Origin of the sequence: [Flexibacter] sp. ATCC 35208 (assembly GCF_001975825.1) — a bacterium.
Taxonomy (GTDB): Bacteria; Bacteroidota; Bacteroidia; order Chitinophagales; family Chitinophagaceae; genus Chitinophaga.
In genome coordinates this window covers 1-51,288 of sequence record NZ_MTKN01000059.1, presented here as the reverse complement: position 1 = coordinate 51,288, position 51,288 = coordinate 1, and the positions used below count along the sequence as shown (strand labels likewise).

At 44.3% G+C, this 51,288-nt stretch carries 45 protein-coding genes; 19 read left to right on the top strand and 26 right to left on the bottom strand.

Annotated features, from left to right (window positions below; genetic code table 11):
* Both BW716_RS27685 and BW716_RS27680 read left to right on the top strand, forming a co-directional pair.
* A partial coding sequence (locus BW716_RS27685) for an RNA polymerase sigma factor (protein ID WP_306460914.1) occupies positions 1 to 643 on the top strand: 643 nt, incomplete at its 5' end.
* Between the two features lie 2 nt (positions 644 to 645).
* The gene (locus tag BW716_RS27680; RefSeq protein ID WP_083729116.1) at positions 646 to 1,017 is read left to right on the top strand and encodes an anti-sigma factor; all 372 of its coding nucleotides are present in this window, start codon (positions 646 to 648) and stop codon (positions 1,015 to 1,017) included.
* A 132-nt stretch (positions 1,018 to 1,149) separates the two neighbouring features.
* Here BW716_RS27680 and BW716_RS27675 read toward each other — a convergent pair whose 3' ends face one another.
* Positions 1,150 to 2,403: a lipopolysaccharide assembly protein LapB gene (locus BW716_RS27675; RefSeq protein WP_083729114.1), complete on the bottom strand. Its 1,254-nt coding sequence runs from the start codon at positions 2,401 to 2,403 to the stop codon at positions 1,150 to 1,152.
* A 130-nt stretch (positions 2,404 to 2,533) separates the two neighbouring features.
* A complete protein-coding gene (gene gyrA, locus BW716_RS27670; protein ID WP_083729112.1) occupies positions 2,534 to 5,134 on the bottom strand; it encodes a DNA gyrase subunit A in 2,601 nt (866 codons plus the stop codon).
* A 401-nt stretch (positions 5,135 to 5,535) separates the two neighbouring features.
* Between gyrA and BW716_RS27665 the strand changes: the two genes are divergently transcribed.
* Complete coding sequence (locus BW716_RS27665; RefSeq protein ID WP_083729110.1) at positions 5,536 to 6,861, top strand: saccharopine dehydrogenase C-terminal domain-containing protein; 1,326 nt, start codon at positions 5,536 to 5,538, stop codon at positions 6,859 to 6,861.
* 191 nt (positions 6,862 to 7,052) lie between these two features.
* Here the strand turns inward: BW716_RS27665 and BW716_RS27660 are convergent, their stop codons facing one another.
* Complete coding sequence (locus tag BW716_RS27660) at positions 7,053 to 7,757, bottom strand: NAD-dependent deacylase (protein ID WP_083729108.1); 705 nt, start codon at positions 7,755 to 7,757, stop codon at positions 7,053 to 7,055.
* 91 nt (positions 7,758 to 7,848) lie between these two features.
* Between BW716_RS27660 and BW716_RS27655 the strand changes: the two genes are divergently transcribed.
* Positions 7,849 to 8,727, top strand: a complete 879-nt coding sequence (locus BW716_RS27655) for a phosphatase PAP2 family protein (protein WP_083729106.1) — start codon at positions 7,849 to 7,851, stop codon at positions 8,725 to 8,727.
* A 60-nt stretch (positions 8,728 to 8,787) separates the two neighbouring features.
* Here the strand turns inward: BW716_RS27655 and BW716_RS27650 are convergent, their stop codons facing one another.
* From BW716_RS27650 to pdhA, 7 genes are all read right to left on the bottom strand, one after another.
* Positions 8,788 to 9,321 (bottom strand): hypothetical protein, encoded by a 534-nt coding sequence (locus BW716_RS27650; RefSeq protein ID WP_143709068.1) that lies wholly within the window; start codon positions 9,319 to 9,321, stop codon positions 8,788 to 8,790.
* A 32-nt stretch (positions 9,322 to 9,353) separates the two neighbouring features.
* Positions 9,354 to 11,996, bottom strand: a complete 2,643-nt coding sequence (locus BW716_RS27645) for an outer membrane beta-barrel protein (RefSeq protein ID WP_143709067.1) — start codon at positions 11,994 to 11,996, stop codon at positions 9,354 to 9,356.
* Between the two features lie 698 nt (positions 11,997 to 12,694).
* Entirely contained in the window at positions 12,695 to 13,108 is a 414-nt protein-coding gene (locus tag BW716_RS27640; protein ID WP_083729100.1) for an EVE domain-containing protein, read from the bottom strand.
* 131 nt (positions 13,109 to 13,239) lie between these two features.
* Positions 13,240 to 13,959 (bottom strand): (Fe-S)-binding protein, encoded by a 720-nt coding sequence (locus tag BW716_RS27635; RefSeq protein WP_083729122.1) that lies wholly within the window; start codon positions 13,957 to 13,959, stop codon positions 13,240 to 13,242.
* Between the two features lie 176 nt (positions 13,960 to 14,135).
* Complete coding sequence (gene ribH, locus BW716_RS27630; RefSeq protein ID WP_083729098.1) at positions 14,136 to 14,639, bottom strand: 6,7-dimethyl-8-ribityllumazine synthase; 504 nt, start codon at positions 14,637 to 14,639, stop codon at positions 14,136 to 14,138.
* Positions 14,640 to 14,702: 63 nt separating this feature from the next.
* On the bottom strand, positions 14,703 to 15,404 hold the full coding sequence (locus BW716_RS27625; protein WP_083729096.1) for a tol-pal system YbgF family protein: 702 nt from the start codon (positions 15,402 to 15,404) through the stop codon (positions 14,703 to 14,705).
* Between the two features lie 142 nt (positions 15,405 to 15,546).
* Positions 15,547 to 16,557, bottom strand: coding sequence for a pyruvate dehydrogenase (acetyl-transferring) E1 component subunit alpha (gene pdhA, locus BW716_RS27620; protein ID WP_083729094.1), 1,011 nt, complete (start codon positions 16,555 to 16,557; stop codon positions 15,547 to 15,549).
* 128 nt (positions 16,558 to 16,685) lie between these two features.
* Between pdhA and BW716_RS27615 the strand changes: the two genes are divergently transcribed.
* Both BW716_RS27615 and BW716_RS27610 read left to right on the top strand, forming a co-directional pair.
* Positions 16,686 to 17,762, top strand: a complete 1,077-nt coding sequence (locus tag BW716_RS27615; protein WP_083729092.1) for a DNA replication/repair protein RecF — start codon at positions 16,686 to 16,688, stop codon at positions 17,760 to 17,762.
* Between the two features lie 16 nt (positions 17,763 to 17,778).
* Positions 17,779 to 18,066: a DUF721 domain-containing protein gene (locus BW716_RS27610; protein WP_083729090.1), complete on the top strand. Its 288-nt coding sequence runs from the start codon at positions 17,779 to 17,781 to the stop codon at positions 18,064 to 18,066.
* Positions 18,067 to 18,262: 196 nt separating this feature from the next.
* On the opposite strand, the gene BW716_RS27605 is transcribed toward BW716_RS27610, so the two are convergent.
* The 6 genes from BW716_RS27605 to BW716_RS27580 form a co-directional block, all read right to left on the bottom strand.
* Positions 18,263 to 18,793 (bottom strand): DUF4252 domain-containing protein, encoded by a 531-nt coding sequence (locus BW716_RS27605; RefSeq protein ID WP_083729088.1) that lies wholly within the window; start codon positions 18,791 to 18,793, stop codon positions 18,263 to 18,265.
* Between the two features lie 207 nt (positions 18,794 to 19,000).
* On the bottom strand, positions 19,001 to 19,522 hold the full coding sequence (locus BW716_RS27600; protein ID WP_083729086.1) for a DUF4252 domain-containing protein: 522 nt from the start codon (positions 19,520 to 19,522) through the stop codon (positions 19,001 to 19,003).
* Positions 19,523 to 19,840: 318 nt separating this feature from the next.
* Complete coding sequence (locus BW716_RS27595) at positions 19,841 to 20,530, bottom strand: hypothetical protein (RefSeq protein WP_083729084.1); 690 nt, start codon at positions 20,528 to 20,530, stop codon at positions 19,841 to 19,843.
* The gene (locus BW716_RS27590) at positions 20,520 to 21,035 is read right to left on the bottom strand and encodes an RNA polymerase sigma factor (RefSeq protein ID WP_083729082.1); all 516 of its coding nucleotides are present in this window, start codon (positions 21,033 to 21,035) and stop codon (positions 20,520 to 20,522) included. Before BW716_RS27590 ends, BW716_RS27595 begins: the two co-directional genes overlap by 11 nt.
* 130 nt (positions 21,036 to 21,165) lie before the next feature.
* Entirely contained in the window at positions 21,166 to 22,215 is a 1,050-nt protein-coding gene (locus BW716_RS27585) for an ABC transporter permease (RefSeq protein WP_083729080.1), read from the bottom strand.
* 121 nt (positions 22,216 to 22,336) lie between these two features.
* Complete coding sequence (locus BW716_RS27580; RefSeq protein WP_083729078.1) at positions 22,337 to 23,425, bottom strand: BT_3928 family protein; 1,089 nt, start codon at positions 23,423 to 23,425, stop codon at positions 22,337 to 22,339.
* Between the two features lie 121 nt (positions 23,426 to 23,546).
* Here BW716_RS27580 and folP point away from each other — a divergent pair, with 121 nt between their 5' ends.
* Both folP and cdaA read left to right on the top strand, forming a co-directional pair.
* Positions 23,547 to 24,377, top strand: a complete 831-nt coding sequence (gene folP / locus BW716_RS27575; RefSeq protein ID WP_083729120.1) for a dihydropteroate synthase — start codon at positions 23,547 to 23,549, stop codon at positions 24,375 to 24,377.
* A gap of 137 nt (positions 24,378 to 24,514) precedes the next feature.
* A complete protein-coding gene (gene cdaA / locus BW716_RS27570) occupies positions 24,515 to 25,330 on the top strand; it encodes a diadenylate cyclase CdaA (RefSeq protein ID WP_083729076.1) in 816 nt (271 codons plus the stop codon).
* 229 nt (positions 25,331 to 25,559) lie between these two features.
* Here cdaA and BW716_RS27565 read toward each other — a convergent pair whose 3' ends face one another.
* The 3 genes from BW716_RS27565 to BW716_RS27555 all read right to left on the bottom strand — a co-directional run bounded on the left by BW716_RS27565 (position 25,560) and on the right by BW716_RS27555 (position 28,357).
* The gene (locus BW716_RS27565; RefSeq protein WP_083729074.1) at positions 25,560 to 25,994 is read right to left on the bottom strand and encodes a VOC family protein; all 435 of its coding nucleotides are present in this window, start codon (positions 25,992 to 25,994) and stop codon (positions 25,560 to 25,562) included.
* A gap of 455 nt (positions 25,995 to 26,449) precedes the next feature.
* Positions 26,450 to 27,325, bottom strand: a complete 876-nt coding sequence (locus BW716_RS27560) for an FKBP-type peptidyl-prolyl cis-trans isomerase (protein ID WP_083729072.1) — start codon at positions 27,323 to 27,325, stop codon at positions 26,450 to 26,452.
* A gap of 27 nt (positions 27,326 to 27,352) precedes the next feature.
* Positions 27,353 to 28,357: a bifunctional oligoribonuclease/PAP phosphatase NrnA gene (locus BW716_RS27555; protein WP_083729070.1), complete on the bottom strand. Its 1,005-nt coding sequence runs from the start codon at positions 28,355 to 28,357 to the stop codon at positions 27,353 to 27,355.
* Between the two features lie 263 nt (positions 28,358 to 28,620).
* Between BW716_RS27555 and BW716_RS27550 the strand changes: the two genes are divergently transcribed.
* From BW716_RS27550 to BW716_RS27540, 3 genes are all read left to right on the top strand, one after another.
* On the top strand, positions 28,621 to 29,040 hold the full coding sequence (locus BW716_RS27550; RefSeq protein WP_083729068.1) for a nucleoside-diphosphate kinase: 420 nt from the start codon (positions 28,621 to 28,623) through the stop codon (positions 29,038 to 29,040).
* 214 nt (positions 29,041 to 29,254) lie between these two features.
* Positions 29,255 to 30,151, top strand: a complete 897-nt coding sequence (gene xerD, locus BW716_RS27545; RefSeq protein ID WP_083729066.1) for a site-specific tyrosine recombinase XerD — start codon at positions 29,255 to 29,257, stop codon at positions 30,149 to 30,151.
* A 291-nt stretch (positions 30,152 to 30,442) separates the two neighbouring features.
* Complete coding sequence (locus tag BW716_RS27540) at positions 30,443 to 31,411, top strand: phosphatidylinositol-specific phospholipase C (protein ID WP_083729064.1); 969 nt, start codon at positions 30,443 to 30,445, stop codon at positions 31,409 to 31,411.
* A gap of 91 nt (positions 31,412 to 31,502) precedes the next feature.
* Here the strand turns inward: BW716_RS27540 and BW716_RS27535 are convergent, their stop codons facing one another.
* A complete protein-coding gene (locus BW716_RS27535; RefSeq protein WP_083729062.1) occupies positions 31,503 to 32,297 on the bottom strand; it encodes a hypothetical protein in 795 nt (264 codons plus the stop codon).
* A gap of 405 nt (positions 32,298 to 32,702) precedes the next feature.
* On the opposite strand from BW716_RS27535, the gene BW716_RS27530 reads away from it, so the two are divergent.
* The 4 genes from BW716_RS27530 to BW716_RS27515 all read left to right on the top strand — a co-directional run bounded on the left by BW716_RS27530 (position 32,703) and on the right by BW716_RS27515 (position 35,357).
* A complete protein-coding gene (locus BW716_RS27530) occupies positions 32,703 to 33,119 on the top strand; it encodes a hypothetical protein (RefSeq protein WP_083729060.1) in 417 nt (138 codons plus the stop codon).
* A gap of 81 nt (positions 33,120 to 33,200) precedes the next feature.
* Complete coding sequence (locus BW716_RS27525; RefSeq protein ID WP_083729059.1) at positions 33,201 to 33,806, top strand: hypothetical protein; 606 nt, start codon at positions 33,201 to 33,203, stop codon at positions 33,804 to 33,806.
* Positions 33,803 to 34,603 carry a sensor histidine kinase gene (locus BW716_RS27520; RefSeq protein ID WP_083729057.1) on the top strand — a complete coding sequence of 267 codons (801 nt, stop codon included), beginning with the start codon at positions 33,803 to 33,805 and terminating at the stop codon, positions 34,601 to 34,603. Before BW716_RS27525 ends, BW716_RS27520 begins: the two co-directional genes overlap by 4 nt.
* 94 nt (positions 34,604 to 34,697) lie before the next feature.
* Positions 34,698 to 35,357: a response regulator transcription factor gene (locus BW716_RS27515; RefSeq protein WP_083729055.1), complete on the top strand. Its 660-nt coding sequence runs from the start codon at positions 34,698 to 34,700 to the stop codon at positions 35,355 to 35,357.
* Positions 35,358 to 35,552: 195 nt separating this feature from the next.
* Here the strand turns inward: BW716_RS27515 and BW716_RS27510 are convergent, their stop codons facing one another.
* The 3 genes from BW716_RS27510 to BW716_RS27500 form a co-directional block, all read right to left on the bottom strand.
* Entirely contained in the window at positions 35,553 to 37,232 is a 1,680-nt protein-coding gene (locus BW716_RS27510; RefSeq protein WP_083729053.1) for a sodium:solute symporter, read from the bottom strand.
* A gap of 303 nt (positions 37,233 to 37,535) precedes the next feature.
* The gene (locus BW716_RS27505; RefSeq protein WP_083729051.1) at positions 37,536 to 40,013 is read right to left on the bottom strand and encodes a PIG-L family deacetylase; all 2,478 of its coding nucleotides are present in this window, start codon (positions 40,011 to 40,013) and stop codon (positions 37,536 to 37,538) included.
* 356 nt (positions 40,014 to 40,369) lie between these two features.
* On the bottom strand, positions 40,370 to 40,699 hold the full coding sequence (locus BW716_RS27500; RefSeq protein ID WP_083729049.1) for a DMT family protein: 330 nt from the start codon (positions 40,697 to 40,699) through the stop codon (positions 40,370 to 40,372).
* A 1,138-nt stretch (positions 40,700 to 41,837) separates the two neighbouring features.
* On the opposite strand from BW716_RS27500, the gene BW716_RS27495 reads away from it, so the two are divergent.
* The 3 genes from BW716_RS27495 (at position 41,838) to BW716_RS27485 (ending at position 46,919) form a co-directional block, all read left to right on the top strand.
* Entirely contained in the window at positions 41,838 to 42,380 is a 543-nt protein-coding gene (locus BW716_RS27495; protein WP_083729047.1) for an RNA polymerase sigma-70 factor, read from the top strand.
* Positions 42,381 to 42,482: 102 nt separating this feature from the next.
* Positions 42,483 to 43,493: a FecR family protein gene (locus tag BW716_RS27490; protein ID WP_083729045.1), complete on the top strand. Its 1,011-nt coding sequence runs from the start codon at positions 42,483 to 42,485 to the stop codon at positions 43,491 to 43,493.
* A gap of 102 nt (positions 43,494 to 43,595) precedes the next feature.
* The gene (locus BW716_RS27485; protein WP_179091293.1) at positions 43,596 to 46,919 is read left to right on the top strand and encodes a SusC/RagA family TonB-linked outer membrane protein; all 3,324 of its coding nucleotides are present in this window, start codon (positions 43,596 to 43,598) and stop codon (positions 46,917 to 46,919) included.
* A gap of 216 nt (positions 46,920 to 47,135) precedes the next feature.
* Here the strand turns inward: BW716_RS27485 and BW716_RS27480 are convergent, their stop codons facing one another.
* Positions 47,136 to 48,065 (bottom strand): aspartate carbamoyltransferase catalytic subunit, encoded by a 930-nt coding sequence (locus BW716_RS27480; protein ID WP_083729041.1) that lies wholly within the window; start codon positions 48,063 to 48,065, stop codon positions 47,136 to 47,138.
* A gap of 374 nt (positions 48,066 to 48,439) precedes the next feature.
* Entirely contained in the window at positions 48,440 to 48,967 is a 528-nt protein-coding gene (pyrR, locus tag BW716_RS27475) for a bifunctional pyr operon transcriptional regulator/uracil phosphoribosyltransferase PyrR (protein WP_083729039.1), read from the bottom strand.
* A gap of 97 nt (positions 48,968 to 49,064) precedes the next feature.
* Here pyrR and BW716_RS27470 point away from each other — a divergent pair, with 97 nt between their 5' ends.
* A complete protein-coding gene (locus BW716_RS27470) occupies positions 49,065 to 49,574 on the top strand; it encodes a peroxiredoxin (RefSeq protein ID WP_235643959.1) in 510 nt (169 codons plus the stop codon).
* A 38-nt stretch (positions 49,575 to 49,612) separates the two neighbouring features.
* On the opposite strand, the gene pruA is transcribed toward BW716_RS27470, so the two are convergent.
* On the bottom strand, positions 49,613 to 51,244 hold the full coding sequence (pruA, locus tag BW716_RS27465; RefSeq protein ID WP_083729035.1) for an L-glutamate gamma-semialdehyde dehydrogenase: 1,632 nt from the start codon (positions 51,242 to 51,244) through the stop codon (positions 49,613 to 49,615).
* Between the last annotated feature and the right edge of the window lie 44 nt (positions 51,245 to 51,288).

Below are 51,288 nucleotides of genomic sequence, written 5' to 3'. Positions count from 1 at the left end.
CCGGTTCATGAGGGTTTTTTATGGAATTCCTCCAACCCTGCATCTATATATTATAAGTTTCTATCTTTATCGCGTGAATATCAAGAACAGCCAGGAATTAACAGACGAAGAACTGCTGCAACGGTACAAATCCGATGACAACAGCCAATGGGTAGGCATCCTCTTTGACAGGTATGCCATCCTCCTACTCGGTATGTGCATGAAATACCTTAAAAATGAGGAAGATGCAAGGGATAGTGTACAACAGATCTTTTTGAAAGTATTAGCAGATATCAACAAACACCAGGTACAGTTTTTCAGGGCATGGATTTATATGGTCACCAAAAACCATTGTCTCATGCAACTCAGACAACGCAACCATGTAAGACAGGAAGAAGTAAACGAAAAACACCTGAACGATCCTGCCCCTCCTGAAGAAAAAGCTAACTTAGCAGAGAAAGAAGTGCTCCTTACTAATATGGAACAGGCACTGGAACAGTTGAATGATGAACAACGTATCTGCGTAAAATTGTTCTATCTTGAAAAATGCTCTTATTCAGAGATTACGGAAAAGACAGGATATAGTTTGCTACAGGTAAAGAGCTATATTCAAAACGGGAAAAGAAATTTGAAGTTGTTATTAAGCAAACAAGGAAAGCAATAATCATGGACGATTTTATGAATGATGCATATAATGATTTGTTCACGACGACACAGTGTCCGAGTCAGCAGGAGCTGCTGGATTATGTGCAGGGGAAGTTGTCGGCAGAGAAGCAGCATGAAGTGGAGTTGCATCTGTCAGATTGTGAATTGTGCAGTGAAGCAGTGGAAGGCTTAAGTGCGTTTGAGAAGAAGGAAATTATTCCAGTGTATCTGCGCCAGATGAAATGGCAGATGATGAAGAAATTAAAAAACAGAAAACAAAAGAAAGATCTGATAGCGAGTCATACACAACTGGCGATCATCTGTATCATTATACTATTTATGCTGCTGGCAGCATTCTGGGCGTTTCACTTTGTGACACATCCTGCGAGGTAATTAATTTCAAACCCACGCCAGCTAAAAAGAGAATTAATTCTTCCTTCCGCAAGCCAATTCTAAACTTATCACAATAACAAAGGCCCGTAGCGAATGCTACGGGCCTTTGTTATATACCTGGAACCCTTATAATTAGTTCAGTGAATCCAGCTTCTTCTTAGTTACTTCTACCTTTGCATTATCATTCTTGATCGCATAGATCTTCTGTAATGCATACAGGCAGCTCTGGTAAGTTTGCTTATCGCTTGCATCTAATGATGAAGCCTTCGCAGTGAAGTTCTGGTCAGCTTTCTCAAAGTAAGGCAGTGACTGATCCATCAGGGCCTGTACTTTAGTCTGCAGTTCTTTTGCCTTAGGTGAATTCTGTTGCTTGCTATCCATATCGTTCAGTTCCTTGTTGAAACCAACCGCACGGTTGAAGTACAGAGCACCCAGCTGGAAATTTGCAGTAGCATCATCCGCTTTCAGCTCGATTGCTTTCTTATAAGCACCTTCTGCTTTACCCATCAGTTCTTCGTAATTAGCTGGTTTAGCAGCATCTTTACCATCTTCTGCACGTGGGTTAGCTACGTTATCTACACGGATACCGTAATCCAGTACTGTATTGAAATCATTTGGATTTTCAGCCATCTTCTTCTCCAGGATAGCCAGCAGTTCGTTGGTCTTGCCGGTTTTGGAGTAGTAGATCATCTCCATATCGCTAAAACGCTTGTCCTTAGGGAAAGCAGTTTTACCTTCTTCGATTGCTTTCAGCCAACCTTCATTGTTACCTTTTTCTTCGTAAGCCTGAGCCAGGATTACATACAGCGCAGGTTCAGTTTTGAACTGCAGGTCAGCAGCTTTTCTCAGGTAAGTGATCGCATCATCTTTCTGTCCTGCCTGGCTAGCAGCGTAACCAGTGTAGAAGGTCATAGATGTATCAGTTGGAATGGAACCACCCAGGCTCTTGCTGTTGTAGAATTCTGCAACAGAGAACGCTTCTTTGAAGTGGATATAAGCAGAATCCCATTTCTGATCGTTCAGGTTACCATAACCTGCGTTACCAATAGTAGCATACAGGTTGAACATGCGCTGATTCAGTTCCAGCAGAGCTTCTGGCAATTTAGGATTGATTTCCAGTGCTTTCTTATATGCATCGAATGCTTCCAGTGCTTCAGCAGAGCTCTTATGCTCAGTAGCCTGTGCTTCCAGGATCTTACCTTTTACATAAAAAGTCTTTGCCTCGTTCTTGGTCTTATCATTTTCCAGGGCAGCCTGAATGTCAGCCGTTGCTTTAGCGTAATCTTTGCTTTTCAACGCCTCCTCAGCACTATTCACTTTAGCACGCTGAGCGACAGCTGCTAATCCTGCACTGCAAAAGACAAATGATACCAATAGTTTTTTCATGATCAATTTTTTTTATTTGCTATAAGTATGGTTAAGGTATTATTTACGAGTTCAGCATTTTATTATATAAATACAACCAACCGCTGCTTAACCATTAGTTCGCACAGGCAAATTGCGGTAATTTTATCAATTATTCATTAGGTGCTTCCTCAGTAGGGGCCTGATCTTCATCAGTTGTCTCTTCACCGCTGGTGGCTTCAGCATCACTGATTTCCTGCTGAGCGATCTCCTGCTCAACGTTTTCCAGGTCCTGCTCTACCCCCTGTTCTTCCTGCTCATCCAGACGGGCTACTGCCGCAATCTGATCAGTATCATCCAGGCGGATCAGTCTCACACCCTGGGTAGCCCTGCCCGCTTCGCGGATATCGCCTACTGCCATACGGATAGTGATACCTGATTTACAGGTGATCATCAGGTCATCCTTTTCAGTTACGTCCAGGATAGCAATCAGACGACCGGTTTTTTCCGTTACGTTAATGGTTTTTACACCCTTACCGCCACGGTTGGTGACTCTATACTCTTCGATATCTGTACGCTTACCAAAACCGTTCTCAGAAACCACCAGTACCGTACGATTTTCGTCTTTATTTACACAAATCATACCAACTACCTCGTCCTTATCATTGTCCACTTCGATACCTCTTACACCGATCGCACCACGACCTGTATCACGTACTGTGTTTTCAGGGAAGCGGATTGCACGGCCACTCTTGATCGCCATCATGATTTCGCTGTTACCATTTGTCAGCTTAGCTTCCAGCAACTGGTCGCCTTCATTGATGGTAATTGCGTTTACACCGTTCTGACGTGGGCGGGAGAACTCTTCCAGCATGGTTTTCTTGATGATACCATTTGCGGTACAGAGTACGATATAATTGCTGTTGATAAAGTCTTTATCACCCAGGTCCTTAATATCAATGATCGCACGGATCTTATCGTCGGTAGGCAGGTTGATCAGGTTCTGAATCGCTCTACCCTTACCGCTCTTCTCTCCTTCCGGAATTTCGTAAACTTTCAGCCAGTAGCAACGTCCTTTTTCTGTAAAGAACAACATGGTATGGTGGGTAGACGCTACGAACAGGTGCTCGATATAATCTTCTTCACGGGTCTTGCCACCCAGTGCGCCACGGCCTCCACGTTTCTGCTGACGGTAGTCGTATGCAGAAGTACGTTTGATGTAACCCAGGTGTGAAATGGTGATCACCACATCTTCTTCTGCGATGATATCTTCCATTCTCATTTCGCTGGCCAGGTACTGAATTTCAGTTTTACGCTCGTCGCCAAAACGTTTCTTTACATCTTCCAGTTCTTCACGGATAATTTTGAAACGCATTCCTTCGTCGTTCAATACGTCTTTCAGATGGCTGATCAGTTTCATGATCTCATCAAATTCTTCCTTGATCTTATCACGCTCCATACCTGTCAGACGTTGTAAACGCAGTTCCAGGATTGCTTTTGCCTGAAGCTCGCTCAGTTCGAACTGAGAGATCAGTCCGTCTTTCGCCTCTTCAGGTGTACGTGAACCACGGATCAAAGCAATCACTTCATCCAGGTGATCGAGGGCGATCAGGTAACCCTGTAAGATGTGTGCTTTTTCTTCTGCTTTACGCAGGTCGAAACGTGTTCTTCTCACCACTACTTCATGGCGGAACTCAACAAATTCAGACAATAGTTCTTTCAGTGCCAATACGCGTGGACGACCTTTTACAAGCGCCACGTTGTTGATACCATAAGAAGTCTGCAGCTCAGAATATTTATACAGCTGGTTGATCACAACGTTTGCAATCGCTTCACGTTTCAGATCGATTACCAGGCGCATACCTTCACGGTCACTTTCATCGCGTACTTCAGCGATCCCTTCTATGATCTTATCATCGGCCAGTTGTGCAATCTTCTGGTGCAGTACCGCCTTGTTGATCTGGTAAGGCAGTTCATAGATCACCAGGCGTTCACGACCGGCTTTGGTAGTTTCTACATTGACTTTACCACGTACTACCACACGGCCACGGCCTGTTTCAAAACCCTGTTTTACACCTTCATAACCGTAGATGATACCACCGGTTGGGAAGTCAGGCGCCTTCACATATTTAATCAGCTCTTCACTGGTGATCTCTTTATTTTCGATGTAAGCGATCAGACCATCCACCACCTCGGTAAGGTTGTGGGGCATGATGTTCGTAGCCATACCTACAGCGATACCAGATGCACCGTTCACCAACAGGTTAGGGATGCGGGTTGGCAATACAGTAGGTTCTTCGAGGGTATCGTCAAAGTTCAGGGAGAAATCCACTGTTTCTTTGTCGAGATCTTCCAACATGGCTTCTGCAATTTTCTGCAGACGGATTTCCGTATAACGCATGGCCGCTGGCGCGTCACCATCCACGGAACCGAAGTTACCCTGACCGTCTACAAGGATGTAACGCAGTGTCCAGGGCTGTGCAAGACGTACAATGGTGTCATAAATGGAAGCATCACCGTGAGGATGGTATTTACCCATTACCTCACCCACAATACGGGCTGATTTCTTGTAGGGTTTATTGCTGTTGTTACCCAGCTCACTCATACCAAACAACACCCTGCGGTGCACGGGTTTCAAACCGTCCCTTACATCAGGAAGCGCACGACCTACGATTACTGACATGGAGTAATCGATGTAAGCCGTTTTCATCTGCTCCTCGATGTTAATCTGGACAATCCTTCCGTCCTGAGAATTTTCAGTATTTTCTGACATTTAGATGGTTGTTTTGCTTTAAAAACAAATGAGCGCAAATATAGCCATTTCAGGCCGAAATACGGCCATTTTGACATTAAATGTGAATAAAAAAGGGATTGTCATATTGCGCTAAAACACAATGCGATAATAAATATTTTTTGTAGCTGAGTCTGAATAATCTTTTAAATTGCACTCACTGCCAATATTTATGCTATATCATAAATAATTACTATATAGGAGAAGTGAAATATTGGCAAACAATTTGTTTTTAATCCTATGAAAATCAGATTCTCGTGGGACAAAGCGCAGTTAAAGAGTCAAATATAAATTCGAAATTTCCTAAAATTTCGAACATTACTATTACCACTGATGTTAAATCCCTGTTCCGTAAACCATAGTAAAGAATATATTTAGGTAACATGAAGAATATTTTATTGTTTGGTGCTGGTAAATCGGCCACCTGCCTGATCGATTATCTGCTGGTAAATGCTCCCCGGCAGAAGTGGCATGTGACCGTAGCGGATCATGACCTGATGCTGATCAGGTCAAAAACCGGCAAGTCGTACTATGTAACCCCAGCAGCTATCAACATCCAGGATGAAGCAGCCAGACAACAGCTCATACTGGAAACTGATCTTGTAATATCTCTGCTCCCTCCACCCCTACACATTATTGTAGCAAAGGACTGCCTGAAATTTGGCAAAAATCTGCTCACCGCATCTTATATTGATCCGGAAATAAAAGCGCTGGAAAAAGAAATTGAAGACGCCGGTCTGCTGTTCATGTACGAAATGGGACTGGATCCCGGTATCGATCACATGAGCGCCATGAAACTGATCCATTCTATCGAAAAGAAAGGCGGACAAATTTCCTCGTTTAAATCTTATTGCGGCGGACTCATTTCTCCCGAGAGTAATGATAATCCATGGCAGTACAAGATCTCGTGGAATGCCCGCAATATCGTGATGGCAGGTAGTTCAGGCGCTATCTATAAGGAGAAAGGGAAGGTCAAAGAAACAGATTATCCGCACCTGTTTGATCAGAGCAAAACTATACAGATCCCTACACTGGGCAAACTCGCATGGTATCCTAACAGGGATTCACTGGCGTATATGAAAGCTTATAAGCTGGAAGATATCCAGACCTTCATGCGCGCTACCCTGCGGTATCCTGACTTCTGCGAAGGATGGAGTACTCTCGTAAAACTGGGACTTACGGATGATAACACAAAGATTCAGACGGATGATATGACCTATTATCAATGGGCGAGTCAGAACCTGAAACCAGCGAAGGACCTGAGTAATGAAGAAAACATCGCTCACTTTCTTGGTATATCTGCCAAGTCCAAGATCATTCGTCAGCTGAAGTTTTTAGGTTTACTGAATGGGGAAACGATCCACCAGGGTACACTTACAAACGCCGGCGTGCTGCAGAACATCGTAGAGTCCAAACTGGCTATGGAACCGACTGACAAGGATATGATCGTGATGATCCATGAGATAGAATTCGAACGCAGAGGTATCACTACACGGTTGCATAGTTACATGATAGTACAGGGTGAAGATCACCTGCGTACCGCTATGGCAAAGACTGTGGGACTGCCGTTGGGCATTATGGCAAAGATGATTTTACAAGGTAAAGTGAACCTTACTGGTTTGCAGATACCTGTCACACCTGATATTTATAATCCTGTTCTGAAAGAACTGGAAGAGTATAATATTCGATTTGAGGAGAGTTTCGAATAGAATAATATTTTCCTATGGTAAATGACCCTCATTCAAGGAAAAGGCTGACCAAATGGTCAGCCTTTAATATTAGTAGTGGATATGAGTTTTGATGGAAATGAAGGATGGTTATGATTAGCTGAATATTAGCTTTGCCGGAAATGAATATCATTTTTGCTTTGTCTGAATATCAGTTTTACCGGAAATGAATATCAGTTTTGCTGGCTCTGAATGTATGTCTGCACCAGTTCTTTTAATTCTTTTACCCCTTCTGTAGCAGGTTTTTCTATCAGATGCAAATACGGCCGCTGCTTTACCTGCGGCAGATTTTTATCTATTACGTACACGGGTACATGTCGCGGCACAATATCCAGTAATCCTGCTGCCGGATACACCAGCAATGACGTACCAATCACCACAAAAATATCCGCTTGTCTGACCAGCTTAACTGCCTGTTCTATCATCGGTACTTCCTCTCCAAACCATACAATGAAAGGTCGTAACTGACCACCATCTGCTGCCAGATCACCCAATTTGATATCGTCATTATAAGGGTAAGTACGTTCTGTATCCAATACACTCCTCATTTTAGTGATCTCTCCATGTAAATGCCAAACCTGTGTGGCACCACCTCTTTCATGCAGGTCATCTATATTCTGGGTAATGATGTGCAGGTCAAAATGCCCCTGAAGGTCCGCCAGCCCTGTATGTGCGGCATTGGGTTGCGCCTTCAGAATATCCTGTCTGCGCATATTATAAAAGCCAAGCACCAGCTGGGGATCCTTCTTCCAGCCATCCGGAGAGGCCACTTCGTATACATTATAACCCTCCCACAGTCCATCGCTGTCACGGAACGTTCTTAAGCCGCTCTCTGCGCTGATGCCCGCTCCCGTTAATACAACCATCCGAAGTTTCATACAATGAATGTTTTTTATGATTTTCTGATTCGAATATACTGGTTTTAACATTTAACGTAACTTTATATATTATTTCCTAAATGGACCAGCCTTGAAGATCATTTATACGCTTATTTTCTGTTCGCTGATTATATTATTACATACAACAGCCAGTGCTCAGAACGATACGACCCATGTGCCAGCAGATAGCGCCATCGCTAAAAAACAGCTGGATAGTTTACAGCATAATAAACCCCTGACGGAGGAAGATACTGCTATCAGTTACCGCATCAATGGTGTATACCTGAAGAGTATCTGGACAGATTTAAAATATACGGTGTCCCGCCCTGCTCATTGGGAGAAGCGCGATTTTATACGCCTGGGTGTAGTTGTGGGAGGTGCAGGTATATTGATGACCACAGCTGATTATGAAGTGAAGCAGTTCCTGCTGCGCAATCATACCGGTGGATGGAATGCTATTACCGGGCAAATCGAACCATTTGGCAATGCGTATTCCCCTTATCTGATTGGTGGAATGTACCTGGCGGGAGTGATCGCAAAGGACCGGAAACTGGAGAATGCGGGGCTCATGTCAGCAAAATCCCTATTGATCTCAACACTGCTCTATACGACTGCCAAGTCTGTTATTCGTCGTGGACGACCTACTTATTTTGATTCTCCGTTTGATTACAATCGTCCGTTTACCATGAATAAGCAGCATACGTCATTCCCTTCAGGGCATATGAATACGGTGACTACGGTGGCGACTGCACTGGCAGAGATCTATGGGGAGAAACATCCGTGGGTGCCGTGGGTGACGTATAGTATTGCGATTGCCACTGGTGCTACGAGAATGTACCAGATCAGGCATTGGAGTAGTGATGTATGGGTAGGGGCGTCGTTAGGGTATTTTGTGACGAAAAGTGTATTCCGGCATCAGCGGGAAATGGAACGGAAGAAGGCATTGGCGGCGAGAGCAGCCACGATGTAAAAGTTATTGATAAAATCTTATGAATAAGGTTGCAGCCCATTGACTGCAACCTTATTTTTTTTAATCACCATAAGTCAGGAATATCCTCATCGGCGTAGGATAAACCTCTCCTGAAGCAATCGGCAATGCCGCCGTATAGGTATAAGCCCCCGCCGGAATACTTGCCGTTGCGGTCTGCCCATATCCCACTGTCACAGAAGGCCCATAAAAGTACGTCTCTGTACCATTAGGCTTTGTAAACGCAAGCCCAATCCGCACTGATTGAGATCCTGAATTGGCATTATAAACAGTCGCAGTGTAACCTGACAATACCTGTATTGTCACAGGCGTAAACAAGGTTGGATCAGACCAATATGCACCATAAGAAAACTGTCCGGAAGGATTGGTGTAGTAACCACCTGGTGCCGTATTGGTCCAGCTTTCCGTCACACCTGGTGAGGTGGTCTGGGAAGTCGTAATACCAATATTAGTCGTCTGGATTACAACGTAGCCTACAATATTAGTGGCTGATACAATGTAATACTTGGAAGGGGGATCTGCTTTGGCAATCATGGAACAGGCACAAAGCAAGAGCAAAATGATTGTTTTTTTCATGTGAGGGATTTTTGGGTTTAAAAAAATTATGGTTATTTGAAATGTCTGAAATTGTATATCAAACTGATTAGTAAGTAACGTCCCCTCGTCCTTGTCCATGAATCAGCAACCATCGAAGCACTCACACTCCTGCTGGCACCAGACTGCTGATTCAAAAGATCCACACATGTCAAACTCGCCTGCAACGCCCTGTTTTTTAAAAACCGGTAGCGTACCACCGGTGAAAGAATGGGAAAATCGGGCTGGTAATTTGAGGGCAGACTGCTGTTGAAGTTATAATACCAGGATAACCCGCTTTCCAGGTTCTTCCATGAATAGAATCCTTTACCAGTGATACCAGTTTGGAAATAGTTGGTCGTTACGCCACTACTTGTCGTCATCATATTATACCCCGGGCCAACACTGAGACTCAGATCCCAGCCTTTCTGGTCATTGTAGGTACAGGTCAAATCACTATTGGTAGTGAAGGTACGACTGTCATTCCGTGCACCATTGCTTAACACAGGACTCTTTGAATATGCAGCAGTTCCCATCATATTGATAATCAACCTGCCCTTCAGTGCAGAAGTTGAGTAATTGAGTGTGATGTTACCACTTTGCGCACCTTCCAGGTTCACTGGTTTAGTTAGCTGGCCACCATTATCGAGTAAAGTGGTAGACTGCGCAATGCTATGTTCTGTGACACTGGCACCCATGCTGATGGTAAAGAGCTGCATAGTGCCCATCTTAATGGCATTGTAACTCAGATTAAGGGAGTGGGTATACGGTTGTTTCAGATCAGGATTGCCTTCCTGTATAAAGAGAGAATCTGATGTTACGGTCACGGGTTGTAATTGCTGTATAGATATCGCCATTGGCCTGCCGTTATAACCCAACATCAATGTTTTTCCACCTTTCGGGCTAATACTCACCATCACCTGTGGTAGCAGGTTGATAAAGCGACGGGAAAGTTTTATGTGTTCACTCACATTATCTGTCAGCAGCCAGTCGCCTTGCAGGCCTCCACCCAAAGTGATATTTAGTTTGCCTGCCTGCCCCCTGATGGAAGCCTGTGCTAACCCGCTGTGATAGTTGCTGACGAAGTTATTACTCTGGCTGGAATCCAGCTGATCATAGTGTTGGTTGGCATCATTGAATTTGTAGGTGTTGTAGATGTTATTGTCTCTGTTAAAACCATAACTACCCTGTGCTGTGAAATTATATTTTTCTCCCAGTGGTATGGTATACATCATATTGGCACCGACATTGAAGCTACCGCTTTTATTGTCCGACAGCTGATGAATATTTTTGCTGTAGGATGTATATTCCGTCAGGGTTTCGTTCAAAGAGCTACGCTTGTTTTCATTATTGCGTATGTTCAGGTTTGCCATCAGCAATTCACCCATCTTTTTAGCACGATGGGTGAGTTGGAAATTTGAACTTAGCTGTGTGTTATTACTATTAGAATTGCTTGTACCGGATGATTGATAGAGCGGATCACCTGAACTTGCATAATGTTGAGTACTTTGTTGCACACTGGTATTATCCGAACTTTGCAGATTTACCATCGGTATGATACTGAGTGTAGTCAGCTCATCCGGATTAATATCTATCTTACCATTAAAGCGGTGTGCGTACATATTGTTTACTCCGGTGGTAAACTGGCTCAGGGAAGTAGAGGAGTCACCTGGAAATATGTTGAGTATCTGTGATCTGGATTCAATTTCGCTGCGGGTGTCATTGGCCAGATAGTTGCCGGCAAACTTAAATAAAGCATTACGGCTGTCACGGTAGTTCACGCCGCCGTTCATCACCCGTCTGATCCCATTGCTATGTATGGGATCAGTGCCGGTTTTCTCTTTGTCTACATTACCTGCATCTGCAATGATAGAAAGCTGCTGACCGCCATTCATATGGTTCAGGTCACCACTCAGGATGTAGGTATTTCCTGTACCGGCACCTGCACCAGCTTTACCGAAGTTACCTTTTCTTTTGTCCGCCTTCAATACAATGTTCAGCGTTTTGCTGCCCGAGAAACCCGGTGGGGGCGGTGGCCCGGGCATATTGTTGTTGAAGTTGGTAGCATATACCTGGATCTTTTTTACAATCTCTGCGGGCAGGTGTTCAAGTGCTTTAGAAGGTTCACCTGAGAAGAAGGGCTCACCGTCTACTGTGATCTGGTCCACAGGCTGACCATTGATAGTAATAGTGCCATCATTCCGGATCTGTATACCTGGAAGCATTTTAAGCAGTTCTACAAGTGCAGCATATTCTTTTGTTTTGAAGCCACTGGAGTTATATTCAAGGGTATCTTTCTTTATCACGATGGGAGGTTCCTGTACTACAATAGTATCCAGTTCTTTTACCCGGATGAACATATAGATGGTATCCATGTTTACTACCTTTTGATTGCCGTCTATGGTAAAAGCTTTTTGTATAGGGGCGAGGCCCTGAAAGGAAATGTTTAAGGTGTACTGCCCAAAAGGAATATTGTCAGCGCTGAAACCACCTGTATGATCTGAGAAGATGGATTTCCTGATAATATTGTCCTGTGTGATAGTAATAAATGCGTTTTTGAGCTGTTGATGGGTAACGGTATCAGACAGCTGGCCATATATTTTACCGGTTTGTTGGGCGTGCACAGTAAAGGAGGCAAATAATATCAGGTAAACAAATACGTGTTTATAAAAACTCATTCCACCGGAATTAGACAAGCACCTTTTGCTATGAAAGACGCCTGTAAAATTAAACTAATCTGCAGCATGACCTAATTTGCTGCATATAAGCCAAATGAAATCAGGATAGGGGACAACAACTTTTCATGTTTGTTTTTATTTGGGTTTAAAAAATCTCTCAGATGTACATAGAAAATCCTACAAAGCGGCGAGCGTGTTTAAAGACTGAATTAACGAACTATTATTACTCTTTAATAATAATGGGTTCTGAAAGTAGCTGGCCATGATACCTGTGGGAGCATAAGTAGGTTCATACGCATATTCCTTGTATATGATTGCTTAAGTCTCTGCCTCCAATGGGTAACATTTAAGTATTGGAAGTGATAAGGTATATGGTGTTCAATTTACAATTTATTCTTTACAATGCAACTTAGTAACAGTCAATTCCTGCGAAAAATGTTTTTCATCGTCGATAAAAACATTTTCAACTATTAAAAACTTTTTTTGAAGCTGATGTCCGGTTGATACAAAATTAGGGTAACATTAAAAAGTTAGTGAGTAGTTATTAAGAGAAAGAGGAATCGAAATAAGTCAGAATCCTTTATCAGAAAGGATTTTGTACCATAATTCCTCTTGGTATTCAGAAGTTAATTATCTCGCTGAACTTATTGTTGGCTATGAATTTGAGTATTCCCATGCTGCCGCAGGCCAACTTCGAACTATTTCTTCATCCCTCCCAATTCGAGGATCGTATTGTATTCATCTTCCGTCACGGCACATACTGAAAGCCTTCCCTGTCTGATCAGCTGAAAATCCGCCAATCTCTTCTCCGCCTTCATTTGCGCCAGTGTCACATGCTCTTTAAAAGGCTTCACCGGTTGCAGATCTACCACCACCCAATTAGGATCAGGTGTAGTCGGATCCTGATAAGACTCCTTCGCCACTTTTGCAATCCCTACTACCGCCAGTCCCTCATTGCTATGATAGAACAACACCAGGTCACCCTTCTTCATCGCCTTCATATTATTCCTGGCCTGGTAGTTTCTCACTCCATCCCAAAACGTCTTTCCATCTTTTTCAAACTGCTCCCAGGAATATTTAAACGGTTCCGATTTAACTAACCAATAATTCATCAAAAGAAAGTTTTAAAATTACCAGCTACTACATCAGCAGTATGCACGGTATTAATATTCAAGTCATGGTTACTGAATTACCTATCACTGGCCAGTACATTGGCAGGATTTAGCTATCAGTTCATATCCTTTTACCAGCCACTCGCCAATACATCGGCAATATGCATGGTTTTAATATTCAGGTTATGTTTTTTGATATACCCATCCAGGTGCATCAGGCAGGAAAGATCCGTAGATATCAGGTATTCCGCCCCTGTGGCTATTGCATTGTGAACCTTCTGCTCACCCATTCCAATCGAAATAGGTTCGTATTTCACAGCAAAAGTACCTCCAAAACCACAGCAGGTCTCACAATCGTTCATCTCCGTCAGTTCCAGTCCTTTCACCTTACTCAGGAGGTTTCTTGGCCCCTGTTTGATATGACATTCCCTCAGCGCTGCACAGGAATCATGATAGGTAGCTACCCCATTCAGCGTAGCGCCTAAATCAGATACATGCAGTACCTCCGTCAGAAACTCTGTAAATTCATACAGCTGCTTGCGCAACAGTTTTACATCATTGTGAGCGGCAGAATTGTCGAACAGCTTCCCATAGTAATTGCGTACAAACCCTGTGCAGGAGCCGCTGGGTGCCACGATGTAGTCAAAAGTGTGAAAATCCTTTACAAACTTGGTCGCCACAGCTCTCGACTCATCCCAATACCCTGCATTAAAAGCAGGCTGTCCACAGCAGGTTTGGTTTGCATTGTAACTGACGTTACAACCCAGTTTCTCCAATACTTTGACCATATTGAAGGCTGTTTCGGGAAATAACTGATCTACAAAGCAGGGGATAAAAAGATGAACGTTCATCGAGTTAGTCTTTATATGTAGCATATGAAACCTGCTAGCTACTTGAAAATTTAAATTGTCTGCTGCAACTTCCCCATTATACCAGCCGTCAAGCTACAAGAGATTTACCAGCCCTGCTGTAAATTCTATCCTATCATGCCGATCATTCACCAGCCCGCAAGTAAGGCCACAAAGCATTACTTACCCTGCTGCAACTTCCGCATCATACTGATCATCTTCAATGCAGTCAGCGCAGCCTCTTCACCTTTATGTCCATGCTTACCACCCAATCTGTCCGTCGCCTGCTCCATATTATCCACCGTCAAAATCCCGAAGATAACAGGTACCGGCAATTCCAGGTTCAGCTGCATCAACCCTTCTGTGACCCCTTTACAAACGTAATCGAAATGCGGTGTCTCCCCACGGATCACACAACCAAATGCAATAATAGCGCCAGGCTGTGCACCGGTGCTCTGGGTATGCTCCCAATATTGTTTCGCAGCGAAAGGCAGTTCAAATGCCCCCGGTACTTTTACTTTAGCAACTTTAGATACTTTATATCCGGCAAGTGTCTTATCACAGCCAGCCACCAACTCATTGATGACAGTATCATTCCATTCGGTATACACTATAACAACACTGGCATCCTCAATTCCGAGAATGCCAGTATCGTCCAATAAACTTTGATTATGTATTGACATGTTGAATATATTCTACCGGGAGTAAGAATACACCATTCAATGTTGCATCCTCCTCTTCCGAAATTATTCTCTAACTGCACCCAGTCTCGCCAGATATTTATCCATCTCGCGACCTTCGTTTGACTGAGGATATTTTTCGCGGATCTCTTTGTAGATGGAGATCGCTTCGTCGTTTTTACCAGCCAGTTCCAGGGCTACACCTGCACGGAACAGGTAAGTTGGACCGGTAAAATCGTTGTCGCTGTACTGACCAGCTTTCTTGTAATATTTGATACCTTCTTCTGTATTCTTCAGTTCCATGTAAGCATCACCAGTTATGCCATAAGCCATAGCCTGTACCAGTTGATCACCTGCATTGAAATCTTTCAGCATATCGATACCTTCCTGGAATTTGCCTGTTTTTACATAGCAAAGGCCAGCATAGTATTTTGACAGTTGACCAGTTTTGGTACCGCCATATTTTTTGATTACCTGTAAGAAGCCGTCGTTGTTACCGTCTCCGTTCAGGGCCAGGTTAAATGAATCCTTTTCAAAAGCTTTCTGTGCGTGGAATACCATGTCCGCTGCTTTCTTCTCGTTAGGTGCTTTAATGAACCTGTTGTAGGCAAAAGTACCGCCTATCACCACCAGGATAACGATTACGGCGATGTTGATGACGTTCTTGTTCTTGTAATAGAAATCTTCAGCCTTGTGTACAGAGCCTTGCAAGTCGAAGTCCTTAGTTACAGGAGCAGTTTCAGCGGCCTTATTTTTTGTTTCGGTCATTGTAAATGTGATCGTTTAAAAGTATTTCTTGTTAGGGTACAGGTACGGCCTGATTGCCATATTCCCGCAAATATAAAAAAGGTTAGCGAATCTCCCATGCCATTTCATGCACGGACGCGACCGCTAACCTATTAAATATCACTTAGTCAACAATGAAAGGATAATCCTGTTGTGTGTATACATCTTTCAGCAGTTCATCGTCAGAAGGCCATGGAGAATTTTCTGCAAATTCTACGCAATGTTCAACCTGTTGTTTAACCTTCTCGGTGATTGCTTCGATTTCTGCATCTGTCGCCCATTTGTTTTTCTGAATGGTCTTCAGCACTACAGTCAGCGGATCTCTTTCTTTGTATTCTTCTACTTCTTCCTTAGTACGATACTTAGCAGGATCACTCATGGAGTGACCACGGTAGCGGTAAGTCTTGATTTCCAGTAAGGATGGACCTTCGCCGGTGCGCGCACGCTTTACAGCTCTTTCCATACCTTCGTGCACAGCTTCGCAGCTCATACCGTCGATGGTATCGCTCGGCATGTCGTAAGCGTTAGCTAACTTATAGATGTCCAGTACGTTGGATGTACGTTCTACTGAAGTACCCATTGCGTACATGTTATTTTCGCAAATGAAAATTACTGGCAGTTTCCACAGCATGGCCATATTGAATGTCTCATGCAGCATACCCTGACGGGCAGCACCATCTCCGAAGAAGACAACTGCTACATTGTCAGTACCTTTGTATCTCTCAGCAAATGCAAGGCCAGCACCGGTACCAATCTGAGCGCCCACGATTCCATGTCCGCCGAAAAAGTTATGCTCTAAAGAGAAAAAGTGCATACTACCACCCTTACCCTTAGAACAACCTGTAGCCTTACCATAAAGTTCAGCCATACAAGCATCCGGAGACATACCCTTGGCAATCGCCAGTGCGTGGTCACGGTAAGCAGTGATGAATTTATCCTCCGGTTTAGTTGCAGTCATACAACCCGCAGCAATCGCTTCCTGTCCAATGTACAGGTGGCAAAAACCGCGAATCTTCTGCATTCCATATAATTGGCCGGCTTTTTCCTCAAAGCGGCGCAGCAAGAGCATCAATTCATACCAGTACAAATACGTCTCTTTGGTGAACTTCGTCTTTACGTCTGTTTTTGTAGCCACTGTTTCTTAATTTGTCCGCAAATATAACAGGAAAATCCTAAAAACTAAATACTTTGCAACTTTGCTGGAAATACATACCATAATAATATAATAGGCACCTGCCATACAGGCGTTAAAAAAAATATAATTTGCTGTCGCTCAAAAAGATAACATTAGTACAATTTAAGAACTATACCCGGGCTGATCACCGGTTTACCCAAAGGATCGTTGGCATTACCGGGCGCAACGGCTCCGGCAAGACGAACCTCCTGGATGCCATTTACTACCTCTGCTTCACCAAAAGCTACTTTACCAGCAGCGAAGCCCAGAATACCCAATACAACACCAATGGCTTCCGTATCGACGCCCTGCTCGACAAGGAAGGCCATGAAGAACATATCGTATGCACCGTCAAAGACGGCAAAAAGGACATCGTACTCAATGACGAATCATATGAGCGCTTCTCCATGCATATCGGGAAGTTTCCCGCTGTCATGATCGCCCCCGACGATGCCGAAATCATCCTGGGAGGTAGCGAAGAACGCCGGAAGTGGCTGGATGCCCTGCTCTGTCAGCTACACCCCGGCTACCTCGATCATCTCATTTCTTACCAAAAGATCCTACAGCAGCGCAACAGTCTGCTCAAAGCCCCCCCTGCCGCCGGCCAGGACCTCCTGCTCGATGTTTTTGACGATCAGCTGATTCAACATGGTACACCTATATATGAATGGCGCAGAAATTTTTTGCCGGCATTCATACAACAGGTACAATTATTATATGATTATATCGCCGGCCAGCATGAAGTGGTGAACATTCATTATCTCTGCGGCCTTCATGAGCAGTCTTTCGCACAACTACTGCATGCGAATCGCTATAAGGATACAATGATGCAGCGTACTACAGGTGGTATTCACAGAGATGATCTGCTGTTTCTGTTGGATGACCATGCTATGAAAACAAGCGCATCGCAGGGACAGCGTAAAAGTTTTTTATTTGCACTGAAACTGGCGCAGTATGAAGTGATTAGAAAACACAAAGGCTTTGCACCATTACTGTTGCTCGATGATGTGTTTGAAAAACTGGACCAGGAGCGTGTTTCACGGCTTATACAGCTGGTAAGCGGTACTGAGTATGGACAGGTATTTATCACTGATACACATGCTACAAGATTACTCGATGCATTTAATGAAAAAGAAGCAGGTTTTCAATTGGTAGAGATGGAGTAATCCGTATCTTTGCCGCATGCGCTACGGTATTACGACAATGGGAGATGCCCTCAGAGATTTTATGGACAAAAGCCGGATGAAACCACGGCTTACAGAAGTACGGATCAGGGAGAATTGGGAACAAATTATGGGTAAGACGATTTCCAGGTATACCGAAAGTATTCAGCTGATAGATGGGAAGTTGTTGATCTCTACCAGTGTAGCGCCATTGAAGCAGGAACTCTCCTATTCAAAAGATAAGATTATTAAGTTGGTAAATGAGATGCTGGGTGAGCAGGTAGTGAGAGAGGTGGTGATCCGGTAAGAATTAGTTGTCCTGAGTGAATCCCTGGTTAAGAAAGTGGTGATCCGGTAGGGTCATTTTTTTTCTCGTATAAGTTCCTGAGCGAATCTCTGGCAAACAAAGTGGTGATCCGTAAGGGTCATTTTTTTTCTGATTTACCATCTTCTCTAAACGGCGAAAACATTAGCTGCAGCTAATGCTCTCTACCGGTTGTGGACTATAAACTAGCCATTGCCTTTGGCTTCTTATTAAACTCCTTAATCAACCCATTGATATCCTCAAAACGCAAACTGGTATGTAAATGCACCATGATCATGTCTTTCTCATCCTGAATCAATAACACCACATTCCCCAGATTTTCCTCCGTCCCCTTATTCAGTACATGCACTATATTTCCATGATCCCTTACTTCCATCAGTAAATCAAAGTTTTCTTTGTCGATCAGCTTTTGTTTCAGGCTTGTCAGGTCACTGCCCGGAATAGGCCCGTCATATCCCTGCATGATATAGACCTTCATCTTGCGGATCTTTGAGAAAAGTTTCTTTGCATTTACGCCGTCTTCACCCTGCTCATTTGGAATAAAGCCTCTTACTATGCGTAGCGGCAATCTGCCAATACCCATTTTTAAAGTCAGGGCTACGCCTCTATGGGCATTGTAGAATTGTGTGAGCAGGCGATCCTGTGCGTGTGTAGTGCTTGTACCGAGCAGTAAGCAGCATACGATTGATAATACAAGGCAATGTTTCATAAGGGTTGTTTTTAATTCAGAGCGATTTAGGTAATGCTTTTTTTAACTCAGTGCTTTAGCTATTGAACATTTTCTCATTCAGTACTTCCGTTTCTAACTTTCTCATTCTGTGCTTTAGCTATTGAACACCTCCAGATTTCAGTGCTTTCCTTACGGAGGGCTTAATCATCTATGCGTTAGTTACCGCGCACTTTTCCTGTTTAATACTTACTTCTTGTTTAACGCTTTCAGTTTATCCATACCACCAATATTCACATCATTGGCAATCTGGCTGATTTCGTTCAGGTCGATATCACCTAAGAGGCTCATTGCGACGAATTCATCCTTGCCACCCACGAGCATGACTAATTCCGCAATATTTCCCTTACTGTTTTCTTTTACCATGAATTTTACAAGCTCTCCGTCACTGCGTACGGTCATTAATTCTTCGTACTCTTTCGTGAGCATGGAAGCCGCTTCCTGGTAAAGTTTACTCCCTTCTTTGGCGTTTTCTTTTACAAGGATTCTCAGTCCTTTGAGCTTTTTGACAATCGTCATAAAGCTTTTCCCTTCAGCAGAATTGATATCAAATTTGCTGAACATGGAGAACATTTTCGGTGTGACGCTGACCAGGGTAAAGCTCTGGTCGTTTTCATACTTTTGAAAAAAGCGGTCGATCACACTTACCTGTTGGGCAAAAAGGCCCGTACCTGCTGTTATTAGCAACAGCAATAAACATAACCGTTTCATTGTTTAAATTTTATAATAAAGGAATTAGAATGGCCAGATTTGTCTTTGTTACGTTCCAAGTTCTCTCAAATCATTAATCGCCTGATTTTTCAGGGTTTTAACGAGTTTTTTATATGATATAAGCTGCGGCATCATTTTTTTATCCGCTTCGATATAAACTACTACTTCATTTATTTCTTCCAATCTCAAATAACGACTACCTCATTTGCTCATTCGCTTTGATATAGTGACTACCCCATTTATTTCTTCCAATCTGAAATAGCGACTACCTCATTTGCTCTTCCGCGTCGATATAAGCTACTACTTCATTTATTTCCCCTAATCCGCCTTTATATACTCTGTCGCCTCATTAAAATAAGCGATCTTCTTCGCCTGTGCCGTCCCCTTATTCAGGTTCTTCGCCAACAACTCCAACGCTTTCTTTGTCGCAGCATATGCTTCTTTAGAATCTTCATAGGTATCAGCCTGGTTCAAGGCCTGCGCCATCCTATCAGGATTACTACCTTCCTCCTGTTTTGTTTTGAACTGACGGCCGCTATATACCAATCCTACTCCTAAAAGCAATACCGCCGCATATTTCATCCAGTGCTGGTAAGGACGAGGCATGGAAACAACTACCGTAGACCGGGATGTATTTTCCTCAACAACTTCAGCATTCACCTCCGGCACCTCCCTCAAGGCTTCCGGCATCTGGCTTGCTACCTCCGGCTCCTCTCTCATTTCTTCCGGCATCTTACCTGCTATCTCCAGCCCTTCCCTCACTTCTTCCGCCATATCACCGGCTACCTCCGGCTCCTTCATTCCTTCCAATATCTCCCATCCCATTTCCGGCACCTCCTTCCCTGCTTCCGCAGCAAAATACCCGAACAGCGGCGCTGCCTCCTGCAAATCCGCAGGCAATCCCTGTCGATTCTCAGCAAAAAAACTGCGCAACAGGTCCTCTTCTTCCAGCGAAGTTTCTCCTTCCCAATACCGGGTTAGCAATCCTCTGATCTCATTATACTCCATACACTTGCAGTTTTTGTAATTGTTCACGTACTGATTTGCGGGCACGATGTAAATTCACTTTCACGTCACTTAGGTCGAGTTCCAGAATATCAGCGATTTCCTGATAAGTATGACCGTCTATATCACGCAGCTGCATAATAGTACGGTATTTTTCCGGCAACGCCCGCATGATCCGATGGACGCTGTTCATGACATCCTGCTTCACAGCTGCTTCATGCGGATTGTCCTGATGTGTGACAGCTATTTCGACAGCTTTGTCCAGCTCTTCTGCTCTACGGTGCTTTTTGGATTTTAGCTTATCCAAAGCCAGGTTTCTGACTATTCGCATGCACCATGCTTCCATGTTCTGCAGCTCGGCCATGCGGTCTTTCTGTTGCCAGACCTTCACCATCGCATCCTGGGTAATGTCCCTTGCGTCTTCTTCGTTTCCCAGCAGGTGGTAAGCAAAGCGATAGAGCTTTTGCCTGACCGGGACGACTTGTGATTCAAATATTGCAAGAGACATATGTTATACCAGTGCGTTTATATAAGGAAGACGACTCGTGGAAGGGTTTGTTACAAAAGATGCCCACTTTTTTTTAAAAAAGTAGATTAAAATAAAAAAGGCCCATTAGGGCCTTGATTTACAACACAATTTATAATTTAATTCTCGGATCAATCGCGCTATACAACACATCTGCCAATAGATTAATTACCACAAATATCCCCGCCGTAAACAACACCGCCCCCATCAGCACAGGAAAATCAAACTTCTCCAACGCATCCACCGTCATTTTCCCGATCCCCTTCCATCCAAATATATATTCCACAAAAAACGCCCCGGCCAACAACTCTGCAAACCACCCCGTAATTGCCGTCACCACCGGGTTCAGGGCATTCCGCAAAGCATGCCTGAAAATCACCGTCCTTTTCTGCAGGCCTTTGGCATAGGCCGTACGGATATAATCCTGGTGCAATACATCCAGCATCGCTCCCCTTGTCAACTGCACAATGATCGCCAATGGCCGGATACCCAATGTAATAGCGGGTAAAATCAAATTCTTTAATGTCAGCGTTCTCCCCGAAAAGGCGTCATAATCAAACAAACTCCCCGTCATATGCAGCCCCGTATAATCACTTAGTACAAAGCCAAACATATACGCCAGCACTATCCCCATAAAAAACGACGGCGCCGATATCCCGACCACACTGCCAAATACTGCCCCCGTATCCATCCAGGTATCCTTTTTTACGGCTGATAAAATACCTAACCCGATCCCCGCTATGGTTGCAAACAGGATGGCCGCTATGGACAAAACCAATGTACCTGGCAGCGCTTCTGTAAGCATTTCCCACACATCTTTCTTTCCCTGGTAGGATCTTCTTAAATAAGGGGTCTTCAATACCAGCAGTCGATCCCCACTTAAATGCAGGAGACTTATATAGTGTAAATTAGCCGCCTCTTCCTGTGCATGCACCGAAATGGGCGATAAGTCATTCAGGTACAAGAGAAACTGTACCGCTACCGGCTTATCCAGATGCAACTCCTTCCGCACATTCTCCAACGACGCCACATCTGCCCTCTGGCCAAGGGTCAATCTCGCAGGATCCCCCGGCAGCACATTGAATAAAAAAAATACCAGTGCCACTACACCGAGTAGCACCAGTATTCCGTAAGCTATTTTCCGTAAGAGAAATCTCAGCATAATCTGTCTATAGCAAATGGCAAATTGCGATACCTCCACATTCCGTAAACCGGCCCTTTCGCCGGCAATATCAAATATCCCGCAGGCTTACATCCATTTTCAGGAAAGAGCAACTACTCTTTTATGGAATATCATGATAATGCCACTTCCCCTTAATCGTCCCTTTTTCCAAAAGGATCAAACAAGGATTCGCCCTACCAGCCGTCTTGATCGCTGTTCCATCCATATTCAAAAACTGGAACTGCAACCCATGGGCCTTCACAAAACCATCCACCTGATCCTTCGTAGAAGCCGTCACTCCATAAATATAACATTTACCCTGCGCCTGTTGCTGTTGCAACGCATGTATTTTCTCATCCCAACCTTTTCCTGCCTCCTTCACATCCTTCACCAGGAACAAATACACCGGCATGGTCTCAGACAAAATCGCCTCCGTCTGGTTCCCCCCATCAAAATCTGTGAGTATGAAATCCTTGATCGGTGGCTCACCATCCCCTTCCTGTATCAATTTGTCCTTTCTGTCTACATACACCCAGGTACTGTCGTTCCATGGGAAATTCTCTGTCGTAAACTCCTTTTCTTTACCATCCTTTTTATAGATCAGCACCGTCTCAAATACATCCGGATGTGCACCCGGCGGCAATTTCATCTTCTCAGGAATATTATTACCCACCTTATATCCCAGGCAATCCACCACTGGCAAATGCGCCAGCGTATACCACTGAATACCTAATGAAAAGACCAGTGACAACAGCATCAATGCCCCATTGGCCCTGGTACCGAACAATGGTCCGATCTTATTTCTATACAGGAAGATGACAAGGATCATCACCAGCAAAGCCACATCTTTCCAGAAAGTTTCTGCCGGAGACAACTTGATACAATCCCCAAAACAGCCACACTCACGCACAGTACCGCTAAACAGCGCATACGCCGTGAGAAACGTAAAGAACGCTATGAGCAGCAATATGAGCCACGAAAACAGCCGCATTCTATACCCCAGTAGTATCGCCACGCCACACACAATTTCAAATGTATTCATGGCCACTGAGTATACCAGCGAGTAGTGCGACATAAAGCCCAGGTGCAATACTTCAAAAAATTCGTCCATTTTGTAACTCAGGCCCAGCGGATCGTTCGCTTTGATCAGACCGGAGAAGATGAACAACACCCCTACAATGATTCTTAATAGGTTAAGGAGAAATTTCATGGATAATTTAATTTATTGTGTCCGTTTACCTGTCGGCACATCAACACATTATAGCTAAATTTGCAAGGCAAAATAATCAATAATACGCAAACAGGATAAACGGAAAGGAGGAATGGCAATTATGAGTACAATTAACTGTAAAGGCAAATTACTGGATCTGTCAACCCCGGTGGTGATGGGGATCATCAATATCACTGATGATTCTTTTTTTGCTGACAGCCGCACCAAACAATTGGATGCAATACTGGAAAAGGCAGCGCAGTACCTGGCAGAAGGCGCTAAAATACTGGATATAGGGGCTCAAAGTACCCGGCCAGGATCATTGACTGTAGGAAAAGAAACGGAAATTGACAGGCTGATACCGGCTATCGAGGCACTGGTAGCGCAGTTTCCGGACGTCATTATCTCTATCGACACCTACTATGCAAAGGTAGCAGAACAGTGTATGGTTGCGGGAGCGGCGATTATCAATGATATCAGTGCCGGAGATATGGACCCGGATATGATCGCAGTGGCGGCAGCTACAAAAGCACCATATATTGCTATGCATATGCAGGGAACGCCCGCGAGCATGCAGCACCAGCCACAGTATGAAGATGTGACACGGGAAGTACTGGATTATTTTATACAAAAGAAAGCGGAATGCTTACAGGCAGGAATCAAAGACCTGATCATTGACCCGGGATTTGGTTTTGGAAAAACCATTGCACATAATTATACACTTTTGAAAAACACAGATGCTTTTCATATATTGGATTGTCCTTTATTGATTGGCATTTCCAGAAAATCGATGATTTATAAATTGCTGGAAAATACACCAGCGGAAGCGCTGAACGGGACAACGGTGTTGAATACACTTTCCCTACAGGCAGGCGCGCATATATTAAGGGTACATGATGTGAAGGCTGCGGTAGAAGCAGTGAAGATACATCAGTACATGAAAGGTCTCTAAAAGCCGCTAAAAGGTTTCTGCCTAAAAATGCCTGAAATAAACCCACTTTAAAAAACATGCAGTTTTAGCACTTCATGCCAGGGAATGAATTTCCTATTTAAACCATATCTATTTAATATTCACTATTTTTACAATCTATGGATGACTTGTTTCAATTTTACGGATACCGTTACAACTGGTTAAATGTCCTTGACCTGGCGATTGTAATCTTCCTTGTGATACAGCTCTATCGCCTGCTCAAAGGCAGTCTGGCATTCAATATATTCGTTGGCCTGCTCATGGTATACTTCGCCTATTTCATGGTGGAGCTCCTGCACATGCCGATCCTCACCCTGATCCTGCAGAACTTTATCAATATCGGTCTGATCGCTATTATCATCATCTTTCAACCCGAAATCCGCAAGTTCCTGCTGGTATTAGGTAAAAAAGCACCGCTGAGCAAAGATAGCTTCTTTACAAAGCTCTTCTTACCTGATAAATTCAAAAGCTATAAAGAAGAAGAAAACATCATCGACGAAGTAGTAACCGCTGTCAGCCGCATGGCTGCCACCTCTACAGGTGCCCTGATCGTGTTGTCCAACTCTTATCGTGTGAAATTTGATACCGCTTCCAGCATCTCTCTCGATAGTAATATCAATGCAAAACTGTTGGAAAGCATTTTCTGCAAAGGCAGTCCGTTGCATGATGGCGCGCTCATCATCGTAGGAAACAAGATCCTGGCGGCCAAGGTGATTCTTCCGGTGTCAGAAAATCCGAACCTTCCCATGCAGGTAGGTTTAAGACATCGCTCTGCTGTTGGGATTACGGAACACAGTGATAACCTCGCTATTGTGGTATCAGAAGAAAGGGGAACGATCTCTTATGCTGAAGATGGCAACTTAGTACAGGATGTGTCGCTGGAAGATCTGAAGAGTAAGTTGTATGAGGTACTGGTAGATGGATATGCGGGATAATGGGGATGAAAACCATTTTCAATAAAAACATTCATGAATAAGGGAGTTCACCAATAGGTATGAAAAACATTTTCAGCGAAAAACATTCATGAAAGAGGGAATTCACCAACGAAGATGAAAACCATTTTCAGCGAAAAGAGGCTGTTCCGAAAGGGGCAGCCTCTTTGTTTGGGAGTTACCGTTTTTACACACGCGGCACGCGTGCGCCACCGAAAGGACATTGTTAACCCTACCCGTTATAACCCGGGTCAAACTCTACAATCCATTCAATACCATATTTATCCCTGAACATTCCGGCATAGGTACCCCATGGGCTGTCGCCAATGGGCCCTTCCACTTCTCCGCCTGCTGATAATCCGTTAAATATTTTATCTGCTTCTTCCCGGCTTTCGGCATTCACGTATATTTTAGACCGGTTTTCATTTTCGCTTACCGGCCCCAAAAATCCGGGAACGTCGTTAGCTACTAACACATTGTTTTTGCCAAGTGGCAAGCCGATGTACATTATTTTATTTGCCTCCTCTTCGGCTACCTGCAACCCGGGGCCTGATAAGTCTTTAAAACGGGTAATTTTTGTAAACTCACCACCAAAAACTGATTTGTAAAAAGTGAATGCTTCTTCGGCATTGCCATTGAAATTGATCCAGGGATTAATTGCTCTCATGATTTTTATTTTGGGTTTATTTTGTTTCAATTAATTCTGCGATGAAGCGGCGAACAGATCGTCCGGATTTTTCAACATCAATGAGAATCCGATCCTGAAGCCTTCCGTTAATTTTTCCATACGTTCAATCGATTCATTAAAAATGGTAATATCGACTTTGGTTATTCCATTCTCCTCACTAAAACTGTAATCTCATTCAGAGCCTGGCAATTCGGGAATTTCGTCTTTTGGCGGCAAAAGTGTTATATAGTTTAAAAATAGCAAATCATTTCTCATCTTTCTGTGCTTTAGAGCAATGCCGCACTGGACGATAAGGAAGAGGTGGACAAGAAAGTAAAACAAAAGCTGAACTACACATCAGCACAGGCCTAAGGATAACGGCATGAGGCTGTAATAAAAAACCGCCTCATAATTGACTTATGAGACGGTTTCTTTTTTCTATAAGAAGCTAATTACTATTTCTTCTTAGCTGGTGCAGCAGTAACCGCTGGCGCAGCAGTTGGTTTCTTGATATCCAGCAGTTCCACATCAAACACCAGTACGGAGTTAGAAGGGATCATCGGAGTTGGCTGTAAACCATAACCCAGACCAGAAGGCAGGATCAGGATAGCTTTTGTACCTTTCTTCAGAGAAGCGATACCAGCATCCCAACCTTTAATTACATAACCTTTACCAATTGGGAAACGGATAGGTTCCAGTTTTCTACCTGGGTTGATTGTAGAATCAACAGAAGAATCGAAAACTTTACCATTCAGCAGTTTACCAGTGTAGTTTACCACAACGGTATCACCTGGCTGAGGCTGTTCGCCACCACCAGCTACCTGGGTAGCTACATACACACCTTCAGCAGTAGGAGTAACCTGCAGGTTATTTTTAGCAGTGTATTCCTTGATCAGTTTCTGATCTTCCGCCAGTTGTTTAGCAGAGGAATATTTGCTTACTACCACGAAAGTAACGTTCAGCTTGTCACCTTTCTTAGCAAAAGGAGGACGTGGCTGAGGCAGGGAATCTATAGGAATAGCAAAAGTAGCGCTATCACCTTCTTTCAGAGAAGCCAAACCGTCCATCAGGTCCCATTTCTGCTGAGACTTCTGGATCAGTACAGGAACTGGCGCACCATTGCTTCTATCAGCAGATTTAGCCAGAAGGGAATCATTCAGCTTCTGGTATATGTTCATCAGCACAGTGTCACCCACTTTAAGCTGCGCACCACTACCTGATTTATGAACGATATAATCTACGCCACCGGGCGTCTTTTTTTGACCGCCGGCACCGCAGCTGGCCATTAACAGGCCTAATGCTGCAACTAACAACTGATTGTTCTTTTTCATTTGACTGTATTAGTAGGATTGAATGACTTATTGTAATGCTTCTTCGTTTTCGGCGATCGCGTCTACAAAACGCTGTACGGTCCTTTCGAGGGAGTCTGAACTATGACCACCTGCTGCATGGAAATGGCCGCCGCCGTCAAAATACTTACGGGCAAAGGTATTCACGTCAAAGTCTCCTTTGGAACGGAACGACAGCTTTACCTCCTGATGACGATCTATGATCAGCGCCGCCATCTTGATGCCCTGGATAGAGAGCAGGAAGTTGACCACACCTTCAGTATCGCCCGTCTGCAGGTCAAAACGCTTCAGATCAGTATATGGTATAGCGATCATGGCGGTGTTGTACTCATAATAAACCTCCATCCGGTTCAGCAGGCTATGGCCCAGAAAGCGGAGACGGTTTTCAAGGAAATTATCATAAATCGCCTGGTGAATGAGCTCGTGGTTCAGACCATGATCAAGCAAATCAGCCACCATACGGTGTACACGGGATGATGTAGAGGCAAAACGGAAAGAACCTGTGTCAGTCATGGTACCTGCATAGATACATTGTGCCATTGCATCGTTAATATAACGCTCTTCTCCCATTTTGTGTATTGTCTCATACACTAATAATGCCGTAGAAGCCGCTGTGGTGTCGCTCACCCCATATTCAAATACAGGCTGAGGCTCCAGGTGATGATCAATCAGAATCTTTTGACATTGCAGTGCCGCCAGATAAGGCTCCATGTTCTTGGTTCTGTACAAAGCATTGAAATCCAGACAAAACAACAATTCTACTCCCTCCAATGCCTTCATCGCTTTATCCTGCGAAGATTCGAAATCCAGCACTTCCTGTGAACCCGGCATCCAATTTAAGAAATCCGGGAAATTGGTAGGCGAAATAACAGTTACGTCGTGTCCTTTCTGCTTCAAATAATGGTACAAGGCCAGAGAACTTCCCATTGCATCTGCATCCGGTTTCTGATGCATTGTTATGACCACTCTTTTAGGGGTTTCCAGCAAAGGCTTAATTTCCTCGATCCTCTTCATTTTATATTAATAATATAATGTAACTGTTTTTACCGAAAAATGAAGTGCGAAGTTCTCTATTTAGCACAGAATTTCAAAATTTTTGGTCGCAGGATTTAAAATTCCCTATAGAAGATCGAAAATATAGGCTAAATACCTGTTTTAACAGTAGAATTCGCTCTTTTTTTCTGTCGGTGAGGAGTATCAGGCGCTTTTTTTTTCTGATTGCCTAAAATCTGGTTACATTTGCGCGCAAAATCCGCTAATTAGTTACTCAATATATTATGGCTAACAACAGAACCTTTACAATGATCAAGCCGGATGCCGTAGAAAACGGTCATATCGGTGGTATCCTGAACAAGATCAACGAAGCTGGTTTCCGCATCGTAGCGATGAAGATGACCAGACTGTCTGCTCAGAAAGCAGGTGAATTCTATGCAGTACACAAAGAAAGACCTTTCTATGGTGAACTGGTTGATTTCATGAGCAGTGGTCATATCGTAGCAGCTATCCTGGAAAAAGATAACGCTGTTGAAGAATTCCGCAAACTGATCGGTGCTACCAACCCAGCAAATGCTGAAGAAGGTACTATCCGTAAAATTTATGCTGAGTCAATCGGTCGTAATGCTGTTCACGGCTCTGATTCTGACGAGAATGCTGAGATCGAAGGTAACTTCTTCTTCTCTGGCCTGGAGAAATTCTAAGCTATTTCAGATATTCCAAAAGAGCGTCCTGTAAATTTACAGGGCGCTTTTTTATTGGAAATGGGTTTTATCATTTGTTGAAAATGGTTTCATCACTGTTGATGAATTCCCTTTTTCCATGAATGCTTTATTGAAAACAGACATCCATTCAACCATGAATTTTATGCCCGCTGGCGAATGCTCGCTTTCGAAACCGTTTTCTTAACTTGCACCTATGTGGGATATCTATCTGAAAGGATTCAAGGCTTATTTACAACTCGAACGTTCCCTCTCCGGCAACTCAATTGAAGCCTATCTTCGTGATGTAGAGAAACTGGTGCAATACCTGCAGTCTGCCAATCTCCCCCTCCCACCCCACCAGGTTGAACTCACACACTTACAATCCTGTGTACAGTGGATCGCTACACTCGGTATGACTGCTACCTCACAGGCACGTATCATCTCCGGCATCAAAGCCTTTTATAAATACCTCTTATTAGAAGACATCGTCAAACAGGATCCTACACAGTTATTAGAAGCACCAAAAACAAAGCGACAACTCCCCGATGTATTGAGTTTTGAAGAAATAGAGCTCATTATTGCACAGGTCAAAACAGGTACACCTGAAGGTGCACGTAACCGTGCTATACTGGAAACCATGTACAGCTGCGGGTTGCGGGTGAGCGAGGTGACGGGTTTACAAATATCACAGTTACACTTTGATGCGGGATTTATTCGTGTTATTGGTAAAGGGGATAAGGAAAGATTGATCCCTATTGGAAGGGATGCCATTAAATACATTAATATATATAAGGATGAAGTGCGGGTGCATATGCCCTGTAAACCCGGACAGGAGGATATTCTTTTTTTAAATCGCAGAGGGAGTGCACTGACCCGTGTGATGATCTTTTTAGTGATAAAAGAGTTGACAGTAATGGCGGGTATTGAGAAACAGGTATCACCTCATACGTTCAGACATTCATTTGCTACGCATCTGGTAGAAGGTGGGGCAGATTTAAGAGCAGTGCAGGAAATGCTGGGACATGAGAGTATTACTACGACGGAGATCTATACGCATCTGGATAGAGAGTATTTAAGAGATACGTTACAAAGGTTCCATCCAAGGTTTTGAGAAATAAGTTTTGAGAAATATTTTTTGAAACCAAATCATTTGATTTAATAAAAAAGAAAAATCCTTTCTTTTTTATTAAATGATAAGTGGTTCATTAAAACATCCCCTTTACAATTATTACCCTTTTGTTAATGATGCCCCACCCATTACCAACTTATCTATAACCTTATTATTTTGCACCTGAAAATTCAAACCTACAACCTGTTACACGTTTACACTGTCACGCTACCTATAGCTGTACAATGCATGCGTTAACATTTCCTATTGCCTGAAATTAAACGCACAAACCAAATGAAAGCGTCATCGCTCCTGCATGTTCCTACTACCATGCTGTTATCCCTCGTCCTGTTCAGCTGTTCGAAACAGGACATTCCTGCCCCCCGTTTAAATAACACCGTAGCAGCTACCAGCACTGTAGCAGCTGTAAGTGTTGCATCCAATAGCTGGATGACGGCGTTAGCAGACAACACCAATATTGCAGCCATCTCTATTCCCGGTACGCACGACAGCGGTGCCCGCGTAGAACCAGTATCTGGTACCGCCAAATGCCAGGATCTCTCTATTGCAGATCAGCTGGAAGCCGGTATCCGCTACCTCGACATCCGCTGCAGGCATATTGACAATGCCTTCGCCATTCACCACGGGGCCATCTATCAGAACCTGAACTTCGATGATGTACTGACTGCCTGCAAGACCTTCCTGACCAATCATCCAAAAGAAGTGATTGTGATGAGTGTAAAGGAAGAATATGATGCAAGCAACAACACCCGTACTTTCGAACAGACTTTTGATACCTATGTTTCGAAATATGGCAACATCGTTCTGAATGCTACTGTGCCTAACTTAGGAGAAGTGAGAGGCAGGATCGTATTGCTCCGTCGCTTTGCGGCAACCACCACACCCAAAGGCATCGATGCCACAAGTTGGGCGGATAACACTACTTTTACCATTAATAACGGTAACGCCAATTTGAAAATCCAGGATAATTATATTGTAAATGACAACGCTTCCAAGTGGAGTAATGTGACTGCATTATTTACTGAATCCAGCACGACCAGTAATAGTACCCTATATATTAATTATACCAGTGGTTACAAACCTTTAATCTTCGGTATTCCAAGTATCACTACTGTATCAGGCACTATCAATCCACAAATTGACACTTATTTTTCGACGCATACGGCTGGCAGGTATGGTATTGTACCTATGGATTTTGCAAATACAACAAGATCCACGGCTATTTTAAATACAAACTTCTAATTGCAATGTGGCACTGTTTTCAGCAGTGCCACATTGCAATCGGGCGGGAGTTATAAAACGCCAAAGGCGTTTTATAACTCCCGCAATTATTTTAGCCCACCAACTTATTCAACCAACTCATCGCCTTCTTCACCACCCCACCCTGCATCGTAATATTCATCACACTACATGCATCCACCGCTCTTCTCCCAGGCAATGTTGCTACTTCCGCCTGCTCTTCCCAAAGCAACTGCTTATCTCTATACACTTTAAAATAAACATCAGGGCCAAGCAACTGCCTGCCGGACAGTTGCTTTCTACTGAATCTGATCTGGTAACGCCCCCGATCGTCTGTGCTGCTATAAGCCAGCATACGGTGGTTACCTGCATTGTACGCTTCTACCCGTAATTGTGATTGTCCCTCATTATCGTGGGTACGCCTAACTATTCCGGCGATCACCCATGTACCATAGCTGGCTCGGATCTGTGCCCAGCTTTCAGCCGGTATTACATAAGCATAAGCCGCTACATACCGCTGTAAGGAATGCTTCCATTGAGGTACCAGCCGGCTCAGATGGAAATGTGTCTCCTTCCGCTCGCCTGCCTCCTCGGGCATGCCCTGTAAACAGATGTCCAACTCTAAAGGTTCCGTGAATAAGTGCAATTGCTCCCAGCTAAGATTGAAATTGCCGTGATGATCCAGGGCTCCTTCAGCCAATAGCCGATCGTGCTTATTCAACACCTCTGATGGGGTTAACTGTCTGGGGCCACTAAAAGTATTTTTATTGGGGTAACGATTTGATAAATGCCCATCCGGCAAATAAACCCTGATCCGGGCGTTTACCAACGGTTCAGTACAGTCAACTGAGAGCAATGCAGAAATGTTTCCAATTAATAGGTAACACATAGTCGTAAGTTTAAAAATTGGGGCCAACCCGGTTAACCTCAAATTTTGTTGTGTTTCTCTGCATGTCTACTAGGAATGAACAAACTTTGGGTAGAAAGGCCCTGCCGATGCTTGCTCGCATTGTGAGGATAGCCATACCCCACAATGCAAAGATTACGAAGTATCTTTTTTTAAACAAGCGTTAGAATACGTTGTTTTCAGAATACGTAGTTCTACGCATTTTTTAGGGAACCATACGTTAGATTATATATAAAAGCATCCATTTTTTAACACATAACGGCCTGACCCAAAACAAGATAAATTCATTTACCACCCCCGTATGGCACTAAAATGGGATACCAGGCACAGCTTTGAAAAGCGATTATTTATAATAATTTTACCGCCAATTAAAACAACAGCATTCGTATGAGTACTACTAAACCGAACTTCACACCAGATGCAGGTGGATTCATTCACCATGACGAAGCGAGACGTTTAAGGGACAACTACTGCAACAAAAAACGTCAGAAAGAACCAAACAATCCTGACTTCATTCAGGCCTACTTCTTCGGAAAAGAAAAACTACAGCAACTCCTTGATTGTCAGGAAGACATTATCGGACTGCGTATCTATTTCGGAGACGACCATGATCATCCTGAAAAGGAACTGAAGAAGATGGTTATTTATGCCGTAAATAACGAAGGACACAATGTACATTTCAAAGATTCAACCGCAGCAAAGCAGATGAATCTCCAGGTTGGCGCAGAAGCTCCTATCCAATTCGCAGCACTGGACCAGGGTTTACCATGTCCGACAAATTGCCCTGATACAGGAACCGTTTAAACCAAAACGCAGGTGAATTCATTTCTGATTTTTTTCTACATCATGGAGGGGGTCGAATTTTTACTTTTGATCCCCTTTATCATGAAATTCAAAATTCTCGATAAGGGTGGCAGATGGATCTTTTACTATCTTATCAGCAGTGCTGTTTTCGCAAGCGGCTCGCACCTGATCGCTCATATTTCGAGAAATAACATGTGGTTTTTCAGTCCCATGTCACTCATCCAATTCCTCATTCTTACCATCTTCTTTCATCATGTAATTAAAAACCAGCTACTCAAGAAAATTATTCTCATTGTTTTTGGACTCGTCACCTGTTTTGCGATAACTGACTACTTTTTCCTGGAGGGGCCAATGGCCTATAACTCCTATGCACTTTCCGTAGAAAATCTCTTTCTGTTACTGTATAGCGTCATTTATTTCTGGGAACTCATGCGCGACGAGGACCTGGTCAAACAATCCATCTTTGTCAATTACCTTCCCAGCTTCTGGTATAATAGTGGCCTGTTTATTTTCCATTGCTCCAACTTTATGTTGTCCCTGGCTTATAATTTTTTACAGCATTCCAGCTTTGCCCAATTTGACAGAGGTATACAAAATGCCACGCTTTCTATTACCTTTATCGGCGGCTTTGCAGAAGTAGTACTGATCTACATCGGCCTCCTCAAAGCTCAAAAATTCAGGTCATGAACAGTTACGAAGTAGTTATCATCGGTACGGCTGTGATGCTCACCATGGGCATCCTTGTCATCGTACTCGTTATCTTTCAGCAGAAACAGGTTATTCAACACAAACTCCTGATCAGGGACAAGGACCTCCAACTGCAAAAAGAACGATTGGTAGCCATTCTCCAGGGCCAGGAACTGGAACGCAAACGCATCGCAGAAGATCTGCACGATGAAGTTGGCGCACAACTTTCCGTGCTCAAACTCAACCTCAACCAGTTGCAGCCATTGCTCAAAACAGGCAATGGCGAACAGGAACAACTCAAAGAAACCAAAGAATTTACAGATACAATCATCCAGCACCTGCGCTTCATCTCACAAAGCCTGCACCCGCAGGCCCTTGAAAACCTTGGACTGAGCCGGGCGCTGGATTCCTTCTGTAATATGATGAACCGTAATAAACAGGTGCAGATCCACTTCACCGAAGAGAGTAACCACCACGTTGTGGAGCCCGAAAAAGCACTTAATATCTACCGCGTCGTACAGGAACTCATCAACAATATTCTGAAACACGCACAAGCCTCCCAGGTGCAGATCAACTATCACACTACGCCTACCCAGCTCAGCATCCACGTTGCAGACAATGGAAATGGCCTGCTGCTCAACTCCCTGGAAATGGCCCGTCATAAAACAGGCAGCCTGGGCCTCAAGAATATTGAAAGCCGCCTCAACATCATAGGCGGTACTATCAGCTACACTGCCGGGCAACCTACCGGTACCATTGCCGAAATCAAAGTAGAAAATTACCAGCGAGCTGAGTAATCATATTATTTTATTCTAGCTTTGTCCCCTGAGCAATAACACGTGAAATGAAAATCGGGACAATTTACGCAACCAATATAAACTGGCTCCCTCTATGACAAACAACATTAAGGTAGCTATTGCCGACGACCATAAAATCTTCCGGAGTGGGGTGATCAATACCCTCAAGCCCTATGAAAACATCAGTGTGGTGTTTGAAGCTGAAGATGGAGTTCATTTATTAGAAATCATGGAAACACAACAACCAGATGTGATTCTCATGGATCTGAAAATGCCCAACATGGATGGCATAGAAGCTACCAAAAAAGTTAGGGAAAAATATGCGCACGTAAAAGTGATCGTGCTCACCATGTATGAAGATGACAACTTTATCGTGCATCTTATCGAAATGGGCGCGAATGCTTACCTGCTTAAAAATGCAGAACCAGGTGAGATTTACGAAGCTATTTGTACTACCTACGAGAAAGGTTTTTATTTCAATGAAAATGTGAACCTGGCCCTCCTCAAGAAGGTCATGCACAAAACAAAGCAACAGTTCAAGCCTACTTTCCACAACGAGGTGCCCCTTACCGACCGCGAACTGGAAGTACTGCGCCTGATCTGTGAAGAACTGACTACGCAGCAGATCTCTGAAAAGATCTATTTGAGTCCAAGAACAGTGGAAGGACTACGCCAGAAACTGCTGGAAAAAACCGGGGCCAAAAACATTGTGGGCCTCGTAATGTATGCTTTTAGAAACGGCCTGATAGAATAGGCTGCAATCTTTTAGTAAAAGCCTGATAGACCGGGCTATTGTTCGTAATGTAAAGGTTTCAATCATCAGCATATGCCTGATTGTATCCAGACTATTCCAAGTCATGTGAACGGCTGCATTTATTAGAATAAACCTGATAGAACAGGCTAAATTTTGTCATGTGAACGGCTGCATTTATTAAAAATGAGCCTGCTGTTATTTGTCATGTGAAGGCTGAAATAATTGTATCATCCAGGCCAGTACGATCACTAGTATACACCCGATCGCATTGAGCCACAGGAATGAAACAATATTGGTAATAAATACGATGATCACCAGGATCTCCGACACTATTGCCGCCCAGAATACAGCCGTGCCACCGATCCGCTTACAATAAAACGCTACAAGGAATATACCCAGGATAACGCCGTAAAACAGCGATCCCAGTACATTCACCGCTTCTATCAGGCTACCCAGTTTGCTGGCAAACTGTGCTACCACTATACAAAACAGTCCCCAGATGAACGTCCACCAGCGGGATGCTTTAAAGTAATGTTCGTCCGGGGCTGTTGGTTTAAACTGTCTTTTGTAAATATCGATCACTGTCGTAGATGCAAGGGAATTTAATGCCGCGGCAATACTGCCCCAGGCAGCCAGGAATATAATGGCTATCAACAAGCCCACAAGGCCTTTCGGAAGATTGTGTACCACAAAATCCAGGAAGATATAATTGGTATCGTTCGTATCCGCTCCAGGATCTGCTTTTTTAATATACTCGATCGCTGTAGTACGTACTTTGAATGCATCTGCATCTGCGGCCTGTAGTTTTTGACGGGCCGCTTCTACGGTTGCATTGTCCTTGTTATGCAACGCATTTGAAAGCGCAATTGCCTGCTCCTGCTTTATCTTATTAAATCCGTCATATTGGGTTTGCAATACCTGCAATGTAGGCCCATCCACCTTATTCAGCTGCGCCTCATTAAAAAATATCGGCGCCCTGAAATACAGGTAAAACACAAATACCAGCGACCCTAATAATAAGATCAGGAACTGCATCGGCACTTTCACCAATCCATTCATCAGCAACCCAAAACGAGACTCCGTTACACTCCGCGCAGTCAGGTACCTGCCTACCTGCGATTGATCCGTTCCAAAATAAGAGAGTGCTAAAAAGAACCCTCCTATCAGCCCACTCCATATATTATATTTATCCTTCCAGTCAAAATCAGTCACTATCACATTCAGCTTATTCATCTTGCCCGCTACCTTCAGCGCATCATTAAATCCAATACCCGCCGGCAACAAATGAACCACCATATAACCAGCCAGGAACATCCCCACAAAAATGATCACCAGTTGCAATGTCTGCGTATAACTCACCGCACGTGTACCACCAGACACGGTATAAATAATAAGGAGTCCGCCCATGATTACATTGGTCCAGTATATGTTCCAGCCAAGTAAAGAAGAGAGAATAATAGCCGGGGCATAAATACTGATGCCCGTAGACAATGCACGTTGTATGAGAAATAATATCGCCGTAAAAGTACGGGTCTTACAATCAAAACGACCTTCCAGGTATTCGTACGCCGTGAACACTTTCAGCTTGTGATAAATAGGCACAAACGCAATACAGATCACCACCATCGCCAGCGGCAACCCAAAGTAATATTGTACAAACCGCATCCCGTCAGTATACGCCTGCCCCGGTGCAGAAAGAAACGTAACGGCACTCGCCTGTGTACCGATGATCGACAATAGTACGATGTACCAGGGCATAGACTGGTTATCCAGGAAGTAGCTGGCCATATCTTTCTGGCCACGGCTCTTCCAGATACCGTATAATATAATTCCGATTAATGTACCCCCCAGTACAATCCAATCCGCTACACTCATGAATAAACTTTAGTGAATAAATAAAACGCGCCGATCAGCAGCAACAGCCAGCCGACTACAACAGCATACCACTGCCACCATTGTGGCAGTAATGGCGGTTTATCTTTTTTCATAAGATACTTCCTTTAGCTTTGATTACTTTCTTCTGCTTAACATGTTTCCGCTCAATAGACCCAACGCGAGTCCTATCATTAGTCCGATATGAACCCGCTTGATTTCAATTCCTATGACCAGACCAAGTATAATGCAGACAATTGCTGCCATACTCAGTCTGGAGCGGTTTGGCTGTTTTTGTGTCGCCATTTATTTTTTTGTTGAAATCAGGTTCACAAATATGCGGTATGCGCCGGGCACACCTGCAGGCAGTTCTCTGAAGAACGCCAGTGAGGTGTATACATACCTGCCTTTGCCATACTTTGCTACAATGGTAGAACCATCCAGCGCCGGATCTCCCTGATCATGCATAGAGAAGAGCGACTCATACTTAGTATCTGCATTGGTAGTAAAGTATAGACCGCGTTCCTGTATCCATCCATCAAAGTCTTTCTGGGAAAGCTTGTTCGGATAATTCATGATCTCATCATCAGGACGCAGGAAAGAGACCTCCGCTTTTTCGTCGGTCACACGGTCACGGCTCAGTGAAAACGGATAAGGACCCATATCTGTGATTTGCAAAGGTCCGTTCACATTATACTGTACCAGCAGGGTACCTCCATTCTTTACGTACTCCATGAGGTGGGGCTGCCAGTATTTGATACGTGGATTAATATTATATACCCTTACACCAGTGATGATAGCATCGTACTGGCTCAGGTCTCCGTTCATAATATCTTTTTCGGTGAGGTGAGTGACTTCATAACCTACCTGCTGCAGACTTGCTGCTACCAGATCTCCTGCCCCATCTATATAGCCCAGTTTGCGCCCATTGTGTTGCAGGTCGACTGTCACCAGACGGCCGGCTGCATCCGGGAATAAAGTAATGGTAGGGATATGGTCATAGCTGATGGTCTGGATACCTTGTGCATAGCTATGGCCTTCGTCTTCAATGATCACTTTGAAAGTATCGGTGCGGTTGCTACCCGCTACTTTTGAAGGTGCAATGTGAAAGAGCAGGCTGGTCTCGTCGCCCTTACCACTGAGGTCAAAGGGCAGGGATGCCTCCTGACTGCTGAAGCCAGCAGGTAGTTGTAATCTCACTTTGCCTTTAGTAGCATTGCCCATGTTGCGCAGTTTTACCTGTACAGGTTGAGCAGTGGTGCTGGTAAATACAAATACGCTGTTCGCCAGGTTCGCCACCACAGGAGGTGCGATGATGAGGGGTGCGTATACTTCACCTTTCACAGGGTCGGTATGTTTGTATTGAACAGGACGGGAGATGGTCAGGTCTTCGCCATTAATTTTTAAATGAATGGTAGCCTGAATAGCTGGAATGTTTTCAGGGTTACCCACGAGCAGCGGGTCCTGTATTTTGTATTCTCCTACACCGTGTGGTTCACGCAGGTAATACGGTTCAGAGATCGGCGTATTATCCGGCACCAGTAGGGTGACAGGGATATTTTTTAGCTGGTTGAAGTCCAGTTTGTTTTGTGCGAGGGTAGTATCCTTGCTGCCAAAGGTAAGAGACTGGATCTGCACATGGGTTTTGCTATTGCAGATCACCTGCACGCTGCCCTGCATAGCCTGACCCGGTACAACGACTTCGTTGTTGCTGTAAGCCTCTGCCCATATGCCGGCACAGGCCAGGATGAGGTTTTCGGTTTCCTTCAGTTTCTGATTGCGCCAGTAACCTTCCGGCAGGGCCTGAATGGCCTTTCTGATGGCTAACAGCGCAGGCACGGTGGCAGCAGGGTTTTCTAAATTATAGGCAGCCCTGGCTTTGTCGATCATCATACCGATGGCTTTACCGCCTTCGATACGTGACCAGGTAGTATTGATACCATCCAGCAGACTTTCGCGGGGGGTATCGCCTTTGATAGTAGTAAAATATTCAAAGGAGCTACCCCGGGCAGCGGCTACGCCAAAGCCCTGGCTCTTGTGCTGAGAACGGCTTTCAGCGGCGATTTCGCCATAACCTTTACCCAGGAGGTAGTTGAAGACCCCCACATCCAGTTTGAACTGGTCTTCGCTGGTGGTATTAAATCCACCGAAGTTGAAAGTGTTCCAGAGCAGGCGTTTTACCTTCCAGGGTTTTACGTATTGTAATTGTTCAGGAAATCTTTTGGGATCGGCGGCGGCATCGAAGGCTTCGGCGGCGATCATTGCGGAGGCGGTATGGTGGCCATGCCCGGCACGGCTATCGGCAGGAAAGCGACATACGATGACGTCGGGCTGGAATTTACGAATGATCCAGACAGCGTCTGCAAGGATCTGTTCCCGGTTCCAGATAGTGAAGGTTTCGGTTGGATTCTTGGAAAAACCGAAATCCAGTGCACGAGTAAAGAATTGCTCAGCACCATCAGTACGGCGGGCAGCGAGGAGTTCCTGGGTACGGATCAGTCCCAGGAGTTCACCCTGTTCATTGCCGATCAGGTTTTGTCCACCATCACCACGGGTAAGGGAGAGGTACCCGGTACGATATAATTTTTCATTTGCCAGATAACCCAGCAGGCGGGTATTTTCATCATCAGGATGAGCGGCCATATATAAAACACTTCCCAGCGTATCCAACTTTTTCAGCTTCAGGGCAATGTCGGCAGAGTTGTTCACGGGCGAGGGTTGTCCCAGGGCCGTGATGGCCGCCAGCATGCCTGTTGCAAATGCTAAACAGATGCTCTTTACCATTACTTTCGAGGATTTAAACAGGCTCAAAAATAGTGATAATAAGGAGGTGTTTATGAAAATGTGATAAAAGGAAATGGGTGGGTGGAACAATAGTATAGGTTCGATATAGCTTCGGCACAACTTCGGTACTATAAGGGCACTAAAAGGGCACTTGTATATCCCGGGGATATACAAGTGCCCTTTTGATGTTGGATTGGTGACGAAGTTGTATCGAAGCTATACCGAAGCCAGACCGGAGTTATGCCGGTGTTATGCCGGAGCTAGACCGGGGTTATGCCGGGGTTATGCCGGGGTTATGCCAGAGCTAGACCAGAATTTTAACTAAGCTATACCGAAGTTTTGCTATAGCCATAGGGCTATTTCTTAAACATAAAGTACACGGCGCCCAGGATCAGGGCAAAAGACACGAGGTAATTCCACCTGATTGGTTCTTTCAGGTAGAAAATGGCAAAGACGGCGAATACGGAGAGCGTAATGACTTCCTGGATGGTTTTGAGCTGGAAGCCGGAGAAACCTTCCTGTTCACCCAGGCGGTTTGCCGGGACCTGGAAACAGTATTCAAAGAAGGCGATGCCCCAGCTGACAAGGATAACTTTCCAGAGAGCAACATGTGTAAATTTCAGGTGACCATACCAGGCGAAGGTCATGAACGTGTTGGAGATGATAAGAAAGATTATGGTACGCATGCTGCGAATTTACAGCGTTTTGGAAAAGAAAATACAGTCTTCCCGGGATTGTGAAACAGGTATGATTGGGGAAGTTTGTAAATAGAATAATCCGGTAGTTTATGGACCGTAGAGCAGGAGTGAATGGAAGGTTGGTTGTAAAAGAGCAAAAGTGAGTGAACAATTGGTTGTAAAAGAGCAGAAGTGAGTGAACAGTTGGTTGTAAAAGAGCAAAAGTGAGTGAACGGTTGGTTGTAAAAGAGCAAAAGTGAGTGAACAGTTGGTTGTAAAAGAGCAAAATCCGGTTTTAGGGTTATTCCCGCTGCAATGTATGGGGGAGTTTATAAAAAGAAAAATCCGCTCATTTCAGAGTCGTACCCCTAAAATGAACGGATGCAGTTTGTAAATAGAAGGTTATCAGGAGGCCAAATACCCACCCGTTAAATTGGCAAGCATAGCGGGACTGGGTATGGTATCTTTTTCCTTTAGCAAAATAGATAAAAAAAATAAACCGGCCCAAAAGAGCCGGCCGGTTGTTACAGGTCTCAACTTTCCTATCATGCTTAGGAGTTGTAAGTTTTCAGAGTGCGCAAAGGGGACTTGTACCCTTCTTGCATCATATATAATGATCTCTGGTAATAATCTAAGGTATAGGCACCTGCCTTTTGCAAGTATGTTACGGTGTGGTATGACTGCTTACCTCTATATTATATATAGAGGGGTCGCTCTCGTATCACAGGCAAATCCATGCCTTCCAATCACCGCTGCCCTCAGGCAGTGGTTTCCTCCCCAATTTGTCAATACCACTCTGTCTTTCCTAAATAAAGAATGGTTACTCTTTAAATAATTTTTAGCAGGCGCCTGCTAAATGCCGGCTTCTTATTCACTGTCTACATATATAATACAACCGTTAATATCCTTACCATTAGTCCGTTTTAAAAAAAACTTGTCTTTTTTAAAAAAAAGGGGGCTCAGAAATAAAAGACCAGCCACAGTGGCCCATTTACAAGTATAAAAAATTTATTTACTTTTTTTGTCTGACCGCTGATCCCCTCAATTAGCCGGATAATTGATAGAATAACCATAATTTTGCTATATTCTGTTTTTGAATGCCGATTTTAGTTTTATTTTAAAAATGGAATGAAAAGATAGTTACAGGATGCTGCCGCTCAACAATACAGATATAGTCACCGGGGTTCGGAACAGGGATAAACAAGTTTTTGAAATTATATTCAATCAGTTTTCGCCATCCATGTTCAGCATTGCCTTGCGCTACCTGAAAGATCAGGAAGAGGCGCAGGACATTGTGCAGGATGTATTTCTGAACCTGTGGCGCACTGCCGAAAACCTGGATGAGCGCGCTCCTATCCAGCACTATCTGGCCAGAGCTACAGTAAATACCTGCCTGAACCGTATCAAGAAAACCCAAAGGCAGCAGGCATACGCAAAGGAACAGCAACAAACGCAGGAACCGGGCACCATTGAGCACCTCCTGCTGGAACATAAAGAACTGGAAGCTCAGTATCTCTCCATTTTAGAAAAACTACCCGAACAGTGCAGACGGGTCTTCGAGATGAGTCGCATTAAAGGATTGTCACCCGCAGAGATATCGCAGCAATTAAATATTTCCATCAATACAGTATACACACACCTTACCACCGCACTCAAAAAAATCAGGTTGGGACTGCTCAATCAGCAGTAGAGGGGCATACATATATAATATATATAGGCGCCCAAGAAAATGTTAAAATTTTTCCACGGGGACTAATGGTAAGTTTATTTTTGATTGTATTAATAGTAAGAGATGAAACTACAGCAACCTGATATCGATGTCGTTATCCGCTACCTGGAAGAACCAGGACATGAGGAGCACAAACGTTCACTGGATGAATGGTTGCAGATGGATGCTGCCAATTTGGATATCTTCTTAGAAACCAAATCCTTATGGCAGGGCGACGATCTGTTGCCTACAGCAGCTACCTACAATACCACGCAACAATGGCAAAGGTTTGAAACCCTGTTAGCTACGGAAGAAGTACTCTCCGGCAACAGTACCCTTACCCCAGTCACATCCAATTCAACTCCCGTTATAAAGATGCGGAAACCTGTACACCGTTACTGGTGGGCAGCAGCCGCTTCCGTGCTACTGATGGCAGGAACTTACCTCCTGGTCCGTCAGCCAATGTATACGACCCAACAAACCGCACAAAATAAAGATAGCCTGCTGTTGCCAGACGGTACCAGACTCTATCTGAATGCACATACTTCTGTCAAATACCCCCGCCACTTCAAAGGTGATACCCGCGAAGTATACGTACAACAAGGGGAAGTATTCGTAGATGTAAAGCATATGCCTGAAAAACCATTCACCGTTCACCTGAAAAATGTGGACATTGAAGTACTTGGTACCTCCTTCGATGTGAAAGAAACCAAACAGGACGTAAAAGTCTTTGTACAGAGTGGTAAAGTAAGAGCTATTTACAAGAACAGGAACAAATCTGTGATCCTCATCCCGGGCCAGGAAGCCGATATGCTACTAGCCAGCGAAAGCATCACCACCCGTCACCATAGAAATAATAATCCTATCGCATGGAAAACTGGTCAGCTTACCTTTGACGATGCCTCATTGTCAGAAGTTGCCGACATACTCGAAGATTATTATAAAGTACATATCGTACTAAAAGGTGATGAGCTGGCCGATAAAAAGCTGATCGCAACCTTCCATAAGGAATCCCTTTCTGAAGTACTGGACATCCTGTCAAAAACACTGCAGGTACATACCGTACAGAAAGATAGCCTCGTAGAAATTTATTAAGTACTTCCGGAGAAAATGCAGGAAACTCATAAGGCACTCCGGAAGGCCGCTTTAACCAAGCGCTGGTACATCGCACTTTTTTGTGCATGTATAGGGCTTCTTTTGGCATGCCCATCAGTGAAGGCCCAGGATGCTGATACGATTCACGTATCCCTGAAAGTAACCCGCACTCCCCTCCGCCAGGTACTCCGCCTCGTCGAAAAACAAACCGGCCTTACCTTCGCTATTTCTTCCACCGTCATAGAAAATTCCAGGAGCATCACAATCAATGCTGATCACCAGCCATTGAATACCGTGCTGCAACAATTATTCTCAGGTAGCAAATACGCATTTGAAGTCAGGAATAAACAAATCATCGTCTTCCCGATCCTGCAATCCGCCCCCGTGAGCGGAATACCGAAAATTCAGACCAAACCGGAACCTGAAGTATTCACGGTATCAGGGGTCATTTCCGATGGAGAGAAGCCACTGGCAGGAGTTTCTATCAGGGAAAAAGGGACGCGAAATGGCGTGAGCAGCAATGAAACAGGTCGGTTCAAACTGACGGTGAATAATGGAGATGCTGTTTTACAGATTTCACTCATCGGCTACGAGCCACAGGAAATACCACTCAAACAAAGAAGAAACCTGGATATACTGCTGGCAGGCGATACCAAAATACTGAATGACCTCGTCATTATCGGATATGGTATACAGACCAAAGCAAACATCACCGGGTCTATCGCCAAAGTAGAAGGACGCCGCCTCAAAAGCCGGCCTGTAACGAATGTACTCGCCGCCCTGCAAGGCACTGCTCCCGGCCTGCTCGTAACCCGCCTCAATGGACAACCCGGCAAAGAAGGATTTAATCTCCAGATCCGGGGGCTCTCTTCCGGCAATAACAGCGATCCACTTGTGCTTGTAGATGGTGCACCCGGTTCCATTACCTTACTTAATCCCAACGATATTGAATCGATCTCCGTACTGAAAGATGCTGCCGCTGCGAGTATATATGGCCCCCAAGCCGCTGGTGGCGTGGTACTCGTAACGACCAAGAGAGGTAAAGCAGGGAAGATCAGTGTTGAATACAACAGCCTCTTTGGTTTAGAGCATCCGATCAATTTGCCCAAACGTATGCACTCCTGGCAGGCAGCGACTTTGCAAAACCAGGCAGCGGCTAATGCCGGCATGGATCCCATCTGGACAGACCAGGAGATCGGTTACCTAAAAGACCCTGCTGTTGGAGCAATTGCTGATGGCAATGGAGATTATAAATATTATTACGACAATGATCCGCTGAAAAACGTGACCCGTCAGAATAGTTCCGTTTCCAATTTTAATATCAGTGCACGTGGTGGTTCTGCAGATCACCAATATATGTTGTCATTAGGACAGTTTTCCCGACAGGGCTTGTTTAATACCGGGCCTGATAATACGAATAGGAATAACGTACAACTGAATATCAATAACCGTTTCAGCGATATGATCAGCCTGGAAACGAGTTTGCAGTATGCGAAAAGTCATACACAATCACCCGGCTATCGTGTGGATGGGTACAATGGTTTATTGAATTATTTATACCAGGCACCGGGCAATGTTCCAACATATGTGCCCAATACAAGCAATTATACAACCGGTTATAACCCTATTTCGCTCTTACAGCACGGAGGCAAACGGGATGAACAAACATCTTTTGCTGATGCGACCTTTAGTCTGAAAGCAGAAAATCCTGTGAAGGGGTTAACGCTGAAAGCAGTGTACAGTCCGCAGATCACGCATTACTACGATGGGCTTGGCAAGCAAACTATCAATTACTATAACGGAAATGGGTATGTAAACAGCATCAATGATCCGAACTCTCTGAAAAGAGGCGATCAGCTGGAAGTACAGCATAGCCTGCAGTTACTGGCCGATTATGATATTCCTGCCGGCAAACTGAATACCATTCACATTCTTGGAGGCTATGCTTACGAGAGTCATTATCAGCGCCAGAAGATCTCTTCGCTCTACAATGTATCGGACAATGAGATTGCTACACTGGCATTTAATCAGCCTACATGGGCGGATATTCGCTGGTACAAAGCCTCCGGCTCACAGGGATCACTATTTGCAAGGCTGAATTATAACTTTAATGACCGGTACCTGGTGGAAGCGAACCTGGTGGCAGCAAGGCTGTTTTACAATAGTTCTACCATGAATTCGATTACCCGCCAGCACATCTTCCCTTCTTTCTCTGCGGGCTGGCGATTGAATAATGAGAAGTGGTTTAACCATGCCTTCCGCATCTTTGATGAGTTTAAACTGAGGGCTTCATGGGGGCTGTTAGGGAACTTCAACTGGCGGTCCGGGTTGAATGATTATAATTACCGTGATCAGCTGAAATATCCGCAGGCGTATCCATTGTTGAACGAGGATTATACAGACAGGTACATGCCGGGGAATAATAACTGGGAGACGATCAATACGACAAATGCGGGGTTGGACATGGCTTTCCTGAAAGGCCGCCTGACCGTGACAGCGGATTATTTTGTGAAGCACAATCCGCGTATACAGATAGCAGAACAGACTTTACCTCCTTATAATTATGCTTATCCTTCTTTCTTTATAGCCAGTATGCGGTCATGGGGATGGGAATTGAATATTGGGTGGAGAGATAACAGGGGGCCGTTTAGTTATTGGGTGAATGCGAATCTTTTTGACGACCAGAATAAGATCTTGCAATCGAATGGGAATACAGCATGGCTGGCGGGGAATAATAAAGGACTGGAAGGATTGCCTTATAATGCGATCTTAGGGTATAAAGCGGAGGGGTATTTCCAGAGTAATGATGAGGCGAATGCGCATGCATTTCAGAGTACGGCTACGGCTGCGGGAGATCTGAAATATGTGGATCAGAATAATGATGGGATTATTAACGGGGGTACTAATACGAAAGCAGATCATGGGGATCTGGTGTATTTAGGTAGTTCACAGCCGAGGTATTCTTATGGGTTTGATGCGGGATTTTCGTGGAAGGGGTTGGATTTTTCAGTGTTCTTCCAGGGGATTGGGGAGCGGAAGGTGATAGTGCCGGCGAAGTATAGTATGCCGTTTGTAGAAGGGTGGCAGCAGCCATGGCAGATACATGCAGATTACTGGACGGCGGAGAATACGAAGGCGGCTTTTCCGCGGTTATATAATGGCTATAGTCAAAATCTGGCGCCTAGCTCTTTTTGGGTGATGAATGCGGCCTATATACGATTGAAGAATTTGCAGTTGGGGTATACGTTTAGATTTGCGCATGGGCAGCCATTGATTAGTAGTCTGAGGGTGTATTTTTCAGGGCAGGATCTGTGGGAGATCAATAAGATGAAGATCAGGTATTATGATCCGGAGCAGGCGGCGAATACGGGGTATCAGTATCCGTTTTTCAGGTCGTTTACGTTGGGGATGAATGCAATATTTTAGACGGGAATGGTCTTTAATAAACACTTTCCTTTTTCATCAGTTACTTACATCATTTCACTAATAAAACATTCATGAAAGAGGGAATTCTCCAACGGGGGAATGAAAACCATTTTCAAAGAAATGGAATTCTCCAACGAAGATGAAAACCATTTTCAGAAAAAAACGCTTTTACCAAACGGTAAAAGCGTTTTTACTTATTGGGTTTGTTAGTATTGTCTAGTGTTCCTTTTTCCCTGCCAGCAGGTACAAAACTGCCATACGAACCGCTACCCCATTCTCCACCTGGTTCAGGATGATAGAATGTCCGGAGTCAGCTACATCAGAGCTTAACTCTACGCCGCGATTAATCGGGCCCGGGTGCATAATCACGATCTCTTTCTTAAGACTATCCAGCAGCTGGCGGTTTACACCGTAAGCCAGTGAGTATTCTCTCAGAGAAGAGAAGAGCGGTGTATTTTGTCTTTCCAGCTGTATACGCAGTACGTTTGCCACATCACACCATTCCAGTGTTTCGCGGATGTCGTAGCTGACATTTACACCCAGTGCTTCCTGCATGTGCTTAGGGATGAGTGTAGGCGGACCTACAACAGTTACCTCTGCGCCCAGTTGCTTCAGGCAGTAGATGTTGGACAGTGCTACGCGGGAGTGCATGATATCGCCACAGATGGCGATTTTCTTTCCTGTTACGGTACCGAGCTTTTCCCTGATAGAGAAGGCATCGAGCAGCGCCTGGGTCGGGTGTTCGTTGATCCCGTCACCGGCGTTTACGATAGGTACATCAATGTGTTTGGATAAGAAGTGTGGCGCACCGCTGGCTGAGTGTCGCATGACTACCATGTCCACTTTCATGGAGAGGATATTGTTTACGGTATCGATGAGGGTTTCACCTTTTGATACCGAAGATCCTGATGCTGAAAAATTCACCACGTCGGCACCGAGACGTTTCTCCGCCAGTTCGAAGGAGATACGGGTGCGGGTGGAATTTTCAAAAAATAAATTAACGATGGTAGTATCCCTGAGCGTAGGAACTTTTTTGATAGGTCTCTGTAAAACCTCTTTGAACTGATCAGCCGTTTGAAAGATAAGTTCTATATCCTGACGCTTCAGACCGCGAATTCCGAGGAGATGATTTACTGATAATGACATTTAAGATGCAAATATAAATGACCTGAATACAAAACCCAAAATCAATATCCGGACGGTATGGTAAAATTATTCGAAATTGATGGCATTAAGGCGGTGATGGTTTGTCTGTTTCACATTTCCGGGCAGATGGGTTGTTGTTTGAATTAGATAATGACGGCATTACGCTTGTCACGATCCAGCCAGTATACTTTTACCATTTGCGGCCAGAGAGTTCCCTGTTTTATTGGATACTGACAGCACCATGACCGTCACGATCCTTCCAACACACTTTCATTATCCCGGCCAGACATTATGCTGCTACTCAATAATAACAGCATCATGCCTGTCTATCTCCTTCCAGCACACTTTCATTATCCCGACCAGACATCATGCTGCTACTCAATAATAACATCATCATGCCCGTCACGATCCTTCCAGCGCACTTTCACCATTTCCGAATTGACAGCATCGATGGTACGCCCTACATAGTCCGCCTGAATAGGTAGTTCGCGGGTAAACCGGCGATCTATCAATACAAGCAGTTCTACCTCAGAAGGTCTGCCGAAATCCAGCATTGCATCCAGTGCGGAGCGGGTGGTACGGCCGGTGTACAGCACGTCATCGATCAATACTACTTTCTTATTTTCAATTGAAAAATCGATAGCGGTTTCGTTAGGCACATGGAGTGCTTTCCCTTTATTGAAGTCATCACGGTAGAAGGTGATGTCAATTCTTCCGTACTGGATTTTTACGCCTGGCAGCAGCTTCTGCAGGGTATTGTAGATTCTGTCAGCCAGATAAATACCTCTGGGCTGAAGTCCGATCAGCGCAGTTTTGGAGAAGTCTCCATGATTTTCGATAAGCTGGTGACAGAGTCTGTCAACAGTGATGGCCACTTGTGTACCACTCAGTATGGTCTTCAAAGTATGCAGTTTTAGGGGGTAAAAATAAGGAATATGAAAATACCGGGGGCCAAAAAATACGTATATCTTGCATACGGTTAACTTAATCATAAATTATATGAAGCAGCTTCTTATGTTTTCATTGTCCTTCTTTGTTTTTGCATGTAATTCCAAATCCCAGCTGAAAGTAGGTGATAAAGTACCGGCTTTCCAGCTCAAGGATCAGGATGGTAATACCTTTGATATCAATTCTGTGCTGGGGAAACAGCCATTGGTGATCTATTTTTATCCAAAGGATGAGACCAGTGTGTGTACGAAAGAGGCGTGTTCTTTCAGGGATTCTTATACCGCTTTTTCACAGTATGGGGCGAAGGTGATAGGCATTAGTTCTGATGGGGTGGCTTCGCATAAAAAGTTTGCGCAGCATCATAATCTGCCATTTACGTTATTGGCCGATACTTCTAATAGTGTGCGGAAGTTATTTGGGGTGCCGAAGACGTTTGTGATTCCGGGGAGGGTGACTTATGTGGTGGATAAGCAGGGAGTGGTGGTACATACTTTTAATAGTATGAAAGATGGGGAGAAGCATGTGACGGAGTCGCTGGCGGCGTTGAAGGGTATTAAATAATGGATAAGGGCACTTCTTTCGAAGTGCCCTTATATAACTTATGCTTCTTTCACAAACGGATACCCATACTCCGTAGGCGGTACCAGTGTCTCCTTAATCGTCCTTGCACTTAACCACCTGTACAGGTTCAGCATAGACCCTGCCTTATCATTCGTACCAGAAGCTCTCGCACCACCAAAAGGCTGTTGTCCTACCACCGCACCTGTCGGTTTATCATTAATATAGAAATTACCCGCAGCATTCACCAGCTTCTTAGTAGCCAGGTCAATTGCGTAACGATCCTGTGCAATGATAGAACCAGTCAATGCATATGCAGAGCTGCTATCTACCACGCCAATAATTTCTTCAAATTTATCTGCATCATAAGTGTAGATCGTCAATACGGGGCCGAAGATCTCTTCGCACATCGTTACGTATTTCGGATCTGTTACTTCGATCACAGTTGGTTCGATAAAGTAACCCTCTGTCTTATTGTAGTTACCACCAGCAATGATCTTAGCAGCAGGATCTTTTTTTGCATTCTCAATATAGTTAGTGATCTTATTGAATGAACGCTCATCAATCACTGCATTGATAAAGTTGCTGAAGTCTTCCACTGTACCCATTTTCATGGTCTTCAGTTCTGCCAGCAGACGGGTTTTTACCGCTTCGGCAATGTTAGAAGGCAGGTAAGCGCGACTCGCTGCAGAGCATTTCTGACCCTGGTATTCAAATGCACCACGTGCCAGTGCAATCGCAGTCACATCTACATCTGCAGAAGCATGTGCCAGTACGAAATCTTTACCCCCTGTTTCCCCTACGATACGTGGGTAAGCTTTGTATTTATTGATGTTCTGACCGATCGTCTGCCACATATGCTGGAACACAGCAGTAGAACCTGTGAAGTGAATACCTGCAAATTCAGGATGACTAAAACAGATATCACCCAGTTTAGGACCATCCACATAAACGAGGTTGATCACACCCGCTGGCAAGCCAGCTTCGATCATGATCTGCATGAAAACATGTGCAGCAAATACCTGGGTATCTGCTGGTTTCCAAACGACCACATTTCCACACATCGCAGCAGATGTAGGTAGGTTACCTGCAATCGCTGTGAAGTTGAACGGTGTTACTGCCAGTACGAAACCTTCCAGCGGACGGTATTCGGTACGGTTGTGAACCCCTGGAGAGCTGACAGGTTGTTGTTTATAGATCTCAGAGAGAAAATGCACATTATAACGCAGGAAGTCGATCAGTTCGCAGGCGCTATCGATCTCGGCCTGGTAGGCATTTTTGCTTTGACCGAGCATGGTCGCAGCATTCATGTGATAGCGGTATTTAGTAGCAATCAGTTCAGCGGCTTTCAGGAAAATAGCAGCGCGTTGTTCCCATGTAGTAGCAGCCCACTGTTCTTTAGCGGCCAATGCTGCTGCGATGGCATCATTGATATGGGAGGCATCGCCCATGTGGAAATGACCCAGTTTGTGCTTGATTTCGTGTGGAGGGCGCAGGTCAACGGTTTTTCCTGTGCGGATTTCCTGGTTGTTGATGTACATAGGAATATCCGCCTGTTGCGCCTTAAAGGCAGATAGTTGCTTTTTCAATGCAACCTTTTCTGGCGATCCGGGTGCATAGCTGTAAACCGGTTCATTTGCCGGTGCAGCAAAATGAAAATAAGCGTTGTGCATTCTCAAAGAGTTTTTGTTGTAACGAGATAATGAAGTTGTTTACA

What these genes read in the sequence shown, in the direction of transcription:
- BW716_RS27680 (WP_083729116.1), top strand. Translation starts at nt 646, where the DNA reads ATGGACGATTTTATGAATGATGCATATAATGATTTGTTCACGACGACA.
- BW716_RS27675 (WP_083729114.1), bottom strand. Translation starts at nt 2,403, where the DNA reads ATGAAAAAACTATTGGTATCATTTGTCTTTTGCAGTGCAGGATTAGCA.
- gyrA (WP_083729112.1), bottom strand. Translation starts at nt 5,134, where the DNA reads ATGTCAGAAAATACTGAAAATTCTCAGGACGGAAGGATTGTCCAGATT.
- BW716_RS27665 (WP_083729110.1), top strand. Translation starts at nt 5,536, where the DNA reads ATGAAGAATATTTTATTGTTTGGTGCTGGTAAATCGGCCACCTGCCTG.
- BW716_RS27660 (WP_083729108.1), bottom strand. Translation starts at nt 7,757, where the DNA reads ATGAAACTTCGGATGGTTGTATTAACGGGAGCGGGCATCAGCGCAGAG.
- BW716_RS27650 (WP_143709068.1), bottom strand. Translation starts at nt 9,321, where the DNA reads ATGAAAAAAACAATCATTTTGCTCTTGCTTTGTGCCTGTTCCATGATT.
- BW716_RS27645 (WP_143709067.1), bottom strand. Translation starts at nt 11,996, where the DNA reads ATGAGTTTTTATAAACACGTATTTGTTTACCTGATATTATTTGCCTCC.
- BW716_RS27640 (WP_083729100.1), bottom strand. Translation starts at nt 13,108, where the DNA reads ATGAATTATTGGTTAGTTAAATCGGAACCGTTTAAATATTCCTGGGAG.
- BW716_RS27635 (WP_083729122.1), bottom strand. Translation starts at nt 13,959, where the DNA reads ATGAACGTTCATCTTTTTATCCCCTGCTTTGTAGATCAGTTATTTCCC.
- ribH (WP_083729098.1), bottom strand. Translation starts at nt 14,639, where the DNA reads ATGTCAATACATAATCAAAGTTTATTGGACGATACTGGCATTCTCGGA.
- BW716_RS27625 (WP_083729096.1), bottom strand. Translation starts at nt 15,404, where the DNA reads ATGACCGAAACAAAAAATAAGGCCGCTGAAACTGCTCCTGTAACTAAG.
- BW716_RS27610 (WP_083729090.1), top strand. Translation starts at nt 17,779, where the DNA reads ATGCGCTACGGTATTACGACAATGGGAGATGCCCTCAGAGATTTTATG.
- BW716_RS27605 (WP_083729088.1), bottom strand. Translation starts at nt 18,793, where the DNA reads ATGAAACATTGCCTTGTATTATCAATCGTATGCTGCTTACTGCTCGGT.
- BW716_RS27600 (WP_083729086.1), bottom strand. Translation starts at nt 19,522, where the DNA reads ATGAAACGGTTATGTTTATTGCTGTTGCTAATAACAGCAGGTACGGGC.
- BW716_RS27595 (WP_083729084.1), bottom strand. Translation starts at nt 20,530, where the DNA reads ATGGAGTATAATGAGATCAGAGGATTGCTAACCCGGTATTGGGAAGGA.
- BW716_RS27590 (WP_083729082.1), bottom strand. Translation starts at nt 21,035, where the DNA reads ATGTCTCTTGCAATATTTGAATCACAAGTCGTCCCGGTCAGGCAAAAG.
- BW716_RS27585 (WP_083729080.1), bottom strand. Translation starts at nt 22,215, where the DNA reads ATGCTGAGATTTCTCTTACGGAAAATAGCTTACGGAATACTGGTGCTA.
- BW716_RS27580 (WP_083729078.1), bottom strand. Translation starts at nt 23,425, where the DNA reads ATGAAATTTCTCCTTAACCTATTAAGAATCATTGTAGGGGTGTTGTTC.
- folP (WP_083729120.1), top strand. Translation starts at nt 23,547, where the DNA reads ATGAGTACAATTAACTGTAAAGGCAAATTACTGGATCTGTCAACCCCG.
- cdaA (WP_083729076.1), top strand. Translation starts at nt 24,515, where the DNA reads ATGGATGACTTGTTTCAATTTTACGGATACCGTTACAACTGGTTAAAT.
- BW716_RS27565 (WP_083729074.1), bottom strand. Translation starts at nt 25,994, where the DNA reads ATGAGAGCAATTAATCCCTGGATCAATTTCAATGGCAATGCCGAAGAA.
- BW716_RS27560 (WP_083729072.1), bottom strand. Translation starts at nt 27,325, where the DNA reads ATGAAAAAGAACAATCAGTTGTTAGTTGCAGCATTAGGCCTGTTAATG.
- BW716_RS27555 (WP_083729070.1), bottom strand. Translation starts at nt 28,357, where the DNA reads ATGAAGAGGATCGAGGAAATTAAGCCTTTGCTGGAAACCCCTAAAAGA.
- BW716_RS27550 (WP_083729068.1), top strand. Translation starts at nt 28,621, where the DNA reads ATGGCTAACAACAGAACCTTTACAATGATCAAGCCGGATGCCGTAGAA.
- xerD (WP_083729066.1), top strand. Translation starts at nt 29,255, where the DNA reads ATGTGGGATATCTATCTGAAAGGATTCAAGGCTTATTTACAACTCGAA.
- BW716_RS27540 (WP_083729064.1), top strand. Translation starts at nt 30,443, where the DNA reads ATGAAAGCGTCATCGCTCCTGCATGTTCCTACTACCATGCTGTTATCC.
- BW716_RS27535 (WP_083729062.1), bottom strand. Translation starts at nt 32,297, where the DNA reads ATGTGTTACCTATTAATTGGAAACATTTCTGCATTGCTCTCAGTTGAC.
- BW716_RS27530 (WP_083729060.1), top strand. Translation starts at nt 32,703, where the DNA reads ATGAGTACTACTAAACCGAACTTCACACCAGATGCAGGTGGATTCATT.
- BW716_RS27525 (WP_083729059.1), top strand. Translation starts at nt 33,201, where the DNA reads ATGAAATTCAAAATTCTCGATAAGGGTGGCAGATGGATCTTTTACTAT.
- BW716_RS27520 (WP_083729057.1), top strand. Translation starts at nt 33,803, where the DNA reads ATGAACAGTTACGAAGTAGTTATCATCGGTACGGCTGTGATGCTCACC.
- BW716_RS27515 (WP_083729055.1), top strand. Translation starts at nt 34,698, where the DNA reads ATGACAAACAACATTAAGGTAGCTATTGCCGACGACCATAAAATCTTC.
- BW716_RS27510 (WP_083729053.1), bottom strand. Translation starts at nt 37,232, where the DNA reads ATGAGTGTAGCGGATTGGATTGTACTGGGGGGTACATTAATCGGAATT.
- BW716_RS27505 (WP_083729051.1), bottom strand. Translation starts at nt 40,013, where the DNA reads ATGGTAAAGAGCATCTGTTTAGCATTTGCAACAGGCATGCTGGCGGCC.
- BW716_RS27500 (WP_083729049.1), bottom strand. Translation starts at nt 40,699, where the DNA reads ATGCGTACCATAATCTTTCTTATCATCTCCAACACGTTCATGACCTTC.
- BW716_RS27495 (WP_083729047.1), top strand. Translation starts at nt 41,838, where the DNA reads ATGCTGCCGCTCAACAATACAGATATAGTCACCGGGGTTCGGAACAGG.
- BW716_RS27490 (WP_083729045.1), top strand. Translation starts at nt 42,483, where the DNA reads ATGAAACTACAGCAACCTGATATCGATGTCGTTATCCGCTACCTGGAA.
- BW716_RS27480 (WP_083729041.1), bottom strand. Translation starts at nt 48,065, where the DNA reads ATGTCATTATCAGTAAATCATCTCCTCGGAATTCGCGGTCTGAAGCGT.
- BW716_RS27470 (WP_235643959.1), top strand. Translation starts at nt 49,065, where the DNA reads ATGAAGCAGCTTCTTATGTTTTCATTGTCCTTCTTTGTTTTTGCATGT.
- pruA (WP_083729035.1), bottom strand. Translation starts at nt 51,244, where the DNA reads ATGCACAACGCTTATTTTCATTTTGCTGCACCGGCAAATGAACCGGTT.